At 39.3% G+C, this 57671-nt stretch carries 71 protein-coding genes, 2 rRNA genes and 2 other annotated features; of the genes, 1 reads left to right on the top strand and 72 read right to left on the bottom strand.

Annotation, left to right across the window (positions count from 1 at the left end):
* The first annotated feature begins 4 nt into the window (after positions 1 to 4).
* Positions 5 to 655 carry a spore germination lipoprotein GerD gene (gerD, locus tag NC799_RS13120; RefSeq protein WP_272446896.1) on the top strand — a complete coding sequence of 217 codons (651 nt, stop codon included), beginning with the start codon at positions 5 to 7 and terminating at the stop codon, positions 653 to 655.
* A gap of 168 nt (positions 656 to 823) precedes the next feature.
* Here gerD and NC799_RS13115 read toward each other — a convergent pair whose 3' ends face one another.
* The 72 genes from NC799_RS13115 to NC799_RS12760 form a co-directional block, all read right to left on the bottom strand.
* The gene (locus tag NC799_RS13115; protein ID WP_272446895.1) at positions 824 to 1873 is read right to left on the bottom strand and encodes an Mrp/NBP35 family ATP-binding protein; all 1050 of its coding nucleotides are present in this window, start codon (positions 1871 to 1873) and stop codon (positions 824 to 826) included.
* 86 nt (positions 1874 to 1959) lie between these two features.
* Entirely contained in the window at positions 1960 to 2685 is a 726-nt protein-coding gene (cwlD, locus tag NC799_RS13110; RefSeq protein WP_272446894.1) for an N-acetylmuramoyl-L-alanine amidase CwlD, read from the bottom strand.
* A 211-nt stretch (positions 2686 to 2896) separates the two neighbouring features.
* Positions 2897 to 3289 (bottom strand): 30S ribosomal protein S9, encoded by a 393-nt coding sequence (gene rpsI / locus NC799_RS13105; RefSeq protein ID WP_272446893.1) that lies wholly within the window; start codon positions 3287 to 3289, stop codon positions 2897 to 2899.
* Positions 3290 to 3309: 20 nt separating this feature from the next.
* On the bottom strand, positions 3310 to 3747 hold the full coding sequence (rplM, locus tag NC799_RS13100; protein WP_272446892.1) for a 50S ribosomal protein L13: 438 nt from the start codon (positions 3745 to 3747) through the stop codon (positions 3310 to 3312).
* A gap of 275 nt (positions 3748 to 4022) precedes the next feature.
* Entirely contained in the window at positions 4023 to 4772 is a 750-nt protein-coding gene (gene truA, locus NC799_RS13095) for a tRNA pseudouridine(38-40) synthase TruA (protein ID WP_272446891.1), read from the bottom strand.
* 12 nt (positions 4773 to 4784) lie between these two features.
* A complete protein-coding gene (locus NC799_RS13090; protein WP_272446890.1) occupies positions 4785 to 5582 on the bottom strand; it encodes an energy-coupling factor transporter transmembrane component T family protein in 798 nt (265 codons plus the stop codon).
* Entirely contained in the window at positions 5579 to 6445 is an 867-nt protein-coding gene (locus NC799_RS13085; protein ID WP_272446889.1) for an energy-coupling factor ABC transporter ATP-binding protein, read from the bottom strand. Before NC799_RS13085 ends, NC799_RS13090 begins: the two co-directional genes overlap by 4 nt.
* Positions 6421 to 7260, bottom strand: a complete 840-nt coding sequence (locus tag NC799_RS13080; RefSeq protein WP_272446888.1) for an energy-coupling factor ABC transporter ATP-binding protein — start codon at positions 7258 to 7260, stop codon at positions 6421 to 6423. The genes NC799_RS13085 and NC799_RS13080 overlap by 25 nt, the downstream gene beginning before the upstream one ends.
* Before the next feature lie 203 nt (positions 7261 to 7463).
* On the bottom strand, positions 7464 to 7817 hold the full coding sequence (rplQ, locus tag NC799_RS13075) for a 50S ribosomal protein L17 (protein ID WP_272446887.1): 354 nt from the start codon (positions 7815 to 7817) through the stop codon (positions 7464 to 7466).
* Between the two features lie 53 nt (positions 7818 to 7870).
* Positions 7871 to 8815: a DNA-directed RNA polymerase subunit alpha gene (locus NC799_RS13070; protein WP_272446886.1), complete on the bottom strand. Its 945-nt coding sequence runs from the start codon at positions 8813 to 8815 to the stop codon at positions 7871 to 7873.
* Positions 8816 to 9042: 227 nt separating this feature from the next.
* Positions 9043 to 9432, bottom strand: coding sequence for a 30S ribosomal protein S11 (rpsK, locus tag NC799_RS13065; RefSeq protein ID WP_272446885.1), 390 nt, complete (start codon positions 9430 to 9432; stop codon positions 9043 to 9045).
* Between the two features lie 18 nt (positions 9433 to 9450).
* Complete coding sequence (gene rpsM / locus NC799_RS13060) at positions 9451 to 9816, bottom strand: 30S ribosomal protein S13 (protein ID WP_272446884.1); 366 nt, start codon at positions 9814 to 9816, stop codon at positions 9451 to 9453.
* Between the two features lie 23 nt (positions 9817 to 9839).
* The gene (gene rpmJ / locus NC799_RS13055) at positions 9840 to 9953 is read right to left on the bottom strand and encodes a 50S ribosomal protein L36 (protein WP_003156543.1); all 114 of its coding nucleotides are present in this window, start codon (positions 9951 to 9953) and stop codon (positions 9840 to 9842) included.
* A gap of 33 nt (positions 9954 to 9986) precedes the next feature.
* Positions 9987 to 10205 carry a translation initiation factor IF-1 gene (gene infA / locus NC799_RS13050; protein ID WP_272446883.1) on the bottom strand — a complete coding sequence of 73 codons (219 nt, stop codon included), beginning with the start codon at positions 10203 to 10205 and terminating at the stop codon, positions 9987 to 9989.
* Positions 10183 to 10518, bottom strand: a complete 336-nt coding sequence (locus tag NC799_RS13045; protein WP_272446882.1) for a KOW domain-containing RNA-binding protein — start codon at positions 10516 to 10518, stop codon at positions 10183 to 10185. Before NC799_RS13045 ends, infA begins: the two co-directional genes overlap by 23 nt.
* Before the next feature lie 17 nt (positions 10519 to 10535).
* A complete protein-coding gene (gene map, locus NC799_RS13040) occupies positions 10536 to 11282 on the bottom strand; it encodes a type I methionyl aminopeptidase (RefSeq protein WP_272446881.1) in 747 nt (248 codons plus the stop codon).
* Positions 11282 to 11932, bottom strand: coding sequence for an adenylate kinase (locus NC799_RS13035; protein ID WP_272446880.1), 651 nt, complete (start codon positions 11930 to 11932; stop codon positions 11282 to 11284). Before NC799_RS13035 ends, map begins: the two co-directional genes overlap by 1 nt.
* Positions 11933 to 11991: 59 nt before the next feature.
* Entirely contained in the window at positions 11992 to 13287 is a 1296-nt protein-coding gene (gene secY, locus NC799_RS13030) for a preprotein translocase subunit SecY (protein WP_272446879.1), read from the bottom strand.
* Positions 13287 to 13724: a 50S ribosomal protein L15 gene (gene rplO / locus NC799_RS13025; protein WP_272446878.1), complete on the bottom strand. Its 438-nt coding sequence runs from the start codon at positions 13722 to 13724 to the stop codon at positions 13287 to 13289. The genes secY and rplO overlap by 1 nt, the downstream gene beginning before the upstream one ends.
* A gap of 29 nt (positions 13725 to 13753) precedes the next feature.
* On the bottom strand, positions 13754 to 13936 hold the full coding sequence (rpmD, locus tag NC799_RS13020) for a 50S ribosomal protein L30 (RefSeq protein WP_272446877.1): 183 nt from the start codon (positions 13934 to 13936) through the stop codon (positions 13754 to 13756).
* Between the two features lie 13 nt (positions 13937 to 13949).
* On the bottom strand, positions 13950 to 14453 hold the full coding sequence (rpsE, locus tag NC799_RS13015; protein WP_272446876.1) for a 30S ribosomal protein S5: 504 nt from the start codon (positions 14451 to 14453) through the stop codon (positions 13950 to 13952).
* A gap of 21 nt (positions 14454 to 14474) precedes the next feature.
* Positions 14475 to 14837 (bottom strand): 50S ribosomal protein L18, encoded by a 363-nt coding sequence (gene rplR / locus NC799_RS13010; protein WP_272446875.1) that lies wholly within the window; start codon positions 14835 to 14837, stop codon positions 14475 to 14477.
* A 53-nt stretch (positions 14838 to 14890) separates the two neighbouring features.
* Positions 14891 to 15427: a 50S ribosomal protein L6 gene (rplF, locus tag NC799_RS13005; RefSeq protein ID WP_272446874.1), complete on the bottom strand. Its 537-nt coding sequence runs from the start codon at positions 15425 to 15427 to the stop codon at positions 14891 to 14893.
* Positions 15428 to 15457: 30 nt separating this feature from the next.
* Positions 15458 to 15856 carry a 30S ribosomal protein S8 gene (rpsH, locus tag NC799_RS13000; protein WP_272446873.1) on the bottom strand — a complete coding sequence of 133 codons (399 nt, stop codon included), beginning with the start codon at positions 15854 to 15856 and terminating at the stop codon, positions 15458 to 15460.
* 29 nt (positions 15857 to 15885) lie between these two features.
* Positions 15886 to 16071: a type Z 30S ribosomal protein S14 gene (locus NC799_RS12995; RefSeq protein WP_026569056.1), complete on the bottom strand. Its 186-nt coding sequence runs from the start codon at positions 16069 to 16071 to the stop codon at positions 15886 to 15888.
* Positions 16072 to 16101: 30 nt separating this feature from the next.
* Entirely contained in the window at positions 16102 to 16641 is a 540-nt protein-coding gene (rplE, locus tag NC799_RS12990) for a 50S ribosomal protein L5 (RefSeq protein ID WP_272446872.1), read from the bottom strand.
* Between the two features lie 26 nt (positions 16642 to 16667).
* On the bottom strand, positions 16668 to 16979 hold the full coding sequence (gene rplX, locus NC799_RS12985; protein ID WP_272446871.1) for a 50S ribosomal protein L24: 312 nt from the start codon (positions 16977 to 16979) through the stop codon (positions 16668 to 16670).
* A gap of 36 nt (positions 16980 to 17015) precedes the next feature.
* Positions 17016 to 17384: a 50S ribosomal protein L14 gene (rplN, locus tag NC799_RS12980; RefSeq protein WP_272446870.1), complete on the bottom strand. Its 369-nt coding sequence runs from the start codon at positions 17382 to 17384 to the stop codon at positions 17016 to 17018.
* A 42-nt stretch (positions 17385 to 17426) separates the two neighbouring features.
* Entirely contained in the window at positions 17427 to 17690 is a 264-nt protein-coding gene (rpsQ, locus tag NC799_RS12975) for a 30S ribosomal protein S17 (protein WP_143891646.1), read from the bottom strand.
* A 26-nt stretch (positions 17691 to 17716) separates the two neighbouring features.
* Entirely contained in the window at positions 17717 to 17917 is a 201-nt protein-coding gene (gene rpmC, locus NC799_RS12970) for a 50S ribosomal protein L29 (RefSeq protein WP_017473656.1), read from the bottom strand.
* Positions 17907 to 18341 carry a 50S ribosomal protein L16 gene (gene rplP / locus NC799_RS12965; RefSeq protein ID WP_272446869.1) on the bottom strand — a complete coding sequence of 145 codons (435 nt, stop codon included), beginning with the start codon at positions 18339 to 18341 and terminating at the stop codon, positions 17907 to 17909. Before rplP ends, rpmC begins: the two co-directional genes overlap by 11 nt.
* 18 nt (positions 18342 to 18359) lie before the next feature.
* Positions 18360 to 19001, bottom strand: a complete 642-nt coding sequence (gene rpsC / locus NC799_RS12960; RefSeq protein ID WP_272446868.1) for a 30S ribosomal protein S3 — start codon at positions 18999 to 19001, stop codon at positions 18360 to 18362.
* A gap of 3 nt (positions 19002 to 19004) precedes the next feature.
* Entirely contained in the window at positions 19005 to 19346 is a 342-nt protein-coding gene (rplV, locus tag NC799_RS12955; protein ID WP_272446867.1) for a 50S ribosomal protein L22, read from the bottom strand.
* A 19-nt stretch (positions 19347 to 19365) separates the two neighbouring features.
* Positions 19366 to 19644, bottom strand: a complete 279-nt coding sequence (gene rpsS, locus NC799_RS12950) for a 30S ribosomal protein S19 (RefSeq protein ID WP_272446866.1) — start codon at positions 19642 to 19644, stop codon at positions 19366 to 19368.
* 60 nt (positions 19645 to 19704) lie between these two features.
* Positions 19705 to 20535 carry a 50S ribosomal protein L2 gene (rplB, locus tag NC799_RS12945; protein WP_272446865.1) on the bottom strand — a complete coding sequence of 277 codons (831 nt, stop codon included), beginning with the start codon at positions 20533 to 20535 and terminating at the stop codon, positions 19705 to 19707.
* Between the two features lie 29 nt (positions 20536 to 20564).
* Positions 20565 to 20855, bottom strand: coding sequence for a 50S ribosomal protein L23 (rplW, locus tag NC799_RS12940; RefSeq protein WP_272446864.1), 291 nt, complete (start codon positions 20853 to 20855; stop codon positions 20565 to 20567).
* Positions 20855 to 21478: a 50S ribosomal protein L4 gene (rplD, locus tag NC799_RS12935; RefSeq protein WP_272446863.1), complete on the bottom strand. Its 624-nt coding sequence runs from the start codon at positions 21476 to 21478 to the stop codon at positions 20855 to 20857. The genes rplW and rplD overlap by 1 nt, the downstream gene beginning before the upstream one ends.
* Before the next feature lie 25 nt (positions 21479 to 21503).
* On the bottom strand, positions 21504 to 22133 hold the full coding sequence (gene rplC / locus NC799_RS12930) for a 50S ribosomal protein L3 (RefSeq protein ID WP_272446862.1): 630 nt from the start codon (positions 22131 to 22133) through the stop codon (positions 21504 to 21506).
* A gap of 30 nt (positions 22134 to 22163) precedes the next feature.
* The gene (gene rpsJ / locus NC799_RS12925; RefSeq protein WP_272446861.1) at positions 22164 to 22472 is read right to left on the bottom strand and encodes a 30S ribosomal protein S10; all 309 of its coding nucleotides are present in this window, start codon (positions 22470 to 22472) and stop codon (positions 22164 to 22166) included.
* Between the two features lie 568 nt (positions 22473 to 23040).
* Complete coding sequence (gene tuf / locus NC799_RS12920) at positions 23041 to 24231, bottom strand: elongation factor Tu (protein ID WP_272446860.1); 1191 nt, start codon at positions 24229 to 24231, stop codon at positions 23041 to 23043.
* A 128-nt stretch (positions 24232 to 24359) separates the two neighbouring features.
* Positions 24360 to 26438, bottom strand: a complete 2079-nt coding sequence (gene fusA / locus NC799_RS12915) for an elongation factor G (protein ID WP_272446859.1) — start codon at positions 26436 to 26438, stop codon at positions 24360 to 24362.
* A 165-nt stretch (positions 26439 to 26603) separates the two neighbouring features.
* The gene (gene rpsG, locus NC799_RS12910; RefSeq protein WP_272446858.1) at positions 26604 to 27074 is read right to left on the bottom strand and encodes a 30S ribosomal protein S7; all 471 of its coding nucleotides are present in this window, start codon (positions 27072 to 27074) and stop codon (positions 26604 to 26606) included.
* A 44-nt stretch (positions 27075 to 27118) separates the two neighbouring features.
* Positions 27119 to 27532, bottom strand: a complete 414-nt coding sequence (gene rpsL, locus NC799_RS12905) for a 30S ribosomal protein S12 (RefSeq protein ID WP_117155609.1) — start codon at positions 27530 to 27532, stop codon at positions 27119 to 27121.
* 99 nt (positions 27533 to 27631) lie between these two features.
* Positions 27632 to 27883 (bottom strand): 50S ribosomal protein L7ae-like protein, encoded by a 252-nt coding sequence (locus NC799_RS12900; RefSeq protein WP_272446857.1) that lies wholly within the window; start codon positions 27881 to 27883, stop codon positions 27632 to 27634.
* A 150-nt stretch (positions 27884 to 28033) separates the two neighbouring features.
* Positions 28034 to 31648, bottom strand: a complete 3615-nt coding sequence (rpoC, locus tag NC799_RS12895) for a DNA-directed RNA polymerase subunit beta' (RefSeq protein ID WP_272446856.1) — start codon at positions 31646 to 31648, stop codon at positions 28034 to 28036.
* 50 nt (positions 31649 to 31698) lie between these two features.
* The gene (rpoB, locus tag NC799_RS12890) at positions 31699 to 35253 is read right to left on the bottom strand and encodes a DNA-directed RNA polymerase subunit beta (RefSeq protein WP_272446855.1); all 3555 of its coding nucleotides are present in this window, start codon (positions 35251 to 35253) and stop codon (positions 31699 to 31701) included.
* Between the two features lie 464 nt (positions 35254 to 35717).
* A complete protein-coding gene (locus tag NC799_RS12885; protein WP_272446854.1) occupies positions 35718 to 36326 on the bottom strand; it encodes a class I SAM-dependent methyltransferase in 609 nt (202 codons plus the stop codon).
* Positions 36327 to 36478: 152 nt separating this feature from the next.
* The gene (gene rplL, locus NC799_RS12880; RefSeq protein WP_272446853.1) at positions 36479 to 36841 is read right to left on the bottom strand and encodes a 50S ribosomal protein L7/L12; all 363 of its coding nucleotides are present in this window, start codon (positions 36839 to 36841) and stop codon (positions 36479 to 36481) included.
* Positions 36842 to 36944: 103 nt separating this feature from the next.
* The gene (gene rplJ, locus NC799_RS12875; RefSeq protein ID WP_272446852.1) at positions 36945 to 37445 is read right to left on the bottom strand and encodes a 50S ribosomal protein L10; all 501 of its coding nucleotides are present in this window, start codon (positions 37443 to 37445) and stop codon (positions 36945 to 36947) included.
* 40 nt (positions 37446 to 37485) lie between these two features.
* Positions 37486 to 37633: a sequence feature (ribosomal protein L10 leader region), on the bottom strand.
* Positions 37634 to 37702: 69 nt separating this feature from the next.
* A complete protein-coding gene (gene rplA, locus NC799_RS12870; RefSeq protein WP_272446851.1) occupies positions 37703 to 38398 on the bottom strand; it encodes a 50S ribosomal protein L1 in 696 nt (231 codons plus the stop codon).
* A gap of 164 nt (positions 38399 to 38562) precedes the next feature.
* Complete coding sequence (gene rplK / locus NC799_RS12865) at positions 38563 to 38988, bottom strand: 50S ribosomal protein L11 (protein ID WP_272446850.1); 426 nt, start codon at positions 38986 to 38988, stop codon at positions 38563 to 38565.
* 273 nt (positions 38989 to 39261) lie between these two features.
* The gene (nusG, locus tag NC799_RS12860) at positions 39262 to 39795 is read right to left on the bottom strand and encodes a transcription termination/antitermination protein NusG (protein WP_272446849.1); all 534 of its coding nucleotides are present in this window, start codon (positions 39793 to 39795) and stop codon (positions 39262 to 39264) included.
* Positions 39796 to 39958: 163 nt separating this feature from the next.
* Positions 39959 to 40138 carry a preprotein translocase subunit SecE gene (secE, locus tag NC799_RS12855; RefSeq protein ID WP_417006687.1) on the bottom strand — a complete coding sequence of 60 codons (180 nt, stop codon included), beginning with the start codon at positions 40136 to 40138 and terminating at the stop codon, positions 39959 to 39961.
* A gap of 35 nt (positions 40139 to 40173) precedes the next feature.
* On the bottom strand, positions 40174 to 40323 hold the full coding sequence (rpmG, locus tag NC799_RS12850) for a 50S ribosomal protein L33 (protein WP_272446848.1): 150 nt from the start codon (positions 40321 to 40323) through the stop codon (positions 40174 to 40176).
* A 77-nt stretch (positions 40324 to 40400) separates the two neighbouring features.
* Complete coding sequence (gene sigH, locus NC799_RS12845; protein WP_272446901.1) at positions 40401 to 41048, bottom strand: RNA polymerase sporulation sigma factor SigH; 648 nt, start codon at positions 41046 to 41048, stop codon at positions 40401 to 40403.
* Between the two features lie 93 nt (positions 41049 to 41141).
* Positions 41142 to 41651 carry an NYN domain-containing protein gene (locus NC799_RS12840; RefSeq protein WP_272446847.1) on the bottom strand — a complete coding sequence of 170 codons (510 nt, stop codon included), beginning with the start codon at positions 41649 to 41651 and terminating at the stop codon, positions 41142 to 41144.
* Between the two features lie 3 nt (positions 41652 to 41654).
* Positions 41655 to 42398, bottom strand: a complete 744-nt coding sequence (rlmB, locus tag NC799_RS12835; protein WP_272446846.1) for a 23S rRNA (guanosine(2251)-2'-O)-methyltransferase RlmB — start codon at positions 42396 to 42398, stop codon at positions 41655 to 41657.
* Entirely contained in the window at positions 42391 to 42801 is a 411-nt protein-coding gene (locus NC799_RS12830; protein WP_272446845.1) for a Mini-ribonuclease 3, read from the bottom strand. The genes rlmB and NC799_RS12830 overlap by 8 nt, the downstream gene beginning before the upstream one ends.
* Complete coding sequence (gene cysS / locus NC799_RS12825; protein WP_272446844.1) at positions 42798 to 44204, bottom strand: cysteine--tRNA ligase; 1407 nt, start codon at positions 44202 to 44204, stop codon at positions 42798 to 42800. The genes NC799_RS12830 and cysS overlap by 4 nt, the downstream gene beginning before the upstream one ends.
* Positions 44185 to 44853, bottom strand: a complete 669-nt coding sequence (gene cysE / locus NC799_RS12820) for a serine O-acetyltransferase (RefSeq protein ID WP_272446843.1) — start codon at positions 44851 to 44853, stop codon at positions 44185 to 44187. Before cysE ends, cysS begins: the two co-directional genes overlap by 20 nt.
* A 248-nt stretch (positions 44854 to 45101) precedes the next feature.
* Positions 45102 to 45318: a binding site (T-box leader), on the bottom strand.
* A gap of 48 nt (positions 45319 to 45366) precedes the next feature.
* Complete coding sequence (gene gltX, locus NC799_RS12815; protein ID WP_272446842.1) at positions 45367 to 46839, bottom strand: glutamate--tRNA ligase; 1473 nt, start codon at positions 46837 to 46839, stop codon at positions 45367 to 45369.
* A gap of 94 nt (positions 46840 to 46933) precedes the next feature.
* Entirely contained in the window at positions 46934 to 47419 is a 486-nt protein-coding gene (gene ispF / locus NC799_RS12810) for a 2-C-methyl-D-erythritol 2,4-cyclodiphosphate synthase (RefSeq protein ID WP_272446841.1), read from the bottom strand.
* An 89-nt stretch (positions 47420 to 47508) separates the two neighbouring features.
* Positions 47509 to 48195, bottom strand: coding sequence for a 2-C-methyl-D-erythritol 4-phosphate cytidylyltransferase (ispD, locus tag NC799_RS12805; protein ID WP_272446900.1), 687 nt, complete (start codon positions 48193 to 48195; stop codon positions 47509 to 47511).
* Positions 48196 to 48326: 131 nt separating this feature from the next.
* Complete coding sequence (locus NC799_RS12800) at positions 48327 to 49418, bottom strand: PIN/TRAM domain-containing protein (RefSeq protein ID WP_272446840.1); 1092 nt, start codon at positions 49416 to 49418, stop codon at positions 48327 to 48329.
* A 416-nt stretch (positions 49419 to 49834) separates the two neighbouring features.
* Positions 49835 to 51214: a DNA repair protein RadA gene (gene radA / locus NC799_RS12795; RefSeq protein ID WP_272446839.1), complete on the bottom strand. Its 1380-nt coding sequence runs from the start codon at positions 51212 to 51214 to the stop codon at positions 49835 to 49837.
* A 189-nt stretch (positions 51215 to 51403) separates the two neighbouring features.
* Positions 51404 to 53836, bottom strand: a complete 2433-nt coding sequence (gene clpC, locus NC799_RS12790) for an ATP-dependent protease ATP-binding subunit ClpC (protein ID WP_272446838.1) — start codon at positions 53834 to 53836, stop codon at positions 51404 to 51406.
* 12 nt (positions 53837 to 53848) lie between these two features.
* A complete protein-coding gene (locus tag NC799_RS12785) occupies positions 53849 to 54916 on the bottom strand; it encodes a protein arginine kinase (protein ID WP_272446837.1) in 1068 nt (355 codons plus the stop codon).
* Positions 54917 to 55450 (bottom strand): UvrB/UvrC motif-containing protein, encoded by a 534-nt coding sequence (locus NC799_RS12780; RefSeq protein ID WP_272446836.1) that lies wholly within the window; start codon positions 55448 to 55450, stop codon positions 54917 to 54919. It abuts the gene before it with no gap.
* 22 nt (positions 55451 to 55472) lie between these two features.
* Entirely contained in the window at positions 55473 to 55931 is a 459-nt protein-coding gene (locus NC799_RS12775) for a CtsR family transcriptional regulator (protein WP_272446835.1), read from the bottom strand.
* A 156-nt stretch (positions 55932 to 56087) separates the two neighbouring features.
* Entirely contained in the window at positions 56088 to 56777 is a 690-nt protein-coding gene (locus tag NC799_RS12770) for an MgtC/SapB family protein (protein WP_272446834.1), read from the bottom strand.
* A 206-nt stretch (positions 56778 to 56983) separates the two neighbouring features.
* Positions 56984 to 57099, bottom strand: a 5S ribosomal RNA gene (rrf, locus tag NC799_RS12765).
* A gap of 450 nt (positions 57100 to 57549) precedes the next feature.
* A 23S ribosomal RNA gene (locus NC799_RS12760) occupies positions 57550 to 57671 on the bottom strand; the annotation flags it as partial.

The following is a 57671-nucleotide window of genomic DNA, read 5'->3' as shown; positions in this document are numbered from 1 at the left end:
ATATATGAATCGAATAATACCAATCGCTCTTATTTGTTTCTCCTTTCTATTGTTGACTGCTTGCGGTGGTGCGGGTTCAGCAAATGGAGAAAAAACTGATTATGAAACAACTAAGAAAATGGTTACCGATATATTAAAAACAGATGAGGGAAAAAAAGCAATTACTGAAGTATTAAATGACGATGAAATGCAGAAAACCTTTGTTATTGATTCAAAACTTGTTAAACAATCGGTTACAGAGTCGCTTACATCAGATAAAGGAAAAGAATTTTGGACTAAAATGTTTGAGGACCCAAAATTTGTTGAGTCTTTTGCTAAATCGATGCAAGATAAGCAAGAAGACGTCATAAAAGGCTTAATGAGCGATGCAGAATACCAAAAGAAAATGATTGAAATTCTTCAAAATCCTGATATGGAAAAACAGATGAGTACAGTCGTAACTGGTCAAGAGTTTCGCCAGTATCTTGAAAAGGTTATCCAAGAGCAGTTGGACACGCCACTTTTCAAAGCCAAAATTAGTGATCTAGTTCTTAAAGCTGCCGAAAATATGAAATCTGGAACGAAAGACCAAAGCAGTGGAGAAAGTAGTGATGGAGGATCCGGCGGCGATTCTAGCGGTGGCCAAGGCGGCGATTCAGGAGGAGAAAGTCAATAAGAAAAGCGAAGGGCATCTTGCCTAGCCTAAGGGACAAGCTAAAGCAAGAAAACGTCACGAACAAAATGCTTGGATTTCATTCCAAGCATTTTGTTTATCTTATAAGATAAGAAAGTATAAACAATGCAAGAGCTGTCTAGCTCCGGGCGCCCTGCGCTCTTCCTATCATTATTCCTCAAATTTAGCAATAACTTGAGCAGCGATATTACGGTATTCTTGTCCGTTTGGATGATCTTCTTGATAGACAGAAGGAGCGAACTCACCCTCATCATAAGGTTGTTGCAGCGACAGTCGACCTATTACTTTTGTTTGTAAAGCATCGGCTAGCTTGTCACCGCCACCTTTTCCAAATACGTATTCTTTTTCACCAGTAAGTTTACTTTCAAAAAAGGACATGTTTTCGATAACACCTAATATTTCATGATCTGTTTGTAATGCCATTTGCCCTGCTCTTGCAGCTACAAATGCAGCAGTTGGATGCGGTGTCGTAACAATGACTTCTTTTGATGAAGGAATCATGTTATGAACATCTAAAGCAACATCACCGGTTCCAGGAGGGAGATCTAGAAGTAAATAGTCTATATCGCCCCATTCCACTTCTTTAAAAAAGCTTGTCAACATTTTGCCTAGTCTTGGCCCTCGCCAAATGACTGGGGAGTTATCTTCCACAAAAAAACCCATAGACATAATTTTCACACCAAATCTTTCGACCGGAACAATTCGATTCCCTCTTAGCGTTGGTCGTTCCTCCACTCCCATCATATCAGGAACACTGAATCCGTATATATCAGCGTCAATAATTCCAACCTTTTTACCTAATCGAGCCAGTGCAACAGCAAGGTTAACCGTAACTGTTGATTTACCAACCCCACCTTTTCCGCTAGCAATTGCAAGAAATTTAGTACCAGAACCTTCACCTAAGAGTGACGTATCTGCTTCGGATGTCGGTTGGAATTTAGCTATGACCTCATTAGGCAATTGGTTAAACCTTAATCCTACCGTTGCAGCGCCTTCTTTTTTTAGGAGGTTCACTAATTCTTGTTGCAGCTGCATTTGCTCAGCTGTGTTTACCTTTCCAATGGCAAGTTTTACACTAACGTGATTCTTTTCTTCTTTTATAGTTACTTGCTCAATCCCACCTGTTTCTTCCAAGGTTTTATGTAAAAAAGGATCCTTAATCGGATTTAACAAAGCTATCACTTGGTCTTTTGTTAACAAAATATGTCACCATCCCTTAAATTTAAAACTATAGGTATAGTATAACATATCTGCCATTTTTCATAAGTGATATGGATTACAACTTATTATTCCGCATCCTTTTCTTCTTCACCTTCTGTTACGTAGCGCAGTACACCTTCATACATACTTGCAGCCATTTTCCTTTGGTACTCATTTGATTTAAGTAACCCACGCTCATGTGTGTTGGACAGGAAGCCGATTTCAACTAATGCACCTGGCGCTTTAGCATGTTTGAGCAAATAAATACCGTTTAAGGCTAATGCATCACGTTTCGTGTTTCCAAGATTTCGTTTAATCTCAGCTTGAATTAACTTAGCTAATCGTTCGCTTTTCTCTAATCCTGGGTAGTAAAAGGATTGAGCGCCCCGCCATTGTTCTTGAGGGATGGCGTTCAAATGGATACTTAGGAATAAGTCCGGGTTCTTTTCTTGAATAAAATTAACCCTTTGCCTTATGTCTTCTGCCTTTCTTCGTGACAACCCTTTCGTATCCGTACTTGCAAGGTCTCTATCATCTTCTCTAGTCAAATATACCAACGCACCAGATTGTTGTAGATAATCACGAAGAATTTTAGACACTTGTAGTGCAATATCCTTCTCTAGTGTATCATCAGCACCAACAGCACCACCGTCCGGGCCACCGTGTCCCGGGTCAATGACAATTGTTTTACCTGACAGCGGTAATGACCAAGAATCCCAGGAATTCGTGGATTTTTGAATCGGATATTGCACAAGTATGACGAGTAGTACGGCCCCAATCAACCAACAACCAATTTTTATTGCTCGCCTCATCAGCCTCTTCCCCCTATATATATTCCTGTTTCTCACTATATGGGACAAGATACTAATTTATGACCTTTTAAATAAGAAAAGCGCAAGGCGCCTTGGGAAGACTAAGGCAGGCACTGGAGCTAGACAGCTCTTAGATTTTTTTTATACTTTCTTATCTTGTTAAAAAAGACCCTTTCCACCAAAGTGAAAAGAGCCTTGAAACGTAGATATATTAACGCTTTGAGAACTGTGGTGCACGACGAGCGCCTTTAAGACCGTATTTCTTACGTTCTTTCATACGAGCGTCACGAGTTAGGAATCCTTCGCGCTTTAATGCTGCGCGATATTCTGGATCTGCTTGTAACAATGCACGAGAAACACCATGACGAATTGCACCAGCTTGACCAGTGAATCCACCACCTGTTACATTTACTAATACATCATAGCTACCTTCAGTTTCAGTAATAGCTAAAGGTTGCTTGATGATTGTACGAAGCGTTTCGTATGGGAAGTAATCTTCCGCATCACGTTTATTAACAACGATACGTCCAGTTCCTGGAACTAAACGTACACGAGCAGTTGAACTCTTACGACGACCGGTACCGTAGTATTGTACTTGTGCCACTATTCGTTACCTCCTTTAAATTATCCGCGAAGTTCGTAAACTTCTGGTTTTTGTGCTTGATGATTATGTTCAGGTCCTCTAAATACGTGCAATTTCTTACCCATTTTACGACCAAGACTACCTTTTGGAAGCATGCCTTTGATTGTAAGTTCAAGCATTTGCTCAGGGTATTTCGTACGCATTTCTAAAGCTGTACGAGCTTTTAATCCACCAGGGTGGTTAGAATGACGATAGTACATTTTGTCATTTAATTTCTTACCAGTTAATTCAATTTTCTCTGCATTAATAATGATTACATGATCACCAGTGTCTACATGCGGTGTATAAGTTGGTTTGTGCTTACCACGAAGGATTGAAGCAACTTCACTAGATAGTCGACCTAGTGTTTTACCTTCAGCATCAACAACAAGCCATTTACGTTCGATATTAGTTTCATTCGCCATGAAAGTTGTGCGCATGATCCGTTACCTCCTATATTCCAAAAATCGTTATCGTTTTTAAGATTAAAACTGTTTGCTCCTAGTAATGCTAGAGCACTGTGTCAACTTTTCTTTAGCCAAATGACGACAATTTAACCAGTCGTCAACGCCTCTTATGCTTATATTCCAACACAATTAACTTTCCGGGGCTAATCGTGGTATAGAAATAAATTGCCATAGACCATCTTATAATAAATAGGTACCTGTTGTCAATAGAATGTTACACCTGGATGCGTTGTTTTTTTAATTTTATGCTAATCTGACTCATATTTGACATTCCAAAGGTATAAACCTTGGGGAGGTGCTGTTTTACCTGCACAAGAGCGATCTTTAGCTTGTAATATTTGTTTTAGGTCGGTTGGGTTTCGTTCTCCTCGACCGACTTCGAGCAATGTTCCGACGAGTATTCTAACCATGTTATAAAGAAAACCACTACCTTTAAAACGAAACATTATGGTGTCTACATCCTTCTCACATGAAACATGATAGATTGTCCGGATTTTATCTCCCTTGACACCTGAATTTGCCGCACAAAAGGAAGAGAAATCATGCGTACCTACAATATGTTCACAAGCTTGCTTCATTGCCAATATATCAAGTTCATTACCAATAAATACGGTATGATTTCGCTTAAAAACATCTGGCTCTTTCGAGTTGTGAATAAAATACCGATACTCCTTTTCTATTACACCATATCTTGCATGAAAACTACCAGTTACCTTATGAACCTCTTTAACAAAGATGTCATCTGGTAACATGGCATTTAAAGCCCGTTGCCAATTTTCGATTGGTATGGATAGGTAACTATCAAAATGAATCACTTGACCAAGGGCATGTACCCCCCGGTCCGTTCTCCCCGAAGCTGTTACTTTTACCGGAGTACCTTTGTGCATTTTCATTAATGTTTTCTCAAATTCCTCTTGAACAGTCCTGCCATTTGGTTGTATTTGATATCCTGAAAAGTCTGTTCCATCATAACTAAAGGTACACTTTATTCTTTCCATAAATGACACCTCTTAAGCTCTTGTTAAAAAAAGTCCAATGAGTACAATGCCAAAGGTAATAAAGGCTAAAATATCTATTTTTTCAATACGCAGCTCTCTTAATTTCGTTCGACCTTCCCCACCTTGATAACCCCTTGCTTCCATCGCCATCGCCAACTCCTCAGCCCGTTTAAATGCGCTCACGAATAAAGGCACAAGAAGTGGAACAATTGCTTGAATTCTATCCTTCATTGGTCCTGTACGAAAATCAACACCACGAGAGGCTTGCGCTTTTGAGATCTTTTCTGTTTCCTGCATTAAAGTTGGAATAAATCTTAAGGAAATAGACATCATCAAGGCAAGTTCGTGAACCGGAAACTTAATCTTCTTTAGCGGATTTAGTAAGGTCTCAATCGCATCCGTAATTTCGATTGGAGTGGTCGTTAATGTTAATAATGATGTGACTAAAATTAATAGAAAGAACCGTAGAGATATTGCTATTCCCTGTTCCACAGCACCAGAATAAATGGGATAAGACAATATGCGAAATAGAACTTCTCCTTCTTTCGTAACAACCAAATGAAGAACAAAGGTAAACACAATTAAAAACCAGACAGGTGTCAAGCCCTTTAAGATGTAAGGGAGCTTAATTTTTGTCGCAACAGCTGTTCCAACAGCAAATAATGTTAAGACTGCATAACTTGTCAAAGTATTTGCAAAGAACACAAAGATGACAAAAAAGAAAATAATAGCAATCTTAGTACGTGGATCAAGTCGATGAATAACCGAGTTACTAGGAACATATTGACCGATTATAAGTGCATGGTTCATAGATTTCTGCTCCTTAACTCCTCAACTAATTCGGTGGCTAGTTCAGCTATCGTTTGTCCACGGTAGGCAATCGAAATACCTAATTGCTTTTCCACACCAAATAAAAATTGGACAATTTCTGGAACATCTAATTGGACTTTCTCTAATTCACGCTTCCTTTGAAATACCTCTGTTGGTTTCCCTTCCATATACTTTGTCCCATGGTCCATGATTATGACATGATCAGCATACTTGAGTGCATCTTCCATACTGTGTGTTACCAATATGGTTGTCAGTCCTTTTTGATGATGAAGCTGATAAAACATATTCATGATATCCTGCTGCCCACGAGGGTCTAGTCCCGCTGTTGGCTCATCAAGCACTAATACTTGAGGCTCCATCGCAAGCACACCTGCAATCGCTACCCTTCTCATTTGCCCACCACTTAAATCAAAAGGTGACCGGTCTAATAATTGCTCAGATAGTTGAACAGCATGAATGGTCTCATGGACACGTTTTTTAACTTCCTCTTCACCGACACCAAAATTTTCCGGGCCAAATGCAATATCTTTGGCAATTGTTTCTTCAAAAAGCTGATGTTCTGGATATTGAAAAACCACACCCACTTTACTTCTTAGCTCTTTGATGTCTTTAACCTTTTTATCAGCAGAGAGAGTATAGTCACCAATCTTAACTTGACCCTCCGTAGGTCTCAATAGTCCGTTTAAGTGTTGAATAAGGGTTGATTTTCCAGAACCAGTATGACCAACAATGGCAACAAATGATCCAGATTTAATTGTAAAAGATAGATCATGAATGGCACGATGTTCAAACGGGGTATTAGGTTGATAAGTATAGGTTACATTTTTGAATGATATGTCCATAATTCGTCCATTAACTCCTCATGATTTAATGGTTGTTTACCTAGTTTTATTCCCTGCCTAGATAGTTCATCAGCAAATGTAGCTACAAAAGGTGTATCCAATCCAATTTGGAGCAAATCTTCTTTTCGACTGAACACGTCCCTTGGATTAGACTCTAACCAAACTTCACCTTTATTCATCACAATCACACGACTAGCACGAGTAATTTCATTTAAATCATGGGTAATTGTAATTAATGCTAACTGTTCTGCCTGACGCAAATGGCTCACGGTCTGCATGATCTCCAACCGACCTTTAGGGTCCAACATAGCAGTTGCTTCATCAAGGATAATAACCTTTGGTGAAATCGCTAATACACCAGCAATAGCAACTCTTTGTTTTTGACCACCAGACAAGCGATGTGGTTCGTGAAGAAGGTAATCGGACATCCCAACCTGCCCAAGACTTACATCGATACGTTTGAGCATATCTTCGCGTGGTACGCCTCTGTTTTCTAAACCAAAAGCAACGTCATCTCGAACAGTAGTACCGACAAATTGATTATCAGGGTTTTGAAAAACCATACCTACGCTTTTACGTACATCCCATATGGTGTGTTCATTCACTGTTAGCCCATCAACAATAATTTCTCCTTCCTGCGGAAACAGAAGCCCATTGATAAGTTTGGCAATAGTAGATTTCCCTGAACCATTATGTCCGATGACAGCGACCCATTCGTTTGAATCTATTGTAAAACTAACATTTTTAAGAACCCAGGGTTGGTCCTTACCATACCTGAAAGAAACATTACGAAATTCTATAAAACTGTTTGTCATAATTGCCTCCTTGTTATCAAACCATTAAAGGAAGGGGTGCTTAAATCAGCATAATAGCCAATCAAATGTCCGTAATACTTTCACATAATCTATCAATGATAAGCTAGTCTAGCCAGAAGTCATATTTATTCATAACAAAAAAGGGCTTGGATTCACCTCACGAAGAGATTCTGTCCTGCCCTTCAAGCCTCTAACTTTTGTGATTAAACTAACTCAATAATCGCCATATCCGCGCCGTCACCACGACGAGGTCCTAATTTTAGGACACGCGTATAACCACCTTGGCGCTCTTCATAACGCTTAGCAACGTCAGAAAATAACTTTTGTACAGCATCTTCATTCTCGTTAGCCTCTGCGTTATAAAGAAAAGCTGCTGCTTGACGACGGGCATGAAGATCACCACGTTTACCAAGAGTAATCATTTTTTCAACAACAGAGCGCAATTCTTTTGCTTTTGCTTCTGTTGTTTCAAGACGTTCATGAATAATTAAATCCGTCGCAAGGTTACGTAGCAATGCCATACGTTGGTCTGTTGTACGACCTAGTTTTCTAGCCATGGATTATCCCTCCCTTTTTCGGAAATCTCTAAAGGTGTCTAAAGTAACATGTATCAATCGTCTTTACGTAAACCTAGTCCTAAATCTTCAAGCTTATGCTTTACTTCTTCTAATGACTTACGACCTAAATTACGTACTTTCATCATATCTTCTTCTGATTTATGAGCAAGCTCTTGTACTGTATTAATTCCCGCACGTTTTAAACAGTTATAAGAACGAACAGATAAATCTAATTCTTCAATCGTCATTTCTAAAACTTTTTCTTTTTGGTCTTCTTCTTTTTCGATCATAATTTCAGCGTTTTGTGCCTCATCAGTTAGACCAACAAAGATATTTAGATGCTCGGTATAAATTTTTGCACCTAAAGAAACAGCTTCTTCAGGCCTAATACTGCCATCTGTCCATACATCTAGCGTAAGCTTATCGTAGTTTGCAATTTGTCCTACGCGTGTGTTTTCCACTTGATATGTCACTTGTGATACTGGTGTAAAAATGGAATCCACTGGAATAACTCCGATCGGTTGATCATCATGATTATTCGCATCTGCAGGACGATATCCACGTCCACGCTCAGCATTAATTTTCATACGTAAATGAGCATTGCTACCAAGTGTAGCTATATGCAGATTCGGATTTAATATTTCTACGTCACTATCAAAGGTGATATCTGCAGCCGTTACTTTTCCTTCTCCCTGCACATCTATTTCTAATGTTTTCTCCTCATCAGAATAGATTTTAAGCGCTAGTTTCTTAAGATTAAGAATAATAGCTGTTACATCCTCTACAACACCATCTATGGTTGAAAACTCATGGAGAACACCATCTATTTGAATGGATGTCACAGCAGCTCCAGGAAGCGAGGATAAAAGGATACGACGCAAGGAGTTACCTAGTGTAGTTCCATATCCACGTTCTAGTGGTTCTACGACGAACTTCCCAAAAGTAGCATCATCGCTGACCTCTACCGTTTCAATCTTTGGTTTTTCGATTTCGATCATTAAATAAAACCCTCCTTCAAAACGTCGAAACCCCGGCTAGACAATGTCTAACCGAAATTCCTCAGGTAAGCAGTTACCGTGTCTGCACTATGCAATTTCGTATTCTTCTGTCATATGCGATGCTGTCTGAAGGCGTTAAAGACTTATTGTCAATCACCGTTTGACGTAAATTCTTTTAGCTATCATAACCCATTATAGACATGCTGACAAATTATATACGGGTAATTTTATACACGACGACGTTTTGGTGGGCGGCAACCATTGTGAGGAACAGGTGTTACATCAACAATGGCAGTAACTTCTAAACCAGCTGCTTGAAGTGAACGGATAGCTGCTTCACGACCAGCACCAGGACCTTTAACAGTTACTTCTAATGTCTTCATACCGTTTTCTTGGGCACCTTTAGCTGCTGCTTCTGCTGCCATTTGTGCAGCAAATGGTGTAGATTTACGAGAACCTTTAAATCCAAGTGCACCTGCACTACTCCAGCTAATAGCGTTACCTTGCGTATCGGTAATAGTAACGATCGTATTGTTAAAAGTAGAGCGGATATGTGCAATACCAGTATCAATATTCTTTTTCACTCTACGTTTACGAGTATTTTGTTTACGAGCCATAGTCAACTAACCTCCTTCTTATTTTTTCTTGTTAGCCATTGTCTTACGTGGACCTTTACGAGTACGAGAGTTGTTCTTTGTCTTTTGTCCGCGAACTGGTAAACCTCTACGGTGGCGTAAACCACGATATGATCCGATTTCGATTAAACGTTTAATGTTCAGTGACACTTCACGACGAAGGTCGCCTTCTACTGTGAATTTTTCTACTTCTTGACGGATACGTGCTAGTTCATCTTCTGTTAGATCTCTTACACGAGTATCTTCAGAAACACCAGCCTCTTTTAAAATTTGTTGTGCAGTCTTTTTTCCGATCCCGTAAACATACGTAAGGGAAATAACTACACGCTTTTCACGAGGAATATCTACACCTGAAATACGTGCCATTTAAGTTGTGCACCTCCTTATTATTAACCTTGTTTTTGCTTGTGTTTAGGGTTTTCACAAATAACCATTACTTTGCCTTTACGACGAATAACTTTACATTTTTCACATATTGGTTTTACAGATGGCCTTACCTTCATCATCCATACCTCCTTTTGTATCGGAGCTTTCTATTATTTATATCGGTACGTAATACGACCTCTTGACAAATCATATGGAGAAAGTTCAACCGTTACCTTGTCGCCTGGTAGGATTCGAATGAAGTGCATCCGAATTTTACCAGATACATGGGCTAAAACAGTATGACCATTCTCTAGTTCAACTTTAAACATTGCGTTAGGTAACGTGTCAATGACAGTACCTTCTACTTCAATTGCATCGTCTTTCGCCATCAAGTTGATCTCCCTTCCTTAAATCAGTCACCACTTCATTGACAAACTTTGATAGAGCAAAACGCAGCTTACCATTTGTTACGCGACCTGTTTCTAGAAGGCTGTTTTGGACTTCTGGAGAGATGTATTCCATTGGTTCTATATGATGTCGATTCTTTTTTTTCGGTCGATCATATTTTCTCTTTTCTCCATCGGCAAGCAAGACAAAGCGATCATCAACGATATCTATGACAATTGCAAATTGACCTGCTTCACGCCCTTGTAAGATTTGAACTATTTGACCTAATTGCGGACTCGACTCCGTATCATTCAACCACAATCACCTTCACCTTAGGTTATTGTTAATATCTGATAACCTTCTTCTGTTATGGCAATCGTATGTTCAAAATGAGCACACATCTTACCATCTTGGGTGACAACCGTCCAATTATCAGCAAGTGTTTTGACATGACGACTTCCTGCATTCACCATTGGTTCAATGGCTAAAACCATGCCTGGTTTCAAACGTGGCCCTTTATTTGGTGGACCATAATGAGGAATAATTGGGTCTTCATGAAGTTCTTTACCAACTCCATGGCCTGCGTACTCTCTCACAATACTATAGCCCCTTGATTCGGCATAGGTTTGAATGGCATGCGATATATTTGAAAGGTGAACACCTGGTTTTGCTTCTTCAAGACCTTTAAACAATGCGGTCTCAGTCACTTGTAGCAAATCATCCGTACGTTGATTTACTGTTCCAATTGGATATGTCCAAGCAGAGTCTCCATGAAAGCCCTGATACTTTGCACCGATGTCAATGCTTAGTATATCGCCATCTTTCAATGTACGCCCACTAGGAATACCATGAACAAGTTCTTCATTAACGGAAGTGCAAATACTACCACGAAAACCATTATACCCTTTAAACGAAGGAATTGCATCCATGCTTCGAATGAATTCCTCAGCAATGTTATCCAATTCTAGTGTTGTTATCCCAGGAAGTATATACGATTTTAGATGTTGATGTGTCATTGCAACAATTTTACCTGCTACTCGCATCACTTCTATTTCTCGTGGTGTTTTGCAAATAATCATTAAGCTAAGTCTCCAAGTTTATCATCAATATCCTCAAACACTTGATTAATGTCTTTTGCACCATTGATAGTCACAAGATATCCTTTATCCTGATAAAAATCAAGCATTGGTTCTGTTTGTTCTAAGTTGACTTCTAAACGTTTTGTAACTGTTGCAGGTTTGTCATCATCCCTTTGCATCAGTGCAGACCCATCTCTGTCACAAATCCCCTCTTGTTTAGGGGGATTATAAACAACATGGTAGGTCGCGCCACAAGTAGGACAAATTCTACGTCCAGTTAACCGTTCAACAAGTTGATCTTTAGGAACATCAACGTGGAGCACATAATCAATTGTTTGGTTCATATCAGTTAAAAGGTTTTCCAATGCTTCTGCTTGAGCAATTGTACGAGGAAACCCATCCAATAAAAATCCTTTTGCACAATCAGCTTTACTCAAACGCTCTCTAACAATACCAATGGTTACCTCATCAGGAACAAGTTCACCTTGATCCATGAATCCTTTTGCTTTCTTACCAAGCTCTGTTCCTTCTTTTATCGCTAACCGGAACATATCTCCTGTTGAGATATGAGGGATCTGATATTTTTCAACTATCTTTTCTGCCTGTGTACCTTTACCAGCACCAGGGAGACCCATTAGGATTAAATTCACCGTAATTCCCCTCGCTCTCATTTCATCTACGAAATCAGTTTGCGCTCTCTCTCTAGTTATTACTTAATAAACCCTTTGTAATGTCTCTTCACAAGTTGGCTTTCTAGTTGTTTCATTGTTTGTAAGGCTACCCCAACAACAATGAGTAAACTAGTTCCCCCGATTCTTACAGCTTGTGGTAGATTAGCCGCACTACCCAATATTAACGGGAGTACTGAAATCGCCGCAAGGAATAAGGACCCTACAAAAGTCAACCGGTACATCACACGTGTTAAATATGTTTCAGTGTTTTTACCTGGACGAATACCCGGTATATACCCACCTTGTTTTTGCAAGTTTTCGGCCATCTGTTCAGGATTTACTTGAACAAATGTGTAGAAATAAGTGAAGGCAATAATTAATGCTACATAAATCGCCATCCCGATTGGCTGTGTATAATCAAACACGTAGGTGATCACTTCAGCGAACCGATTTCCTTCAAAAAAGCCTGCAACTGTTCTAGGGGCAACAATAAAGGATATGGCAAAGATTACTGGGATAACCCCTGCAGCATTTACCTTTAATGGTAGATGTGTCGAATGACCACCAACCGGACTTCTGTTTTGTATTTTTTTTGCATATTGAATTGGTATTTTCCGCAGTGCTTGTTGAATAAAGATAACTCCAACAACAACTGCAAGAACAACCAAAATGATTAAAGCTACAATAACAATGTTTATGAACAATGTATCGCCTACATTACCACCGAAATATTGTTCAAACAATTGGTTAACACCATTTGGTATTGCAGCAACAATTCCACCAAAGATTAGAATAGAAATACCATTTCCTACTCCATTTGAAGTAATTTGTTCCCCAAGCCACATAAGAAATGCTGTACCACTTGTCAATACAACTGCAATTACGAAGAACTTTCCAAAGCCCGGGTCCTCAATCAATTGTCCGCCTGTCATCGCATTAAAGCCGACAGACATGGCAGCGCCTTGAATGAAGGCTAACACAATCGTTCCATAACGCGTGATTTGGGCAAGCTTTTTACGACCCACTTCCCCTTGCTTTTTCCATTCGGTAAACTTGGGCACAACATCCATCTGCAATAGCTGCATAATAATGGAAGCAGTGATGTATGGCATAATTCCCATCGCAAAGATAGAGAAGTTCTTTAATGCACCACCGCCAAATGTGTTTAAGAAACCAAATACACTTTGTTCATTCATAAAATTAATTGCTTCTCGGTTAGAAAACGGTACTGGAATAAACGTACCTAATCTAAAGACGATTAACATTAACAAGGTGAATACAATTTTTTGCCTAATGTCTCTCACGCGCACAAAATTGGAGATTGTACGAAACATTAAATCACCTCAGTTTGACCGCCCGCTGCTTCGATTGCTTCTTTAGCAGAAGCAGAGAACTTATGAGCTTTAACGGTAAGTTTCTTTTCTATAGCTCCGTTACCAAGTATTTTCACACCTGATTTAAGCTTACTAACTACACCTGTTTCAATCAATAATTCTGGTGTTACTTCTGTACCGTCTTCAAATTTATTTAAAGCATCTAAATTTACGATCGCAAAATCTTTACGGTTAATGTTTGTAAAACCACGTTTAGGCAGACGTTGGAATAAAGGCATTTGTCCCCCTTCAAATCCAGGACGAACTCCTCCACCTGAACGAGAGTTTTGACCCTTTTGACCGCGCCCTGATGTCTTACCGTTACCAGAAGACATTCCGCGTCCTACACGATTACGTTTTTTGCGAGCTTGTGATGGCTTCAATTCATGAAGTTTCATGCGAGCACCTCCTCTTACGCTTTTAAATATTAAACTTCTTTAACAGCAACTAAGTGTGAAACTCTATTAACCATGCCTCTGACAGCAGGATTATCTTCACGAACTACTGTTTGATTAATCTTTCTTAAACCTAACGTCTTAACAGTAGCCTTTTGTACTTCAGATCTACCAATTATACTGCGCTTGAGGGTAATTTCTAACTGTTTAGCCATGTGATTTCCCTCCTTATCCTAACAGTTCTTCAACTGATTTGCCGCGTAATTTAGCAACCTCTTCTGCACGCTTTAACTCACTAAGTCCGTTAATTGTTGCACGAACCATGTTAATTGGTGTATTTGATCCTAATGATTTAGAAAGGATATCACCAACACCAGCAAGCTCAAGTACGGCACGAACAGGACCACCAGCGATAACTCCAGTACCTTCAGAAGCCGGTTTTAACAAAATGTTTCCTGCACCGAATTCTCCAGTAATATCATGTGGAATAGTAGTACCTACGATTGGTACATTAATTAGGTTTTTCTTTGCATCATCGATTGCTTTTTTAATAGCATCTGGTACCTCTTGTGCTTTACCAGTACCAAATCCAACGTGACCATTTTTATCTCCGACTACTACAAGTGCAGCAAAGCGAAAACGACGTCCACCTTTTACAACTTTAGCAACACGATTGATCGTTACTACACGTTCTTCAAGATCCAATTTATTTGGGTCAATGTTTGTACGCAAAATGTGTCCCTCCTTTTACGATTAAAATTCAAGACCTGCTTCTCTAGCAGCATCTGCAAGTGCTTTAACACGTCCGTGATACAAATATCCTCCGCGGTCAAACACTACTGATTTGTGTCCTTTTTCTTTTGCACGAGCCGCGATTAACTCACCGACTTTTTGTGCAGCTTCTATATTACCAGTAGAATCAAGGTTAAAATCTTTGTCTACAGTAGAAGCACTTACGATTGTTGTATTATTAATATCATCAATAAGTTGTGCGTAAATATGCTTGTTTGAACGATACACATTTAAACGTGGACGTTCAGCTGTTCCAAAAAGATTTTTACGTACACGTAAATGTCTTTTCTTACGTACAACGTTCTTATCAGGCTTTGTGATCATCTAGGTCACTCCTTTCTGTTCCCTAACTAACCTTGCTTAACGTTATTGTTATATTACTTAGCAGTTTTACCTTCTTTACGACGTACATGTTCGCCTTCGTAACGGATACCTTTTCCTTTGTAAGGTTCAGGTGGACGAATCGCTCTAATGTTCGCAGCAACAGCACCTACTAATTCTTTATCGATTCCCTTAACAATTACTTTTGTGTTAGATGGTACATCGATTTCGATTCCTTCGCGGTTTTCTACTTCTACTGGGTGAGAATAACCAGCGTTAATTACGACTTTGTTACCTTGCTTTTGTGCACGGTAACCAACACCTTGAATATCTAAGGCCTTCTCATAACCTTTGTACACACCTTCGACCATGTTGCCGATGATGCTACGAGTTGTTCCGTGTAATGCACGGTGTTCTTTATTATCACTTGGACGTTCTACAGTTAGAACGTTATCTTCAACTTTAACAGTCATATCTTCATGGAAAACTCTAGTAAGTTCCCCCTTAGGACCTTTAACCGTAACAGTGTTTCCGTCAATTTTAACATCTACACCTTCAGGAATTTCTAGTAGTTTTAAACCTATACGAGACATCCAGTGCACCTCCTATCGTGTGAATGTTCATTACCAAATGTAAGCTAATACTTCTCCACCAACAGCTTGTTGGCGTGCTTCTTTATCAGATAATACACCTTTGTTTGTAGAAACAATTGCAATACCTAGGCCATTTAAAACTTTAGGAAGCTCATCGGCTTTGGCATAAACACGTAATCCAGGTTTACTAATACGTTTCAAACCAGTGATTACACGTTCTTCGTTAGCGCCATATTTCAAGAAAAGACGTAGGACACCTTGTTTATTATCTTCAATAAGTTCGTAATCACGAATAAAGCCTTCACGCTTAAGAATGTCCGCAACTTCCTTCTTTAATTGAGATGCAGGAAGCTCAAGCTTTTCATGGCGAACCATGTTTGCGTTACGAATACGAGTAAGCATATCTGCGATTGGATCTGTCATAACCATTATTCATTACCTCCTTCCCTAATCGGGGATTACCAGCTTGCTTTTTTAACACCAGGAATTTGACCTTTATACGCAAGTTCACGGAAACAAATACGGCAAAGTTTAAATTTGCGCAATACTGAGTGCGGACGTCCGCAACGTTCACAACGTGTGTATTCTTGTACTTTAAACTTTTGCTTGCGCTTTTGTTTCGCGATCATAGACTTTTTAGCCACAATTTTCCCTCCTTCTATTAGCTTAGACGCTTATTTATGGAAAGGCATGCCAAGTTGAGTTAAAAGTTCACGTGCTTCTTCATCTGTGTTGGAAGTTGTAACAATTACAATATCCATTCCACGAACTTTACTTACTTGATCATAATTAATTTCAGGGAAAATCAATTGCTCTTTAACACCTAACGTATAGTTACCACGACCATCAAAAGCTTTATTTGAAATACCACGGAAGTCACGTACACGTGGAAGAGAAACATCAACAAGCTTTTGAAGGAATTCGTACATACGCTCACCGCGAAGAGTAACCTTTGCACCGATTGGCATTCCCTCACGCAAACGGAATCCTGCAATTGATTTCTTTGCTTTTGTTACCATTGGTTGTTGTCCGGAAATTAGCGCTAACTCCTCTACAGCACTATCTAATGCTTTAGAGTTCTGGACTGCATCACCAACACCCATGTTAATTACAATCTTCTCTACTTTTGGAACTTCCATAATAGAATCATATTTAAATTTCTCTACTAGAGATGGAACAATCTCTTCTTGATATCTACGTTTCAAATCGTTCATCGAGTAGCCCTCCTTTCGTCGCTAGTTTATTTATCTAAAGCTTGACCAGATTTTTTAGCGATACGAACTTTCTTTCCGTCTTTCACTTCATAACCAACACGTGTCGGTTCACCAGATTTAGGATCTAACAACATAACGTTAGAAACATGAATCGGTGCTTCGAAATTTAAAATTCCACCTTGTGGATTATCTTGAGAAGGCTTTGCGTGTTTTTTCACAACATTCACACCTTCAACAAGAACACGGTCTTTCTTTGGATATGCTTCAAGGATTACTCCTTGCTTGCCTTTATCCTTACCAGTGATTACTTGTACTTTATCACCTTTTTTTACATGCATGCTTGACGCACCTCCTTGCAAGGCATTTCTTACGACTTATAGTACTTCTGGAGCTAGAGAAACAATTTTCATAAATTTCGCATCACGTAATTCACGTGCAACTGGTCCAAAAATACGTGTACCTCTAGGACTCTTGTCATCACGGATAATCACTGCTGCATTTTCATCGAATTTGATATAAGAACCGTCTTTACGACGCATACCACTCTTCGTACGGACAATAACAGCTCTTACAACGTCGCCCTTTTTGACAACGCCTCCTGGTGTTGCTTGTTTCACCGTACAAACAATTACATCACCGATATTAGCTGTTTTACGACCAGATCCCCCAAGAACTTTAATAGTTAGAACTTCACGAGCACCTGAGTTATCTGCAACTTTTAAACGACTTTCTTGTTGTATCATAACGCTGTAACCTCCCTTCGGATCGAATCCGAGCGAACTTTATTAAATAATTACCGCTTCTTCAACCACTTCAACTAAACGGAAACGCTTTGTTGCTGAAAGTGGACGAGTTTCCATAATTCGAACGATATCACCAGTTTTAGCCTGGTTGTTCTCATCATGCGCTTTAAACTTTTTAGAATACTTAACACGTTTGCCATATAATTTATGGAACTTATACGTTTCAACCATAACAGTGATGGTTTTATCCATCTTATCTGATACTACACGACCAGTATAGACCTTACGATTATTGCGCTCACTCATTTGAGGTTAACCTCCTCTCGGGTTTACTAGTTATTTACGCTTAGTTCTCTTTCACGGACAACAGTTTTCATGCGAGCAATGGATTTACGAACTTCACGAAGACGTGCAGTGTTTTCCAATTGACCAGTAGCTAACTGAAAACGCAGATTAAAAAGTTCTTCTTTTAAAGATTTAACTTTTTGTTCAATTTCGGCAGTGGTTAGTTCTCTAATTTCATTAGCCTTCATTGATTTCACCACCAATTTCTTCACGTTTTACGAATTTTGTTTTAACTGGTAATTTATGAGAAGCAAGACGTAAAGCTTCACGAGCAACTTCTTCAGAAACACCTGCAATTTCAAACATAATTTTCCCTGGTTTAACTACAGCAACCCATCCTTCAGGAGCACCTTTACCGGAACCCATACGTACTTCTAAAGGTTTAGCAGTATATGGTTTGTCTGGAAAGATTTTAATCCAAACTTTACCACCACGCTTCATATAACGAGTCATTGCAATACGGGCAGCTTCGATTTGACGACTTGTAATCCAAGATGCTTCAAGTGCTTGTAAACCAAATTCACCAAAAGCAATTTCTGTACCGCCTTTTGCTTTCCCTCTCATTTTACCACGATGTTGTCTACGATATTTTACACGTTTAGGCATTAACATAATGCTTTGCCCCCTTCCTTACTTTTTGTTTTTCGTTGGAAGGACTTCACCACGATAGATCCACACTTTTACGCCAAGTTTACCGTACGTAGTATCTGCTTCAGCAGTACCATAGTCGATATCAGCACGTAATGTATGAAGTGGTACAGTACCTTCACTATAATGTTCAGCACGAGCAATATCTGCTCCACCAAGACGTCCAGAAACTTGCGTACGAATACCTTTAGCACCCGCGCGCATGGCACGTTGGATCGTTTGTTTTTGTGCACGACGGAATGAGATACGATTTTCTAGTTGACGCGCAATATTTTCTGCTACTAATTTAGCATCTAAATCTGCTTTTTTAACTTCAACAATGTTAATGTGTACTCTTTTACCAGTTAAAGTGTTAAGTGATTTACGTAAAGCTTCAACCTCAGAGCCACCTTTACCAATTACCATACCTGGTTTAGCAGTAGAAATAGAGACGTTCACGCGGTTAGCTGCACGTTCGATTTCAATACTAGATACAGCAGCATCTTTCAGACGTTGTTCTATATATTCACGAATTTTAATATCTTCATGCAATAAGTCTGCATAGTCTTTGCCAGCAAACCACTTTGATTCCCAATCACGGATAATGCCAACACGAAGTCCTACCGGATTAACTTTTTGACCCACAGATTATCCCTCCTTCTTTTCTGATACAACAACAGTAATATGGCTAGTTCTTTTATTGATCTGACTAGCACGTCCCATAGCGCGGGGACGGAAACGTTTCAAAGTTACGCCCTCGTTTACAAATGCTTCTGAAACTACTAAGTTGTCAGTGTTCATTTCATAGTTGTGCTCTGCATTTGCAACCGCAGAACGAAGTACCTTTTCAACAACTGGCGAAGCGCCACGTTGTGTGTGGTTCAATATAGCAATTGCTTCTCCAACTTGTTTTCCTCGAATTAAATCGACAACCAAACGAACTTTACGAGGAGCGATTCGAACAGATTTTGCAACAGCTTTAGCTTGCATAAAGAGTGCCTCCTCTCATTTAGCGTTTTGTTTTCTTATCATCACCAGCATGCCCTCTATACGTGCGGGTTGGTGCAAATTCACCTAATTTATGGCCTACCATGTCTTCTGTAACAAATACCGGTACGTGTTTACGACCGTCATATACTGCGATAGTGTGACCAATAAAGTCAGGGAATATAGTGGAACGACGTGACCAAGTTTTCACCACTTGTTTCTTGTCATCTTCATTTAACTTCTGAACTTTCTTAAGCAAATGGTCATCTGCGAAAGGTCCTTTTTTCAAGCTACGACCCATACATAAACCTCCCTTTACGATTGAGAGACGGGCTAATATTCCCGCCCAATTCAACCCAGTTTATTTTTTACGTTTACGTACAATAAATTTATCTGTTGACTTATTACGTTTACGAGTTTTGTATCCAAGTGTTGGTTTGCCCCAAGGTGACATTGGTGATTTACGACCGATTGGTGCACGACCTTCACCACCACCGTGTGGGTGATCATTAGGGTTCATAACAGAACCACGAACAGTAGGACGGATACCTTTCCAACGAGAACGTCCAGCTTTACCGACATTGATAAGTTCGTGTTCAAGGTTACCAACTTGACCTACTGTCGCACGACAAGTACCTAGAACTAAACGTACTTCACCAGAAGCTAAACGCACCAAAACGTATTTACCTTCACGGCCAAGAATTTGCGCTTGTGAACCTGCTGAACGAGCAAGTTGTCCCCCGCGTCCTGGCTTTAACTCAATGTTGTGTACAATTGTACCAACTGGGATGTTTTCAAGTGTTAGTGCATTTCCAATTTTAATATCAGCACCTTCACCAGAAACTACTTCATTGCCTACTTGCAATCCTTTTGGAGCTAATATATAACGCTTTTCCCCATCTGCATAGTTAACTAGCGCGATATTAGCTGTACGGTTCGGATCATACTCGATTGTAGCAACGCGTCCTGGTATTCCATCTTTATCACGTTTAAAATCGATAATGCGGTATTTACGCTTATGTCCACCGCCTTGATGACGAACAGTTAATTTACCCTGATTGTTACGTCCACCACGTTTACTTAACGGGGCAAGTAAGGATTTTTCCGGCTGATCAGTAGTGATTTCAGCAAAATCAGAAACTGACATACCACGTCGACCATTAGAAGTTGGTTTATACTTTTTAATCGCCATCTTTGTCCCTCCTTCTCTAATTAAAGTAATTATACTCCTTCAAAGAACTCAAGTTCTTTACTGTCTTTAGATAGCTTAACAATAGCTTTTTTACGATCTGAACGAAAACCACCATAACGTCCCATACGTTTGAATTTACCTTTAAGGTTTTGCGTATTTACTTGCTCAACTTTGACACCAAAAATAACTTCAACGGCATCTTTAATTTGGGTCTTATTAGCTCTAGTATCTACTTCAAACGTATATTTCTTTTCTGCCATTAAATCAGCAGAATGTTCTGTAATAACTGGGCGCTTAATAATATCACGAGGATCTTTCATTATGCAAGCACCTCCCCTGCTTTTTCAGCTGCATCCTTAGTAAGAATTAGCTTATCATGCGTAAGCAAGTCTAGTACATTCACTTCACTTACAGGTAATACTTTAACGTTTGGTAGGTTATTAGCGGAACGAGCAACAACCTCATCTTTATCAGATGTAACGATTAATGCTTTTTCAGAAACATTTAAGCCTGCTAACAATTTAACAACTTCTTTTGTTTTAGGAGCATCAAAAGCTAATCCTTCAAGAACAACAATGCTGTCTTCTTTTACCTTAGAAGATAAAGCTGATTTAAGTGCTAATCTGCGTACCTTTTTCGGTAATTTATAACTATAACTGCGCGGAGTTGGTCCAAATACTGTTCCACCACCTACCCATTGCGGCGAACGAATAGAACCTTGACGCGCACGACCAGTACCTTTCTGACGCCACGGCTTACGACCTCCACCACGTACTTCAGAACGACCTTTAACAGCGTGAGTTCCTTGACGTCGAGAAGCTTGTTGCATCACTACTGCATCATGTAATACATGCTCATTTGGTTCAATACCAAAAACTGCATCATTTAATTCGATATCGCCAACTTGCGATCCACCTTGATTATATAGTGCTACTTTAGGCATGACATATCCTCCCTTCAGTTTGTGATTAGTTAGCCTTTACTGCACTCGTAACCTTTACGAATGATTTCTTTGCACCTGGAACATTTCCTTTAATAAGTAGAAGATTACGCTCAGTATCCACTTTAACTATCTCTAGGTTTTGAATTGTAACTTGTTCACTACCCATGTGACCAGGTAACTTCTTACCTTTAAACACATGCATTGGATCAATTACACCCATGGAACCTGGACGTCTGTGGTAACGCGAACCGTGTGACATTGGTCCACGAGACTGATTGTGGCGCTTAATTGCACCTTGGAACCCTTTACCCTTAGAGGTACCAGTTACATCAATTTTGTCTCCAACTTGAAAAATCTCCACGCTAACTTCTTGACCAACCTCATACTCATCAAGATTAGCGTTACGGATTTCACGAATGAAGCGCTTAGGGTTCGTGCTTGCTTTTTCAGCATGGCCTTTCGCCGGCTTGTTTGTACGACTTTCTTTCACATCAGCGAAACCTAACTGAATTGCTTCATATCCATCATTCTCAACTGTTCTTATTTGAAGAACTACGTTTGGGTCAGCCTCAACAACTGTTACAGGGATTAATTCACCCTCTTCAGAAAAAAGTTGAGTCATGCCTACTTTGCGACCTAAGATTCCTTTCGTCATCCGTTACACCTCCTATAGTGAAAAGTTCTATTATAATTTGATTTCAATATCCACACCAGATGGTAAGTCAAGACGCATCAACGAATCAACAGTTTGTGGTGTTGGACTAATGATGTCGATAAGACGTTTATGTGTCCGCATTTCAAATTGCTCACGAGAATCTTTGTATTTGTGTACCGCACGAAGGATTGTGTATACAGCCTTCTCTGTCGGTAATGGAATCGGACCAGATACACTAGCACCAGAACGTTTTGCAGTGTCAACAATCTTCTCAGCAGATTGATCTAAAATACGGTGATCATACGCCTTTAAACGAATTCTAATCTTTTCTTTTGCCATTATTTTCCCTCCTTTTCGCCCATTTTTTTAATAGACATTCTCCGCGAAAATTTCTCAACACCCCGCCATGGCAAAGGGGCCGGGTGTGTCAACAACCTTCCGCTTCATCGCCTTTTTAATGACCAACATTAAATATTATACATAATAATAATAGTCATTGCAAGTATTTTTTAAACATTCATCCCTTTAGCCAATCTAGATAAATATTTTTTTAGGCACATCGGCAATTATACAAATATTTTATACTAATTTCAACTATATTTAAAAGTTTACATTAATAACAAATGTTTTTTATTAATAAGTGAGTGTTCACCTGAAGAAAGTTGGTCTTCTTCTATATAAACTTGATCACAGTAAGAAGTGCTATTTATACTAAGGTGGTGCGAATATATTTGATAGATAACCGTACAGTAATTTTGTTAATCTAAGAAAAGCAAAAGCTCCGTGGTCAAACCTGACGTTGCTGTCGCTAAATGTTATCCATTCTTGGATTTTTTAAACTTTCTTACCTCACAAAAAAAGAGCACTGAATTGATTTAATCAATTCAAATGCTCTTGTAACTAGTTATTACTTAGTGATTGTAGCAACAACACCAGCGCCTACAGTACGTCCACCCTCACGGATAGAGAATTTAGTACCTTCTTCGATAGCAATTGGAGAAATTAATTCTACAGTCATTTCTACGTTGTCACCAGGCATAACCATTTCAACACCTTCAGGAAGGTTGATAACACCAGTTACATCAGTTGTACGGAAGTAGAACTGCGGACGGTAGTTTGAGAAGAATGGAGTATGACGTCCACCTTCTTCTTTAGATAGGACATAAACCTCAGCTTTAAAGTTAGTGTGAGGAGTAATTGTACCTGGCTTAGCAAGTACTTGTCCACGGTTAATATCTTCACGAGCAACACCACGTAGAAGTGCACCAATGTTGTCACCAGCTTCAGCATAGTCAAGAAGCTTACGGAACATTTCAACACCTGTAACAACTGTTTTCTTAGGAGCTTCAGCAAGACCGATGATATCTACTTCGTCACCTACTTTAACTATTCCACGCTCAACACGTCCAGTAGCAACTGTACCACGACCAGTGATTGAGAATACGTCCTCAACTGGCATCATAAATGGCTTTTCAGTGTCACGGTCTGGTCTTGGAATATATTCATCAACAGCTTCCATTAATTCATAGATTGCGTTAACGTACTTTTCGTCACCTTCAAGAGCACGAAGAGCAGATCCTTTAATTACTGGTACATCGTCACCAGGGAAGTCGTATTCTGAAAGAAGATCACGTACTTCCATTTCTACTAATTCAAGAAGTTCTTCGTCGTCTACCATGTCGCACTTGTTAAGGAATACCACGATTGCAGGTACACCAACTTGGCGAGATAGTAAGATGTGCTCACGAGTTTGTGGCATTGGACCATCTGCAGCAGATACTACAAGGATAGCTCCGTCCATTTGCGCAGCACCAGTGATCATGTTTTTAACATAGTCAGCGTGACCCGGGCAGTCAACGTGTGCATAGTGACGGTTGTCAGTTTCATACTCAACGTGTGCTGTAGAGATTGTGATACCACGTTCTCTTTCTTCTGGAGCACCATCGATTTGATCGTATGCACGAGCTTCACCTCTACCATACTTGTTGAAAAGTACCGTAGTAATTGCAGCTGTTAAAGTTGTTTTACCATGGTCAACGTGTCCAATTGTACCAATATTAACGTGGTCTTTAGTACGGTCGAATTTTGCTTTACCCATTTATATTTCCTCCTTCAATTAAGTAAAAAGTTATATTTATAATAAATGTATGTCAAGCATAGAGAGAACTTATTAAATTCTCTAAAGCTCACAATACAAGTTATACTTCAGAACTTGAAAAAAATCAATTATTCACCAGCATTTTTCTTAATAATTTCTTCAGAAATGCTCTTCGGTACTTCTTCATAGTGATCAAAATGCATAGTATATGTTCCACGACCTTGTGTGTTAGAACGAAGTGCAGTCGCATAACCAAACATTTCTGCTAATGGTACGAACGCTTTAACTACTTGTGCAGGTCCACGCGCTTCCATACCTTCCACACGGCCACGACGAGAAGTTACATCGCCCATGATGTCACCCATATATTCCTCTGGAATAACAACTTCAACTTTCATCATTGGCTCTAAAAGAACAGGTTGACACTTGTTTTTCGCAGCCTTAAGCGCCATTGAAGCTGCTACTTTAAACGCCATTTCGTTTGAGTCAACATCATGATAGCTTCCATCGAATAATGTCGCTTTAACATCAACTAAAGGATACCCCGCTAAGACACCATTTTGCATCGCTTCTTTGACACCAGCTTCAACTGAACTGATGTATTCACGTGGTACGGAACCACCGACTGTTTTGTTTTCAAAAACAAAACCGCCGCCTTCTTCATTTGGCTCAAATTTAATCCAAACGTGACCATATTGTCCACGACCACCAGACTGACGCACGAATTTCCCTTCTACATCAGCAGATGCACGGAATGTTTCACGGTAAGATACTTGTGGTGCACCAACATTTGCTTCAACTTTAAACTCACGTTTCATACGGTCTACAATAATATCAAGGTGTAATTCACCCATACCAGAGATAATCGTTTGTCCCGTTTCAACGTTTGTTTCCGTTTTGAATGTTGGATCTTCTTCAGCAAGTTTACCTAAAGCAACAGACATTTTATCTTGGTCAGCTTTTGATTTAGGTTCAATTGCAACAGAGATTACTGGCTCAGGGAATTCCATTGATTCAAGAATAACTAAGTTCTTCTCATCACATAAAGTATCACCAGTACTAGTATCTTTTAAACCAACTGCACCCGCGATATCGCCAGCATAAACTTCAGCAATTTCTTCGCGGTGGTTAGCGTGCATTTGCAGGATACGTCCTACACGTTCACGCTTATCTTTCGTTGAATTTCTAACGTATGAACCGGATTGAAGTGTTCCAGAGTACACACGGAAGAATGTAAGCTTTCCAACGAAAGGATCTGTCGCAACTTTAAATGCTAGTGCAGAGAAAGGCTCTTGATCAGATGATTTACGAGTAACTTTCTCTTCTGTTCCCGGAACGATACCTTCAATTGGAGGCACGTCGGTTGGTGCAGGTAAATAGTCAATGACACCATCAATTAACAATTGAACACCTTTGTTTTTGAATGCTGAACCACAGAATACAGGATAAAATTCAACGCTAAGCGTAGCTTTACGAACAGCTGCTTTTACTTCATCGTTAGAGATTTCTTCCCCTTCAAGGTATCTCATCATTAATTCTTCATCGAATTCCGCAACAGCTTCCACTAACTTCGTGCGATATTCTTCTGCTTGGTCTTTATATTCATCAGGAATCGGACGTGCTTCAGCACGAGTACCTAAATCATCTAAGTAGAAGAATGCTTCCATAGTGATTAAGTCGATAATTCCTTCAAAATCATCTTCCGCACCAATCGGAAGTTGTACAGGATGCGCATTTGCACCTAAACGATCATGTAAGGAATTAACTGAATATAAGAAATCCGCTCCGATTTTATCCATTTTGTTTACAAACACGATACGTGGGACACCGTAAGTTGTTGCTTGGCGCCAAACTGTTTCTGTTTGAGGCTCTACACCTGATTGTGCATCAAGTACCGCTACAGAACCATCAAGTACACGTAACGAACGTTCTACCTCAACGGTAAAGTCCACGTGCCCTGGTGTATCGATAATGTTAATACGATGACCTTTCCATTGAGCAGTTGTGGCAGCTGAAGTAATAGTAATACCACGCTCTTGTTCCTGCTCCATCCAGTCCATTTGTGAAGCACCTTCGTGTGTTTCACCAATTTTATGGATACGTCCTGTGTAGAAAAGAATACGCTCGGTAGCTGTAGTTTTACCCGCATCGATGTGCGCCATGATACCGATATTACGTGTCTTCTCCAAGGAGAATTCTCTTGGCATGCATATTTCTCCTTCCTAATAGTTAAGGTTATTTAGATGTATCTCTATTAACCTAAGTAAACCTCTAGTGGCAAGTGCCACAATGAGGTTTTCTTAAAGTTTGATAGAGGTTTAAGCCTTATGTCTTTGGCGAGCTCGAAAACCACCAAGACGTGATGCATTCTATTACCAGCGGTAGTGAGCAAACGCTTTGTTAGCTTCCGCCATTTTGTGCATGTCTTCTCTTTTCTTAACAGCTGCACCGGTATTGTTTGAAGCATCAAGAATTTCATTCGCAAGACGCTCTTCCATTGTTTTTTCACCGCGTAGGCGTGAATAGTTAACAATGTATCTTAAGCCAAGTGCTTGGCGACGTTCTGGGCGTACTTCAACTGGTACTTGGTAGTTTGATCCACCTACACGACGAGCACGAACTTCAAGTACAGGCATTACGTTTTTCATTGCTTGTTCAAATACTTCCATTGCGTCTTTCCCACTACGTTCTTGAACTAACTCAAATGCTCTATAAAGAATCTTTTGAGCTTTACCTCTTTTTCCATCAACCATAATTTGATTGATTAGACGAGTTACAAGTTTAGAGCTATATAACGGATCTGGTAAGACATCACGCTTTGGTACTGGTCCTTTACGTGGCATATGTCCCCCTCCTTTCTCATATTAATATTATCTAATTCGTTTTATTACTTTTTAGGTCTCTTTGTACCGTATTTAGAACGACCTTGAGCACGACCTTCTACTCCAGCTGTATCTAGCGCTCCACGTACAATATGGTAACGTACACCTGGTAAGTCCTTCACACGTCCCCCGCGGATAAGAACGACACTGTGTTCTTGAAGGTTATGTCCAATACCAGGAATATAAGCTGTTACTTCAATACCATTTGTCAAACGCACACGCGCATATTTACGTAGTGCTGAGTTTGGTTTCTTCGGTGTTAAAGTACCAACACGAGTACACACACCACGTTTTTGTGGAGACGATTGATTCGTTAGCGACTTTTTGAAACTGTTATATCCTTTGTTAAGTGCAGGTGAGTCGGATTTTTTACCTTTGCTCACACGCCCTTTACGTACTAATTGGTTAATTGTAGGCATGTTTTTTCCTCCTTTCAATCATTAAGATGTAATTCCACATATCCAGGTGGTTCATATTAAGGCAAAAAACAAAGCTTTCGCAAATAATTTGCCAAAACTTTATTGCTTTATCGCCACTGCTGCTGTACCCACATCAATGCCACACGCCTGACCAAGCTTCTTTTTTGAATCCACTCGTTGGCATGGCACATTATATTCTTTAGCTAGACGAGATACTTTACTAGTTATATGCTGATCAGCATCATCAGCTATGATAACTTCGACAGCTTCGCCATTTTTGATGGCTTTTAATGTTTGTTTGGTTCCTATAATAAGACCCGTTTTGACCTGTGCTACTTTTTCATAAGACATTCTCGTATATCCTCCAAAGCAACAAGGATAACGGAAGCACCTTGAATATAGTATCACTCAATAATTTTTATGTCAACTTAAATTTTGAGAATTCTATTTTTCAAGGATTGCTTCCACTAAAAACACCTTGTTTTTTATTCACTCTAACGCTTAATGTGGTATTTCCTCTGTAAGGTGCTCTTCTGTGATGCCGTTAGCCTCATCTGCTGTTTGGGCTGTAATCTTTCGATATGTTTGCATACCAGTTCCAGCAGGTACCAGTTTACCAATAATTACATTTTCTTTAAGTCCTAGTAACTCATCTCGCTTGCCTTTAATTGCTGCATCTGTTAGCACACGTGTTGTTTCTTGGAAAGATGCTGCCGATAAGAAAGAGTCCGTTTCAAGTGATGCTTTGGTAATACCAAGTAACACCGGACGACCAACAGCAGGTTGATTACCTTCTCTAAGAACCTCTCTATTTGCGTCTCTGAATTGGTGTATTTCAAGTAATGATCCAGGTAGTACATCGGTATCTCCAGAATCAGCAACACGCACTTTACGAAGCATTTGTCGAACCATTACCTCTACGTGTTTATCGCCAATTTCAACACCTTGCATACGGTATACCTTCTGTACTTCTTTTAACAGATATTCTTGAACACCTTGAAGACCTCTAATTTTCAGTAATTCTTTTGGATCAATAGAACCTTCTGTTAATGCCTGACCCGCAAAAATTTGATCTCCTATAGAAACCTTTAACCTTGCCCCGTATGGCGCCGTATAAGATTTCGACTCAACATCACCTTGAATAACAATTTCTTGTTTGTCTTTCACTTCATCGATATCTTGAACAACACCATGAATTTCACTTATCACAGCTTGACCTTTAGGGTTACGCGCCTCAAAAAGCTCCTGGATACGTGGCAAACCTTGTGTAATATCACTTCCTGCAACCCCACCAGTGTGGAACGTACGCATTGTCAGCTGTGTTCCTGGTTCACCGATAGACTGGGCAGCAATAATTCCTACCGCTTCCCCAACCTCTACCTCTTCACCAGTAGCAAGGTTTCGTCCGTAACACTTCTTACACGCTCCATGCTTCGTGTTACAAGTAAAGACTGAACGGATAGTCACTTGTTCAATGCCAGCTTCGACAATTTGTTTCGCAATATCTTCTGTAATCACTTCATCCTTGTTAATTAAAACATCACTTGTTTCAGGATGCTTTACAACTTTAAAGGAAGTTCTACCAATAAGGCGGTCGATTAATGGTTCAATCATTTCTGTTCCTTCTTTAATAGATTGAACCGTTAAACCTCGGTCAGTTCCGCAATCCTCTTCACGGATAATAACATCTTGCGCTACATCAACGAGACGACGAGTTAGGTACCCTGAGTCAGCAGTCTTAAGTGCAGTATCGGCGAGACCTTTACGAGCACCGTGTGTAGAAATAAAGTATTCTAATACTGTTAAACCTTCACGGAAACTTGACTTAATTGGTAATTCGATGATTCTACCAGCAGGGTTGGCCATTAGACCACGCATACCAGCAAGTTGCGTAAAGTTAGATGCGTTACCACGAGCACCAGAATCACTCATCATAAAGATTGGGTTTCGTGGATTTAATGTCTTCATTAGCTTATCCTGAATGACATCTTTAGCCTGTGACCAAATGGAAATAACTCGGTCATAGCGCTCTTCTTCCGTGATTAGACCACGACGGAATTGTTTTAACACCTTATCTACTTTCGTTTGTGCCTCTTCAAGGATTTCTTGTTTTTCAGCTAATACAACAATGTCAGATACACCAACAGTAATACCTGCTTTAGTTGAATACTTAAACCCAAGGTCTTTCATTCTATCTAGCATCTTAGATGTTTCACTAATCTTAAACCGTTTGAATACTTCTGCAATGATATCTCCTAAGATACCTTTTTTGAATGGCGGAATTACTTCACGCTCCGCAATAACCTCTTTTACATTCGTACCCTTTGGAACAAAATACTTTTCAGGCGTAAGAACTTCTAGGTTATCATGTGTTGGTTCATTCATATACGGGAAAGATTCTGGAAGCATATCATTAAAGATAAGCTTACCAACAGTTGTTAACAACAACTGACCTCTTTGTTCTTCAGTAAATGTTTCATTTTTAAGTGATGAAGCTTGAACAGCAATCCGTGTATGCAGGTGGACGTAACCACTTTGGTAAGCAATCATCGCTTCGCTTAAGTCTTTAAAGACCATACCTTCACCCACTGCACCTGCGCGCTCCATTGTTACATAATAGTTACCTAATACCATGTCTTGTGATGGTGTAACAACTGGTTTACCATCCTTTGGATTCAGAATATTTTGAGCTGCAAGCATTAAAATACGTGCTTCTGCCTGTGCCTCCGCAGACAATGGTACGTGTACCGCCATTTGGTCACCATCAAAATCGGCGTTATATGCCGTACAAACTAATGGGTGAAGACGAATGGCACGTCCTTCTACTAATGTTGGTTCAAACGCCTGAATACCAAGACGGTGAAGTGTTGGTGCACGGTTAAGTAGAACCGGATGCTCCTTAATAACTTCTTCCAACACATCCCAAACTTCTGGATGTAGTCTTTCAATCTTACGCTTGGCAGACTTAATGTTGTGCGCTAAGCCTCTTTCCACTAATTCCTTCATGATAAATGGCTTGAAAAGCTCAACCGCCATTTCTTTTGGTAATCCACATTGGTACATCTTAAGATGTGGCCCTACAACGATTACTGAACGGCCAGAATAGTCAACACGTTTACCAAGTAGATTCTGACGGAAACGCCCTTGCTTACCTTTCAACATGTGTGACAAAGACTTAAGCGGACGGTTACCTGGTCCAGTGACTGGACGGCCACGACGACCGTTATCAATTAATGCATCAACAGCTTCTTGTAGCATACGCTTTTCGTTTTGAACGATGATGCTCGGAGCACCAAGGTCTAGTAGTCTTTTCAAGCGGTTGTTACGATTAATAACACGACGGTATAAATCATTTAAATCAGAAGTAGCAAATCGTCCACCATCCAATTGAACCATTGGTCTTAATTCAGGCGGAATTATCGGTAGTACGTCTAAAATCATCCATGAAGGCTCATTACCGGAATTACGGAATGCCTCGATAACTTCTAGACGCTTAATCGCTCTTGTTCTCCGTTGCCCTTGAGCAGTCTTTAACTCTTCTCTTAACATATCAACTTCTTTTTCAAGATCAATATCTTGTAATAGCTTCTTGATAGCCTCCGCGCCCATTTGAGCTTGGAATGACTTTCCGTACTTGTCACGATATGCACGGTACTCTTTTTCAGATAACAATTGCTTTTTCTCGAGTGCTGTGTCTCCAGAATCTGTCACGATATAAGCGGCAAAGTAAATAACTTCCTCTAACGCTCTCGGGGACATATCTAACACTAGCCCCATTCGACTAGGGATACCTTTGAAATACCAAATGTGAGAGACAGGGGCAGCTAACTCAATATGCCCCATTCGCTCACGACGAACTTTTGCTTTGGTTACTTCCACACCACAGCGATCACAAACAACACCTTTATAACGAACCCGCTTGTATTTCCCACAGTGACATTCCCAATCCTTTTGAGGACCAAAGATCCTCTCGCAAAACAGGCCGTCTTTTTCAGGCTTTAATGTGCGGTAGTTAATTGTCTCTGGCTTCTTCACTTCACCAAACGACCAAGAACGAATTTTATCCGGTGAAGCCAATCCGATTTTCATGAATTCAAAATTATTTACATCTAGCAAGGGGCCTACCTCCCTTTTAGTCTCCAGGTTTTACCCTAAGCAAGAACCACTTACATTTGGTTACTTTCTTCAACTTCTAAATTAAACTTATCTGCCGACTGTGTTTCATCTTCATCTACATCACGCAGTTCAATCTCTTGTTGATCTCCTGACAACATCTTTACATCCATACCTAAGCTTTGTAATTCCTTAATCAATACTTTGAATGATTCAGGGATACCTGGTTCTGGAACATTGTCACCTTTAACAATCGCTTCATATGTTTTCACACGACCAACAACATCATCTGATTTCACGGTTAAAATTTCTTGAAGCGTATAGGCAGCACCGTATGCTTCAAGTGCCCATACCTCCATCTCTCCAAAACGTTGACCACCAAATTGTGCTTTACCACCTAGTGGTTGTTGGGTAACTAGTGAATAAGGACCAGTAGAACGTGCATGAAGTTTGTCATCAACCATGTGCGCAAGTTTAATCATGTACATTACACCCACAGATACACGGTTATCAAACGGTTCACCTGTACGACCATCATAAAGGACTGTTTTAGCATCCCTAGGCAATCCAGCTTCCTCTAATGTTTCCCACACATCTTCTTCACGTGCCCCATCAAATACAGGGGATGCAACATGAATACCTAACTGTCTAGCAGCCATCCCTAGGTGTAGCTCTAACACCTGTCCGATATTCATCCGAGAAGGTACACCTAATGGGTTTAACATGATATCAATTGGTGTTCCATCTGGTAAGAATGGCATATCCTCTTCAGGTAAAATTTTTGAGATAACACCCTTGTTACCGTGACGACCAGCCATCTTATCCCCTTCAGAGATTTTACGTTTTTGTACAATGTAAGCACGAACCAACTGATTAACACCAGGAGGTAATTCATCGCCATCTTCACGGTTAAATATTTTAACATCCAGTACGATACCACCTGCACCATGTGGTACGCGTAAGGAAGTATCTCTTACTTCGCGTGCCTTTTCACCAAAAATAGCGTGTAGCAGGCGTTCTTCTGCTGATAATTCAGTAACCCCTTTTGGTGTTACTTTACCAACTAATAAATCTCCATCTCCAACTTCAGCACCAACCCGGATAATTCCACGTTCATCAAGGTTCTTAAGCGCATCTTCCCCAACGTTCGGGATGTCCCTAGTGATTTCTTCTGGTCCGAGTTTCGTATCACGAGCTTCTGATTCATATTCCTCAATATGAATTGAAGTATAGACGTCATCTTTCACAAGTCGTTCACTCATGATGATTGCATCCTCATAGTTGTAACCTTCCCAAGTCATGAAACCGACAAGTACGTTTTGGCCTAATGCCAATTCCCCGTCTTCCATCGATGGACCATCCGCTAAAATTTCACCGGGCACAACATGATCACCAACACTGACAATTGGTCGTTGGTTATAACAAGTACCTTGGTTTGAACGGATAAATTTCTGCAAACGATAGCGATCCAAATCACCTTTTACTTGGTTTCCATCAACATTGGATATACGACGAACCAACACTTCTTTTGCCTCAACTCGCTCAACGATACCTTCGTTACGGTTGATGACGGCAGCACCAGAGTCTTTACCAGATACGTATTCCATACCAGTACCAACAATTGGTGATTTCGGACGCATTAGCGGAACGGCCTGACGTTGCATGTTCGCACCCATTAAGGCACGGTTTGAGTCATCGTTTTCCAAGAAAGGAATACACGCAGTCGCAGCCGATACAACCTGCTTTGGCGAAACATCCATGTAATCAATTCGATCACGGCTTACAATGGTGTTTTCCCCGCGGAAACGCGCAATAACTTCTTGGTCCACGAATGAACCATCTTCAGCGAGTCGTGCGTTAGCCTGAGCAACAACATAGTTATCTTCTTCATCAGCAGTCAAGTAATCATACCGATCGGTTACTTTTCCTGTTTCAGGGTCAACACGACGATATGGCGTCTCAATAAAGCCAAACTTATTTACTTTTGCATAGGAAGATAACGAGTTGATCAATCCAATGTTCGGTCCCTCTGGCGTTTCAATCGGACACATACGACCATAGTGCGAGTAGTGTACGTCACGCACCTCAAAACCAGCACGTTCACGAGTTAGTCCACCAGGTCCTAATGCAGACAGACGACGTTTATGCGTCAATTCAGCAAGTGGGTTTGTTTGGTCCATGAACTGCGATAACTGCGAACTACCAAAGAACTCTTTAATCGATGCAATGACTGGACGGATATTAATTAATTGTTGTGGTGTAATCGATGAAGTATCTTGGATTGACATACGTTCACGCACTACACGCTCCATCCGAGATAGACCAATACGGAATTGATTTTGCAACAATTCACCTACAGAACGCAAACGACGATTACCTAAATGGTCAATGTCATCCGTGTCGCCAACTTGGTGAAGAATGTTAAAGAAATAGCTAATAGCAGATAAAATATCAGCTGGTGCAATGTTTTTCACACTATCTTCTACGTTTGCATTACCAATAACGTTTAATGTTCTTTCCCCTTCTGGGTCAGTAGGGTCTACAATTTTAATTGATTGAATTTTGATTGGATCTTCTAATACACCCTCATGAGGTTGTAACAATTGTTCACCAAAACTATCTTCCTCAGAATCTAGATAAGGTAACACTTTATCTAATAAACGACGGTCAAGTTTATCGCCTTTTTGCGCGATTACTTCTCCGGTCTCATGATCTACTAATGGTTCTGCTAGGACTTGGTTGAACAACCGATTTTTTATGTGTAGTTTTTTATTCATTTTATAGCGACCTACATGTGCAAGGTCATAACGCTTCGGATCAAAGAAACGTGAAACTAGTAAGCTTTTTGCATTTTCAACCGTTGGTGGTTCACCAGGACGTAAACGTTCATATATTTCTAATAAAGCTTTTTCACTAGTTTCTGTGTTATCCTTTTCAAGCGTGTTCTTTAAGTATTCATTTTCACCAAGTAAATCAATAATTTCTTGGTCATTTCCAAAACCTAATGCTCTTAGTAAGACAGTAATTGGCAATTTACGCGTACGATCTATCCTAACGTGAACTACGTCTTTGGCATCTGTTTCGAATTCTAGCCACGCACCACGATTAGGAATTACAGTAGCTGTATAGCCGCGCTTACCGTTTTTATCGAATTTTTGACTAAAATAGACACTTGGCGACCGAACAAGTTGGGAAACGATAACACGTTCTGCACCGTTAATGACAAAGGTACCCGTGTCAGTCATTAATGGAAAGTCACCCATAAAGACTTCTTGTTCCTTCACTTCACCTGTTTCGTTGTTAAGAAGACGAACTTTCACACGTAGAGGAGCGTTATAAGTCACATCTCTTTCTTTTGATTCGTCTACAGGATATTTCGGCTCACCTAAACTATAATCTACAAATTCAAGTGATAGGTTTCCTGCGAAGTCCTCAATCGGAGAAATGTCTTGAAACATTTCCCTCAAACCTTCTTCTAAGAACCATTGATAGGAAGCGGTTTGAATCTCGATAAGATTCGGTAATTCTAGCACTTCACTAATTCGTGCATAACTTCTGCGCTGGCGGTGTCGTCCATACTGAACAAGTTGACCTGTCAACTGATTCACCCCTCAAATCAAGAATAAGAAAACGAAAAAGCATCACCCAAGATTGGATTTGCTTATAATGAAACACTTACAAATCTACACTTTCCATTCGACACTTATTGACAATAAGAACGGACAAGGTATAATTTAATAAGTGTAAATCATGTCCGGAAACACACCGAACAAACTTGAGAAAGGAAAGTCTATTCTATTTCACAAGTTTTATAATTGCATCCGCCTTTAATAAACGGATGTTATTAATAAAAATAACATAATCAAACAGAAGCAAATGTCGCTTCTTTAAACCTATGATATCCGCATCAAGTTGGATATTTTTCCCGATTTTATCATCATTTCCAAGAAATTAATAAATTATACAATCTTTAGGGAAATATTTTCTCTTGACAACCAAACTTGCCTATTGGCATTTTTCAATACTACCACAAACGGAATTTGGAGTCAATCTATTTTCTAACCTCGGACTTTTATAGGGTATTTTTCCTGGCATATAGGATAAAGTATCCTTTATTCCTTTTCACTATTTCTACATGACTAAACAAATATTCTATTTTGTCTTGAGCAGAGGCTGCCCCCTGCTTTTTTTGGATAACTACCCACAACTCCCCATTCGGGAGTAATGCCTTGAAGCTATCTTCAAACAGTTGGTGTACAACTTTCTTTCCTGCACGAATTGGAGGATTGGTAACAACGGAAGCAAATTTCCGGTTCTGGAAGGATTCTAGACGATCACTCACCGCAATCTCTACGTTATCGATATTGTTTTGTTCCGCATTCTTTTTAGCAAGCGCAACAGCTCTTTCATTAATATCGCAAAGAACTACCTTTCGTTCTGGGTTTGTTTTTGCGATTGATAAACCAATTGGACCATATCCACAACCAAGGTCTAGTATATCACCAGGAATACTCGGCACGCGGAATTCATCGATTAACGTTCGTGAGCCAAAATCTATTTCAGATTTAGAAAATACACCTTCATCGCTCGTAAAGGTGTAGAGGTGGCCTTTTAGTTCGAACGTCCACGTCTTAGGATTACTTTTTGTCTGAGGCTCACTTGAAAAATATTGTTCCGACACACTTGCACCTACCTTGCCCGAATTTTAATCTTTCAACCATTCCTATTGAATAGCATGGGTACAGGTCCCTTCCCCGTCCCAAGTACACAGTATCATGTAGTCTCACTCAAAAGAACAAAGCTCGCCTCAAAAAGGCGAGCTTCATTATCATACTACTTCACTTCTACAGATGCACCAGCTTCTTCAAGCTTTGCTTTCATTTCTTCAGCTTCGTCTTTAGAAACGCCTTCTTTAATTGCTCCAGGAGCATTATCTACAAGATCTTTAGCGTCTTTAAGTCCAAGACCAGTGATTTCACGAACCGCTTTAACAACTTTAATTTTAGATGCACCAGCACTAGTTAATACTACATCAAATTCAGTTTGTTCTTCAGCAGCTTCTCCGCCACCAGCACCAGCTACAGCTACAGGAGCAGCAGCAGTTACACCAAATTCTTCTTCAATTGCTTTTACTAAATCGTTAAGTTCAAGAACTGTCATTTCTTTGATTGCTTCAATAATTTGTTCTTTAGACATGTTATTTCCTCCTAATATTTTGTTATTTAATTTCTTCGTTCTATCATGGAAGGCTAAACCGCCTCTTTGTGCACCCTATATTGTTTGACAGAAATCAAGCTGGTTAAGCACCTTGTTCTTCTTTTTGCTCGGCAATCGCTTTTGTAGCATATGCGAAATTGCGTACTGGAGCTTGAAGAACGCTGAGTAGCATAGAAAGTAGGCCTTCGTAGTTTGGAAGGTCTGCAAGCTCCTTGATTTGATCAAGTGATGCAACATTACCTTCGATTACGCCACCTTTAATTTCAAGTGCTTCGTGCTTTTTCGCAAATTCATTAAGAATTTTTGCAGGAGCAACAACATCTTCATTACTGAAAGCAATTGCAGTCGGTCCAACAAGAACCTCATTTAAATCTGCTAATTCAGCAACTTCCGCAGCGCGGCGTGACATTGTGTTCTTGTACACTTTAAAATCAATACCAGCTTCACGTAACTGAGTACGAAGCTCGGTTACTTCAGCCACGTCAAGTCCACGATAATCTACAAGGATTGTAGATTTACTCTCGCGGAACTTGTCAGCTATTTCAGTTACAATTTGTTTTTTGTGCTCGATAATTTTTGACATCGTTCCACCTCCTACTAGATTTTTCATCATACCGAAGAAATGTGTCATATAAAAAGCCTCCATGTAGACATGAAGGCTTGGAAAGTCATAGATAAACCAATAATGGTCATTTATCTTACTACCAGACAACCTCGGTAGGAAATTAAGCACTAGGCACCTACTGTCTACGGTATAACTTATTCATTTATATAGTAAAGCAAATGACTTGCTTTAACAACATCGATAATTATAGCTAATTACGTTTGTAAAGTCAACGATTATTTTACTAATGTTGATGTATCTACTTTAACACCAGGTCCCATTGTTGATGCTAAAGCAACATTACGCAGGTAAACACCTTTTGCAGCTTGTGGCTTTACTTTGTTGATTGTTTCAACAAGCGCCTCGAAGTTTTCTACTAATTTTTCTAAATCAAAAGAAACTTTACCAATTGGAACATGGATGTTTGACTGTCTATCTACACGGTACTCTACTTTACCCGCTTTGATTTCTTGAATAGCCTTTTCAACATCAAATGTTACAGTACCAGTTTTGGGGTTTGGCATTAAGCCTTTTGGTCCTAATACACGGCCTAGCTTACCAACTTCAGCCATCATGTCAGGTGTAGCAACAACTACATCAAAGTCAAACCAACCTTGGTTAATTTTGTTAATGAGGTCTGCTTCACCAACATAATCTGCACCTGCAGCCTCTGCTTCTTTAGCTTTATCACCTTTAGCAAAAACAAGTACCGTTTGCGTTTTGCCAGTTCCATGTGGTAATACCATCGCGCCACGGATTTGTTGGTCAGCTTTCTTAGGGTCAACACCTAAACGGAATGCAGCTTCAATTGTTTCATCAAACTTTGCAGTAGCTGCTTTTTTCACTAAATCTAATGCTTCTTTAGCATCATATGCCTTTGTACGATCAACAAGCTTTAATGCTTCTTGTTGCTTTTTTGTTTTCTTTGCCATTTTAATTTCCTCCTAAATGTGGTTTTAACGGTTGGAATATACCTCCCACTTACTAAAAGCGAGCGGGCTTACTACCCACTACATACAACTTAACGATAATAAAGGTTGCGAAATGGTAAAACTCCATAATCGCAACCTCCTTTAGCTTTTGTCTTACTAAGGGATTAGTCCTCGATGACAATACCCATACTACGCGCAGTACCTTCAACCATACGCATAGCAGCTTCAACATCAGCAGCATTTAAATCAGGCATTTTTGTTTCAGCAATTTCTTTTACTTTGTCACGCTTTAAAGTCGCAACTTTTTTGCTGTTTGGTTCACCTGATCCACTTTCGATACCAGCCGCTTTCTTCAAAAGAACAGCAGCAGGTGGAGTTTTAGTGATAAATGTAAATGAACGGTCTTCAAAAACCGTGATTTCAACCGGAATAATCATACCAGCTTGATCTTGCGTACGAGCATTGAATTCCTTACAGAAACCCATGATGTTAACACCCGCTTGACCTAATGCCGGTCCAACTGGCGGTGCTGGATTTGCTTTTCCTGCTGGGATTTGTAATTTAACTACTTTAATAACTTTTTTAGCCACGAGACACACCTCCTTAAGTCCGTGATGTGGTAATAGGGCGCAAACCCTCCCACTCATTTCATATAAAAAATTAAACCTTATACTCGGGGCATAAAGAACATAAGAATTTTAGCATTAATCGGCACAAAATGCAAGTCAGTATTTAAAGCCTTTTATATAAATGGTAATGAATAAGTGGGACAAGCTTTATTCACCACACCGATTAACGCACTATACACTTGCAATTTATTAGGTAGTATCTGTTTATGACGTCTTATATTACCTTTAGGGTTTTTATAGCTTCTCAATCTGCGAGAAATCTAGTTCTACTGGTGTTTCTCTTCCAAACATATTCACATGCACCTTAACTTTTTGCTTGTCCATATCTATTGATTCAATCGATCCAGTGAAGTTAGCAAACGGACCATCGGTTACACGAACACTTTCTTTGACGTCAAAGTCAAACTCTGTAATTGTTTCATCCATCCCCATCCGCTTAAGAATTACTTCAACTTCTTCTGGTAAGAGAGGGGTAGGTTTTGAACCAGACCCCGTTGAACCAACAAAGCCTGTCACTCCTGGTGTATTACGAACAACATACCACGAGTCATCGGTCATGACCATCTCCGCAAGTACATATCCAGGAAACACTTTTTTCTTGGCCGTTTTCTTCTTGCCGTTTTTAATTTCTGTTTCCTCATCTTCAGGAACTAGTACACGAAAAATCTTATCTTCCATGCCCATTGTTTCCAATCTTTTTTCTAAATTTGCTTTTACCTTATTCTCATACCCGGAATAAGTGTGAACCACATACCATTGTTTTTCCATACTTCAGGACAACCGCTTGTCCTTCCCTCCCTTATTTCATTCTTACCATGAAGTAATTCTTCTGCTATATCCTATAAAAATTTGTCAAATTAAAAAACCCGCTGAAACGGGTTCTTAAAGGACGTTGTCTATTTAGTAACATTATAACATAAATTGCCAAGTTTTATTCAAAAAATAAATTTAGAATTTGTGAAATGCCCAAATCAACTAGAGCAAAGAACACCGCAACAAAAGTGACTGTTGCTACAACAGTAATCGTATACCGAGTTAGTTCATCACCTTTAGGCCATGAAACCTTTTTCATTTCTCTAGAAACATTTTTAAAGAACGTAACGATATTCACTGGTTGTACCTCCAAACTCGCCAACTAATCAGCTTCTACTTAGTCTCCCGGTGGATGGTGTATCCACCACACCTTTTGCAATATTTATTAACTTCTAACCGTTCAGCATTTATTTTAGGATTTTTAGTTGTACTATAATTACGACTTAGGCATTCAGAACAGGCCAAAGTAATCTTAATTCCCATTATTAAACTCCCATATCCCTACCATGTCTAGCTCCTACTAATTTAGCACGGTTAACAAAGCCTGTCAACGTTACATTTTACAGTGTAATCTCACTTATCTCTAGATATCTCTCTAATTTTCGTTTGACACGTTGCAAGGCATTATCGATTGATTTCACATGTCTTTTTAATTCTACTGAAATCTCTTGATATGACCTGCCATCTAGGTAAAGTGATAATACTTGACGTTCTAATTCACTAAGCAACTCCGCCATTTTACACTCCATATCACCAAACTTTTCCCGATTGACAATTAATTCTTGCGGGTCTATCGTTTTAGATCCGGCAATTACATCGAGTAATGTACGATCTGATTCTTCATCATAGATAGGCTTGTCCAACGATACATAAGAATTTAAAGGAATATGCTTTTGTCTTGTTGCGGTTTTAATTGCTGTAATAATTTGTCTAGTTACACAAAGCTCAGCAAATGCCTTAAATGAAGAAAGCTTGTCCCCTTTATAATCCCTAATTGCTTTATATAAACCAATCATACCCTCTTGTACAATATCTTCCCGGTCTGCACCTATTAAAAAATAGGTCCTTGCTTTTGCCCGAACAAAGTTGCGATACTTGTTAATCAAATAGTCCAACGCTTGACTATGTCCAGAATGAACCAATTCAATTAGTTCATCGTCTTCAAGAGTATCTAATTGCGCGACTTGCTGGTCTTGATCCTTGTACATAGCACTCACCCTTGGACTCCCCCCGACTTTATGCCGTGAATATATAGAAGTATTATACAGGAAGCGCTTCAAAATCGTCAACAACGCCTTTTGTTACTTTTCTCCCCGTCTCCACTTTTCAAACACATCTAATATGTCCTGTTTTATAGGAATTTTTGTCGAGGACTGCACTTTTTTGTGCTCCTTAATTTCCTCTTCAATTTCCTTTTGAATATTATTTGTTTCAATATATAATTCCCTTGCTGACTTTCTCAAGGCGCCTTGTGCAAAGATAGTACGCTGTTCTGTATAATCTGAAGTTGCGACATAGACTTGGGTCTTTACATTTTTGATATCTTTCACTAATCGCTCGATACATTCATCAGCCGTTTCATTTTCCTTCGTAAAAATGACATCTACATGATAATTTTTATACTTCGTTTCCGTTCCTCGTACATGATACGCGTCAAAAACGACGATGACACGATGGCCACGATATGCTTGATATTCCGCCATTTTCTCTATTAAAATATTTCTTGCTTGGTCTAGGTCTTTATCTTTTAATACCTTTAATTCTGGCCAGTCCCCAATAATGTTATAACCGTCAACAACTAGTACGACCATCGCCTAATCACCAATTGGATACCGTTTGCGATACACTTCATACATCAACAGACTAGCAGCAACCGACGCATTCAATGAGGAGACTTGTCCTTTCATCGATAGTCGCACTGTCCAGTCACATTTCTCTCTGACTAATCGACTCATTCCCTTTCCTTCGTTACCGATGACAAGCGCAATTGCCATACCTCCGTCTAACTGTCGGTAATCCTCGGCGCCTTCCGCTTCTGTCCCAACCACCCATACATTTCTTTGCTTTAATTCATCAATCGTGCTTGCAATGTTAGTCACTCTTGCAACAGGAATATACTCAATCGCACCAGCCGAAGTTTTAGCAACTGTTGCCGTCAGCCCAACCGCTCTACGTTTTGGGATAATGACACCATGAACACCAGTTGCATCTGCAGTTCGCAGGATAGAACCAAGATTATGAGGGTCCTCAACTTCATCCAATATCATAAAAAACGGCTGTTCCTCGCGTTTCTCTGCTACAGCAAACAAATCTTCTAAGGAATGATAGTCGTAAGCAGCGACCGAGGCAGCAATTCCTTGATGATTTCCATCAACTAATTGATCGATTCGCTTTTTCGGCACTTGCTGTACAGTCGCACCACTTTTTTTCGCTAATGCTTGCAGCTTTTGGACTGACTGTGGGTTGAGGTGGTCAGATACAAATAACTTATTAATCGATCTACCAGACTTAAGTGCTTCTGTTACGGGATTTTTTCCAACAATCCATTCTTCAGCCATTATTAACCTCTCCTTTCTCGACAAATTGAATTGCTATTTGAATTAATTCTTCAAGCCTATCTTTACGGTTGTCCAAATATAGAAAACCTATTAACGCTTCGAAGCCAGTACTATGTCGATATGTTGTTACATCCGTATTTTTAGGGACAGAGCCGGACTTGGCGTTCCTGCCCCTCCTAACAATACTTAGTTCTTCTTCATCTAATAAATTCCGATGTAACCAATCGTGAAGGACCCGTGCTTGTGACTTTGCAGAGACAAACTTGACAGCTAATTGGTGTAGGTTCTGTGGCTTAATATTTCCAACAGCAATTAAATGCTCTCTAACATAAATTTCATAGACAGCATCCCCCATATAAGCAAGTGTTAAACTTTTCATCTGTCGGACGTTTTGCGCAATCATAGTTGTCCTCTTTTCCATCTAGTACCTTGGGGTGTATCTTCTAAAATAATGTGTTTTTCCTTTAAGTCATCTCTAATCTTGTCAGCTAATGCAAAGTCTTTGTTCTTTCTTGCTTCAATTCGTTTTTGGATTAGCTCTTCTATCTCTTCATCTAGCAAATCCTCATCTTCTGCTAACTGAATACCTAAAACAATTAGTAACGATGAAATACTTTCTTGGAACTTTTCTATGACCCGTTCTGACGTATGATTTGATTGCAGGTAAACATTTGCATCTTTCGTTAAATCAAATAGAACTGCAATAGCATTAGCTGTATTAAAGTCATCATCCATTTCACTCACAAAACGCTTCTGATACGTTCCAATTTTCTGAAGCCAATCGGTCTCTTCCCCATCCAAGTTTGTACTAGATTGCTTGCGATGCTCTAAATTGTAATATGCATTCTTTATACGCTCTAAGCTATTTTTAGCCCCTTCTAGTAATTCCTCGCTAAAATTAATTGGATTCCGATAATGCACACTAAGCATGAAAAACCGAACGACATCAGGTTCATGTTGTTCTATTAAGTCATGCGCTAAAACAAAGTTGCCCAATGACTTAGACATTTTCTCATTGTCAATGTTTATATATCCATTATGCATCCAATAGTTAGCAAATGTTTTTCCATTGCCCGCTTCTGACTGTGCAATTTCATTTTCATGGTGTGGGAATGTTAAATCTTGCCCGCCGGCGTGTATATCAATGGTTTCCCCTAAATACTTTTTCGCCATTGCTGAGCATTCAATATGCCAACCAGGACGTCCCTTTCCCCACGGAGAGTCCCAGGCAATCTCCCCTGGCTTCACTTGTTTCCAAAGGGCAAAATCTAGTGGGTCTTGTTTCTTTTCTCCAATTTGGATTCTAGCACCAGATCTTAATTCATCGATAGATTGATGTGACAGCTTCCCGTATCCATCAAACGATCGTGTTTTAAAATAAACATCACCATCCGCCTCATATGCATGACCTTTTTCAATTAACTTAGCGATAAAGTCAATGATTTCATCCATCGTTTCTGTTACTCTAGGGTGATGTGCCGCTTCTTTTACCCCTAATGCTTTTACATCATCTAAATAGGCATGAATAAACCGCTCTGCAACAATAGGAACATCTTCACCTAATTCACGGGCTGCTTTAATAATCTTATCATCGACATCGGTAAAATTAAGGACATATTTGACTTCATAACCACGGTATTCTAAATACCTACGTACGGTATCAAACACGATCGCTGGTCGTGCATTCCCAATATGGATATAGTTGTAAACGGTTGGACCACATACATACATACGTACTTTGCCTTCTTCTAGCGTCTGAAAAGCTTCTTTCTTTCGTGTTAATGTGTTATAGATGCGAATGGCCATCAGTCTTCACTCCTTTTAATTCTTCTAACTCTTTGTTCAACCGGTTTACTTCTGTTTTCATTTCCTTGAGGAGCTCAGCTACTGGATCTGGAAGCTTGTGGTGATCTAAATCCCTTCTTACTCGTTCTCCATTTTGAATGACAATTCTCCCAGGTATACCAACTACAGTAGAATTTGCAGGGACATCTTTTAATACCACTGAGCCTGCCCCGACCTTTGAATTTTCTCCGATTGTAATGGAACCAAGCACTTTTGCCCCAGTCGCTACTAAGGCGTTATCTTTTATCGTAGGATGTCTTTTCCCCTTCTCCTTACCTGTACCGCCTAGCGTTACTCCTTGAAAGATGGTTACATTGTTCCCTATCTCACACGTCTCACCGATGACGACACCCATTCCGTGGTCAATAAAAAATCGTTTACCAATTTGTGCCCCTGGGTGAATTTCAATCCCTGTTAGGAAACGACTAACTTGGGAAATTACCCGGGCAATAAAGAAAAATTTTCTTTTATAAAGCGCATGGGCAATTCGGTGTGCCCAGATCGCATGTAATCCAGAATAAGTTAGAAATACTTCCACATAGGTGCGAGCTGCCGGATCCTGATCAAACACCACGTCGATATCTTCTTTTAATAGTTTAAAAAAACTCACACCATCGGCCTCCTTACATAATAATTGATAGGCTGTTCTCTAAAGGATCGTTGTTTTTCACAAAATACATAACCTGCGACACCACTTTTGCGGAAATGTTAGTGCTAATCCGTCGCTCCGAAAAGCAACTGCTAAGAACGAAAGTAAACATGCACTTACGTCGTAGTTTATTTTAACTACGGAGTAAAAAGGTATCAATCTATACGAAAAGATCCAGAGTAAACAAAAAAGCGCCCTAGTGTTTAAAACACAGAGACGCTTTTGGCGCGGTTCCACTCTGTTTGAGAATATTATTCCCCAACTCGGAGCTCCTGGTAACGGTAGAGTAACCGCTCTTACTTACTGTCGTTTCAGCAAGAGACTCTGAGGTGCATTTCAAAAACGGATACTTAAAATCACTCGCAGCCAAGGTGATTCTCTCTGGACAAGCTACCGCCTTCTACTTCTCCTCATCAACGTTCCAATCTGTAGTAATACTATATTATACTTTGAATGAAATGTGAACTATTATGTTTAGCCTTTTAGCTTTTCAAGGACTGCTTGTAAGCGCCTATCTACTACGTCTTTCCCTAATAGATGTATCGCATCTGGGAGTTCAGGGCCGTGGACTTCTCCTGTAGTAGCTACCCGAATTGGCATGAATAGCTTCTTTCCCTTTTGTTTTGTTTCCTTTTGTGTCGCTTTAATCTCAGCCTTAATCGATTCAGGAGTGAATTCTTGCGCTTCCGCTAACTTGCTCTTAAACACTTGTAGTACCTCTGGAACTTGCTCCTCTTGAAGCACGTCCATTGCTTCCTCACTATAATCAATTTCCTCTTTAAAGAAAAGCTCTGTTAACTCGACAATCTCTTCCCCATAACTTAGTTGTTCTTTATAAAGACTAATCAGTTCGTGTGACCACTTTTTCGTTTCATCGTCCATTTGTTGTGGTAGCCTCTCCGCTATAATTAAATGCGGCAAAGATAATTCAATGACACGCTCTAACGTTTCAGCTTTAATGTATTGATTGTTCATCCACTTCAATTTAGCAGGGTCAAATATTGCTGGTGAAGTTGATAATCGCTCTGGGTCAAACATTTCGATGAATTGCTGTTTTGTGAAAATTTCTTCTTCCCCTACCGGTGACCAACCAAGTAATGCAATAAAATTAAATAAAGCTTCTGGCAAATAACCTAGGTTCTTATATTGCTCAATAAATTGCAATATGTGCTCATCACGCTTACTTAATTTTTTGCGATTTTCATTTAGAATTAATGTCATATGGCCATATTTAGGTGGTTCCCAACCGAACGCATCATAAATCATCATTTGCTTTGGAGTATTGGAAATATGTTCTTCCCCGCGAAGAACATGAGAAATTCCCATGAGATGGTCATCAATAGCAACGGCAAAGTTATACGTCGGAATCCCGTTTTTCTTTACCATTACCCAGTCACCAAAGTCACTAGACTCAAAACTAATATTATCTCTTACCATATCACGGAAGGTATAGGTCTTATTCTCTGGTACACGGAAACGGATACTTGGCTGCCTTCCTTCCGCTTCAAATTGCTTTATTTGCTCTTCAGATAAATCGCGATGTGCCCCTGAATACTTCGGAACCTGACCATTTGCTTTTTGTTTTTCACGTTCTTGTTCTAACTCTTCTTCGGTCATATAACACTTGTATGCTAAACCTCTTTCAAGTAATTCATCGACATACTTTTGATAAATATCTAATCGTTCCATTTGGCGATACGGACCGTAGTCCCCACCAATGTCTGCACCTTCATCCCACTCAATTCCCAACCATTTTAAATAACTTAATTGACTTTCTTCTCCACCTTCAACATTTCTTTTTTCATCTGTATCTTCTGTACGAATAATAAATTTACCACCTAAGTGTTTTGCATATAAATAATTAAATAGAGCCGTACGAGCATTACCAATATGTAAATGTCCAGTTGGACTTGGCGCATAACGAACTCGAACATTGTTGTTAGTCATGTTATTACCCCTCTTTTGTTATTTGCTATTTCCGAATAATGTAAAAACTTTTTTTAGGCCCCGACTCGTTCACTGCTTATTTTATCATGGTAGATTACACTTGTTGATTTTTTTGTAAAAGGATGACAGCTTGGGCAGCTATTCCTTCTTCTCGACCTGTGAACCCTAACTTTTCCGTTGTTGTTGCCTTAACATTAACTTGCTCTATCTCGGAAACTAATATGCGTGCAATATTTGCTCTAATTGCCTCCACAAATGGTGCTAGTTTAGGCTTTTGCGCAATGACAGTACAATCTAAATTGCCAAGTCTATATCCTCTATCTTCTACCATTGCCCAAACCTGTTTTAACAACTCCTCGGAATCGGCATCTTTAAAAGCAGGGTCTGTATCGGGAAAATGTTTACCAATATCACCTTCTCCGATAGCACCTAAGCATGCGTCTGCGATAGTATGTAATAGAACATCTGCATCTGAATGGCCTAATAACCCCTTTTCAAACGGAATAGTAACTCCACCGATAATACATGGGCGATTTTCGGTTAATTGATGTACATCAAACCCTTGTCCAATCCGAAACATTCACAAATCTCCTTTTTTGTCTATTGCAATGTCAATTAGTAGTCACGCTAGCCTAAGGCAAGTATAAGCACTCAAGTCATCATGTCAGATTAATACATTTTTCTATCTTTCAAATAAGTTTCAGCTCTTTCAATATCTTCAGGCATCGTTAATTTGATGTTATGATAGCTCCCTGTAACAATTGCCACACTATCACCAAGCCGCTCAACTAAAGAAGCATCATCAGTCCCGATATAGTTTTCTGCTTTTGCTTTTTCGTGTGCATAAGTAATCAATTGTTTACGAAAACCTTGGGGTGTTTGTGCAGCCCATAAAGTCGACCGGTCAAGTGTCGTCAGTTCATTTCCCTTTTTTTGCTTAATCGTATCTGTAACAGGTACAGCTAGTAATCCTGCAGAACGTTCCTTTACAACATAAGCCAACTCATGCAATTGCTCGTGCATGACAAACGGCCGGGCACCATCATGAATGAAAACAATTTCATTTGGGTCCTTTATCATTTGCAAACCATAATATACACTTTCTTGTCGCTCTTTTCCACCATTTACTAGCACAATTGGTTTACGGATTGGATGTTGATTTAATAGTTGTTTAATCCTGTCTCTTTCTTTAGGGTTTATCACAAGGACAATCTGAGAACACCAATCATCTTCTGCAAAATTTGATACCGTATGAATGAATAGTGGCTTGTCCAATAAATGGATAAACTGTTTGTTTTCCCCTGCCGCCATCCGTTTTCCTTGCCCAGCAGCTAGAATGATAGCTGTATATGTAATCATATTTCATCAACCCTAAACATATAAAATAAGATAGAACGCCCTACCTTTTAATCTTATCTAATTAAAACCATAACAAAAGCGATAACAACTTGTTATCACTTTTGTTTTCATTTAATGTTATAACCTTTTCAGAGTGCTTTTTCAAGTAATTTTGGTTTGGCAAAAATCATTCGGCCAGCAGACGTTTGCAGCACACTAGTAATTAATACCTCAATCGTCTTGCCAATATAATCTTTACCCTCTTCCACCACAATCATAGTACCATCGTCTAAATAGGCAACACCTTGATTTTGCTCTTTACCATCTTTAATGACTTGAACGGTTAATTCTTCTCCTGGTAATACAACTGGTTTAACTGCATTTGCTAAGTCATTAATATTAAGAACTTGAACATTCTGGAATTCACAAACTTTATTTAAGTTAAAATCATTTGTTACAACAATACCATTAATAACTTTTGCAAGCTTTACTAGCTTACTATCGACTTCTTGAATCTCTTCAAAATCACCTTCATATATTTCAACATTTACAGGAAGATCTTTTTGCATCCGGTTTAACACATCAAGACCACGTCTGCCCCGATTTCTTTTTAAAACATCCGAAGAGTCGGCAATATGTTGTAATTCCTCAAGGACAAACTGAGGGATAATAATTGTTCCTTCCAAAAAACTTGTTTGACAAATATCTGCAATTCGACCGTCGATAATAACACTCGTATCCAAGATTTTAACTTTTGACTGACTATCTTCAGCTTCATCATATTCATCAATTTTTTTCTTTTCTTTTTTGGCAAGCGTCAGCAAATTTAAAAATTCATCTCTTCGCTTAAAACCTACCTGGAAACCTAAATACCCAAGTAACACAGTAAGAAAAATAGGGATAACTTGCGAAACTACTTTGATTTCAATATCTTGGATAGGGATATTAATCAAAAAGGCAATAACTAAGCCAACAATAATTCCTAAACTACCAAAAAACAAATCGGCTACCGGCGCTTTTACTAGCGTCTCTTCAACCCAACGCAAAAAGTTGACGATATGGTCGACTAACCAAAAAGTCATCAAAAATAAAATAATTGCTCCTAAAACAAGTCCAGTATAAGGTCCCTGAATCCACTTGTTCGTAGTAATATCCATGAATCCAATTAAATCAGGGATATATAAATATCCTATGGTACCTCCTGCAATAATAATAAACAATTGCACTATTCTTTTTAGCACCAATGTCACCTCCTATCAACATTATTTCCACATTTTTAAAAAATAATCTCCCTATAAAAATTAAAAAACGGAACTAGCATTTTTTTAAAAAGATACAAAAGTATAAAAAAATCAAAGAGCAGTCCACTCCGCTTCCCTAGCCTGCCTGAGGTCATAAGTCAATCCCTTCTGTGGCAAAGACCGCCACTTCATTTCTTGTCTTATGCCTGTCTTAGTCTGACCAAGACGCGACTTACGCTTTTCTTAGTAACAATTAATTCTATATTTTTATAAAATACCATAACATAAAAATTTCGTCAAACTAGTAAAACTATTGATTTTAGCATAACTAAAACCTTAAGTCAATCAATGCTTTCGGCAAAATCCAATACACGGAACATTAGGTTAAATCTTTTTATCTATTAATTACAAATTAATTAATCCCTATCCCCTAACGTTTTCTTTAACGCATCTTGAATTGTATTAACACCAATCACATCAATTTCAACCGGTGGTGTCCATCCATCTAAATTTTTGCTTGGGATGATCGCGCGCTTAAACCCTAATTTAGCTGCTTCCTGTACCCGTTGGTCAATTCTTGCTACTCTTCTTACTTCCCCAGTTAAGCCAACTTCACCGATGAGTACATCATCATGACGTGATGGTTTATCTCGAAAACTCGATGCAATACTGACGGCAATAGCTAGATCTATCGCTGGTTCATCAAGTTTAACACCACCTGCCACCTTGACATATGCATCTTGGTTTTGGAGCAATAGTCCAACTCTTTTTTCTAAAACAGCCATTAATAACGGAACCCGGTTATGGTCAATACCAGTCGCCATTCTCCTCGGATTTCCAAAGCTCGTTGGGGAAATAAGGGATTGGATTTCTACGAGTACAGGGCGACTACCCTCCATTGACGCAACAACAGTTGATCCAGCAGCACCTTGGGACCTTTCTTCAAGAAAGATTTCAGAAGGGTTCATTACTTCCCGTAATCCCTCTTCTTTCATTTCAAAAATTCCCATTTCATTTGTACTACCAAATCTATTTTTCACGCCACGAAGGATGCGAAATGTATGATGCCTCTCTCCTTCAAAATATAAAACAGCATCGACCATATGTTCCAATAATCTTGGACCAGCAATTGATCCTTCCTTTGTAACATGCCCTACAATGAAAATAGGGATATGTTTATTTTTCGCGATTCGCATTAATTCACTTGTGCACTCACGAACTTGTGATACACTACCGGGCGCACTAGTTATTTCATCACGATAAATGGTTTGAATTGAATCAATGACAACTAAAGAAGGATTTATATACTCTATTTGATTAACAATCTCTACTAAGTTAGTTTCAGATAACACATATAATTGGTCAGATTTAACCCCTAAACGATCGGCACGTAATTTCGTTTGCCGGGTCGATTCTTCCCCTGAAATATAAAGAATATCTAAATTGCTATCTGCAAGCTGAGCAGATACTTGTAATAATAAAGTAGATTTTCCTATCCCTGGGTCCCCTCCAATTAAAACTAATGACCCAGGTACGATTCCCCCTCCTAACACGCGGTTAAACTCTCGCATGTTTGTTTTAATTCGCGGTTCATCTTTAGTAACAATCGATGTGATCTTCTCTGGTTTTGTTTTAGTTGGCTCTCCTGTGACCATTATATGCCTAGCATTCGACTGAGATGCTACAACTTCCTCAACTAGTGTGTTCCAACTATTACAACTCGGACACTTGCCCATCCATTTTGGCGATTCATATCCACATTCATGGCACACATATTTTGTCTTTATCTTCGCCACTTTAATCGCTCCTTATCTTCTCTCCCTATCTTATACGAAATACATGACGGGCAAGTTACAGAAATTTATCATTTTTCATACTTTTTCGTTCACGTATTCAAGCGCAGGAGATACATATCTATGATTTGAAAAAATCGGAAGGAGCAACCTTCCGATTTTTTCATTCTATATCCCTTACAAAATCAAAATTTATTGAGGAGAAACAATGAATTCTTCCTTCTCATTTACATCTATTTTTATTTTTTGACCTTTTTTAATTGTCTCTTTTAATAACTCTTCAGACAACAAGTCTTCCACATTTTTCTGTAAGGAACGACGTAATGGTCTAGCACCATATTCAGGGTCAAATCCTTCGTTAGCAATTTTCTCTAACGCTTTGTCTGTCAAAATAAAATCGATTTCTTGTTCGGTTAATCGTTTTTGCAATTGATTTACCATTAAAGAAACTATATCTTTCATGTGCTTTTTTTCTAATGAATGGAAGACAATGATTTCATCGATTCGATTTAGGAATTCTGGACGGAATGCTTTTTTCATTTCATCCATTACTTTGGACTTCATCCCCTTGTAATCAGCTTCTTCATCCCCAACGCTAAACCCAACGTATTTATTGCGTTTTAATTCACTAGCACCAACGTTTGAAGTCATAATTAAGACGGTATTTCTAAAGTCGACAACCCGGCCCTTAGAATCAGTTAAACGACCATCTTCTAACACTTGAAGTAAGATGTTAAATACTTCTGGGTGGGCCTTTTCAACCTCATCAAGAAGTACTACTGAATACGGCTTCCTTCTCACTTTCTCAGTAAGTTGACCACCTTCCTCATAACCTACATACCCCGGAGGAGATCCGACTAAACGAGAGGTGGAATGCTTTTCCATATACTCAGACATATCAACTCGAATCATTGCATCCTCATCACCAAACATCGACTCTGCAAGAGCTCTAGCCAATTCTGTTTTACCTACACCAGTAGGTCCTAGGAATATGAATGAACCAATTGGACGCTTAGGATCTTTAAGGCCAGCTCTGGCACGACGGATAGCTTTTGACACAGCTTTAACAGCCTCTTCTTGACCAATTAGTCGGTCGTGTAAGACATCTTCCATATGCAATAGGCGTTCACTTTCATCTTTAGTTAAGGAAGAAACAGGAACACCAGTCCATGTTGAAACGACACTAGCAATATCCTCAACTGTAACTTCTGAGCTTTCTTGGCCTTGCTTTTCTTTCCATTTCTCTTTCGTTTCTTCCACTTCTTCTCTTAATCGTTGTTCACTATCTCGTAATGATGCAGCCTTTTCGAATTCCTGACTTTGGACTGCTGCATCCTTTTCTTTCTTTACTTCCTCTAATTGTTGCTCTAATTCTTTCAAATTTGGTGGGGCTGTGTACGAACGTAATCTCACCTTTGATGCAGCTTCATCAATTAAATCTATCGCTTTATCTGGTAAAAAGCGATCAGTAATGTACCGATTTGACAATTTTGCAGCAGCATCAATTGCCTCATCTGTTATGGTTACACGGTGGTGTGCTTCATACCTATCTCTTAATCCTTTTAAAATTTGAACAGATTGTTCGACAGTTGGTTCATTGACTTGAATCGGTTGGAATCGCCGTTCTAACGCCGCATCTTTTTCAATGTATTTTCGGTATTCATCTAATGTCGTTGCACCAATACACTGCAATTCACCACGAGCTAGGGAAGGTTTCAAAATATTAGAAGCGTCGATAGCACCTTCTGCACCACCAGCACCGATTAATGTATGAAGTTCATCAATAAATAATATAATGTTTCCAGCTTGGCGAATTTCCTCCATTACTTTCTTTAAGCGGTCTTCAAATTCACCACGATACTTTGTACCAGCAACAACCGTACCCATATCTAAAGTCATGACCCGTTTATCTCGTAATATTTCCGGAATCTCGTTGTTAACGATCTGTTGGGCAAGCCCTTCTGCAACAGCTGTTTTACCAACACCTGGTTCACCAATTAACACAGGGTTGTTTTTTGTACGACGACTTAACACTTGAATAACTCGTTCAATCTCTTTTTCACGGCCAATAACTGGGTCAATATTCCCTTCTTTAGCAATTGACGTTAAGTCTCGAGCTAATGAATCTAACGTAGGGGTATTCGCACTGGTAGATTGACCACCTCGACCTTGTTGTCCCCCACTAGACTCATTACTACCTAACAACTGTAGCACTTGTTGCCTTGCTTTATTTAGGCTAATTCCTAAATTATTTAGCACACGAGCAGCAACACCTTCACCTTCACGAATTAATCCTAGTAAGATATGCTCTGTTCCTACATAAGAATGACCTAGTTTACGAGCTTCGTCCATAGATAACTCAATTACTTTTTTAGCCCGTGGTGTATAATGGATGGTCTGCGATACCTTCTGACCTCTACCAATTAATTGTTCCACTTCTTCTTGAATTCGTTGCGTTTCAAGTCCAAGCGATTTTAATGCCTTAGCAGCAATCCCTTCCCCTTCACTGACTAATCCAAGTAGGATGTGCTCTGTTCCAATATTATTATGTCCTAGTCTAACTGCCTCCTCTTGGGAAAGCGCTAGTACTTTTTGTGCTCTTTCTGTAAATCGCCCAAACATCATTAGGCACTCCTCCTAACCATTCTCTAAATTTAATCGTTCTCTAATAAGTGAAGCTCTTAATTTATCTCTCTCTTCAGGAGATAAGCCTTCCTTCGCATATTGTTGTAAAAATCCTGGTTGAGTTAGTACCATTAATTCATTAAGAATTGATTTGGAAATATTTTTAATAAACCCAACATCTATCCCTAAGCGAACATCTGATAAGCACTTGGCAGTTTCTTTCGACTCAATGATTCGACTATGCTCCAACACACCGTAAGAGCGGAAGATTCTATCTTCTAATTGAAGCGGAGACTGTTCTAATAGAAGTTCTCTTGCATTTCGCTCTTGTTCTATTAATTTTTCAACAACACTTTGCAAGTCGTCCACGGTATCCTTTTCAGCCCTACCTAAAGTTACTTGATTCGAAACTTGAAAAATGTTCCCTAACGCCTCACTACCTTCACCGTAGATACCTCTGACAACTAAACCAAGTTGATTAATAGCAGGTATCATCCGATTCAACTTCTGTGTTAGCGCTAAAGCAGGGAGATGCATCATAACCGATGCACGAAGTCCAGTTCCAACATTAGTCGGGCAACTGGTTAAGTATCCACGCTTTTCATCAAACGCATAATTAATTTCTTCCTCCAACCAATCGTCGAAAGCAAAAGCTTGATCTAACGCCTTTTCTAACTGAAAGCCTGGGAAATATAATTGTATTCGAATATGGTCCTCTTCATTCACCATTACAGAAACCTGTTCACTTTTAGAAATTAACACTGCGCCTAATTGAGACTTTTCCGCTAAATGGGGGCTAATTAAATGCTTCTCAACGAGAACACGTTTCTCAATAGGCTTTAGCTCACTCATAGTAACAAATTCTAAATCTTGATAGGTTTTAAACGTTTGATGGTGATACTTAGACTTTATAAATTCTAATATTTTTAATAAATCCTCATTTTTTGCCAAAATAGGAAAAGGAATATTATCAAAATTTCTTGCTAACCTAATTCGACTACTCATTACAATATCACTATCTGGACCATCTTCTTTCATCCAAGGGCTTATTGCATCATTCATAAATTGTTGTAAGGACATTTAATCATCACCCCCATTACGGGATAGATCTTTTTCTAGTGATTTAATTTTGTCACGAACCTTAGCAGCCTCTTCAAATTCCTCACCTTCTATAAGTTGCTGCAATTTTTCCTTATAGCCAGTCAACGTTTTCTTCAGATTAATATCAACACCTATCCTTTTCGGTATTTTACCATGGTGTGTCGTGTTCCCACTATGCACCCTACGGAAAATTGGATTTAAATGATCTTCAAAAGTATGATAGCACTCTGCACACCCGAATTTTCCAATTCGTGTAAAATCACTGTATGACATCCCACATTTCTCACATGTTTTACCTTGTGTATGCACAAAACTATTTTGTTTGACAGAGGGAGAACTAAAGTTAAATAACCCTGAAAGTAAATCATGTAGTGAATATGCTTCCTCATCGTAGGAAACATAGCCTTTCTCTTTGGCACAATGTTCGCATACATGAATTTCAGTTTTATTTCCATTTACTACTTTTGTAAAGTGCAAAGTAGCGGTTCTTTCATGGCATTCCTGACAATCCATAATTAGGTAACCTCCTCACTACCTAGTGTTTTAAAGCAGTTAACATCGCGGATAAAACCCTTGCCCTAACTTCATCTCTAATGGGCAGTTGAAAAAGCAATGTATCTCGACTAATCGCACTCACCATAATCTTCGCTTCACGTTTTGTAATCATTTCTTCCTCTAGTAAACGTTCGAGTATATCGATAGCAGCCTGCTGTGTTACAGTTGGTTGAATCATTTTAATAATTTCATCAATCAACTTGGCCTTGTCACGATTTGTCATTCGGATAATACGGATATATCCTCCGCCACCACGTTTACTTTCAACAATATATCCCTTTTCCACAGTAAACCGTGTATTAATCACATAATTAATTTGAGAAGGTACACATTCAAATCGATCAGCAATTTCACTTCGCTTTATTTCAATCGTATTCTTGTTATTATCTTGAATGATTTTTTTCAAATAATCTTCAATTACATCAGATATATTCCGCATATTACCCTCCTTCATCATCTGACTTTGACTATCTTTGACTATATTGTTATTATACTCTGTTTACTTAGTAAATGCCAAACAAAATGTATAGTATATTCTTGCCTTGATTACTAGAAAAAAAACCTATTGTTTCCAACAAATTGTCACATAATTCTACTAATGCGTTTCATTGACCTGTTTGACATCACTTATCCTAGAAATATTGTCATACAATTCATATTTGCTAGCAGGGCTCTTATAATGAAGTTGAATAAAGATACTTCTATTGTCCCCTGCTTCCTTTTCGATTTCTAGCTTTTCAATTTTCGCTTGATAACCTTCTAAAGTACTTAGCAGCACTTCCATTTTCAACTCTTGCCCAACCAAAAGTTGCAACGATACTCTATTTTGCTTGGAAAGAAACAGGTTTTCAAAGTTATTTAGTAGAACTAAACTTAATAAGATAATAATCGTTGTAAATACTGCTTCCCCGTACATCCCTGCACCAACAACTAACCCAAGTCCAGCTACAGCCCAAATTGAAGCCGCTGTCGTTAAACCACGAATCGTTACTCCATTAACTATAATCGTTCCTGCACCAAGAAAACCTATCCCACTTATTACATATGAGGGAATTCTTGTAGGGTCGAATTGAATATTATTGTTACCATCAACATATTCATTAAACCCATATAACGATAACAACATCATTAAACAAGAGCTTACTCCAACTAAAATATGGGTTCTAAAACCAGCGGAATGATTTTTTAATTCTCTCTCAAAACCAATCAAACCTGATAAAACCAATGCAATGATTATTCTACTCATGATTAATAGAAAACGATCGTCAAAAATATAAGTAATCATTAGTATTCCTCACCCAATCAATTTTTTATCTTATTTTATAGATATATTGTTTAAAAACAATATAATGCATGTAATAGGTATTAATTTATCCTAATTCACTGCTGATTTTTTTCTACTTTTGCTTGCATAAACTTCGCCATAAAGCCCAATTCTATAAAAATAAAAAAAACCCTTTAAAAGTTCGTAAACTTTTAAAGGGTTTTTTTGCCTGGCGACGTCCTACTCTCACAGGGACAAAGCCCCAACTACCATCGGCGCAAAAGAGCTTAACTACTGTGTTCGGCATGGGAACAGGTGTGACCTCTTTGCTATAGCCACCAGACATATATTTCTTGTAATACCTTGAAAACTAGATAAGAAGTTGGTACAAGACATTTAACAGTCGCCTTCACTTTTTCAGTCTAGTTCCGGCTCCTAATAGCTAGCGTATAGTTAATCCATCCTTTCGTACTCAAAGTTCAGAGTACTACAGGCTGTCTTATCTATCCGTACGCTATTAAACAGTCGCCTTCACTTTTTCAGTCTAGCTCCATGGGCTAGATGCTCGCGTCATAACTCAATCCACCTCCAAGTCCCAAAACCATAGACTTTACGGTGTCTTGTCTTATGCGTGTCGCATCTGGGCAAGCCCATTGCGCTTCCTTATTCAGTCCAGCTTCGCGGGCTAGCCACTCGTGACATAAGCAGTTCACCTTCAGTGACCAAGATCAGGTCACTTACGGCGCTCTGCTTATGCATGTCGTGGCTACCAAGCCCGCTACGCTTCCTATTTTTAGTTAAGTCCTCGATCGATTAGTATCCGTCAGCTGCACATGTTGCCATGCTTCCACCTCGGACCTATCAACCTCATCGTCTCTGAGGGATCTTACTCATTTAAAATGATGGGAAGTCTCA

This window comes from Aquibacillus salsiterrae, assembly GCF_028416595.1.
Taxonomy (GTDB): domain Bacteria; phylum Bacillota; class Bacilli; order Bacillales; family Amphibacillaceae; genus Aquibacillus_A; species Aquibacillus_A salsiterrae.
Note: the sequence above shows the minus strand (reverse complement) of the source record. Positions and strands in the feature narration are given on the sequence as shown.

Excerpts from the sequence above, each read along its gene's own strand:
- rpsS (WP_272446866.1), bottom strand. The coding sequence starts at position 19,644 with ATGGGTCGTAGCTTGAAAAAAGGACCTTTCGCAGATGACCATTTGCTT.
- tuf (WP_272446860.1), bottom strand. The coding sequence starts at position 24,231 with ATGGGTAAAGCAAAATTCGACCGTACTAAAGACCACGTTAATATTGGT.
- rpsH (WP_272446873.1), bottom strand. The coding sequence starts at position 15,856 with ATGGTTATGACAGATCCAATCGCAGATATGCTTACTCGTATTCGTAAC.
- rpmC (WP_017473656.1), bottom strand. The coding sequence starts at position 17,917 with ATGAAGGCTAATGAAATTAGAGAACTAACCACTGCCGAAATTGAACAA.
- rpsK (WP_272446885.1), bottom strand. The coding sequence starts at position 9,432 with ATGGCTCGTAAACAAAATACTCGTAAACGTAGAGTGAAAAAGAATATT.
- rplX (WP_272446871.1), bottom strand. The coding sequence starts at position 16,979 with ATGCATGTAAAAAAAGGTGATAAAGTACAAGTAATCACTGGTAAGGAT.
- rplD (WP_272446863.1), bottom strand. The coding sequence starts at position 21,478 with ATGCCTAAAGTAGCACTATATAATCAAGGTGGATCGCAAGTTGGCGAT.
- rpsQ (WP_143891646.1), bottom strand. The coding sequence starts at position 17,690 with ATGAGTGAGCGCAATAATCGTAAGGTCTATACTGGTCGTGTAGTATCA.
- NC799_RS12840 (WP_272446847.1), bottom strand. The coding sequence starts at position 41,651 with ATGGTCGTACTAGTTGTTGACGGTTATAACATTATTGGGGACTGGCCA.
- rplJ (WP_272446852.1), bottom strand. The coding sequence starts at position 37,445 with ATGTCAAAAATTATCGAGCACAAAAAACAAATTGTAACTGAAATAGCT.
- rplF (WP_272446874.1), bottom strand. The coding sequence starts at position 15,427 with ATGTCTCGTATAGGTTTAAAACTACTAGAAATTCCTGAAGGTGTAGAT.
- rplC (WP_272446862.1), bottom strand. The coding sequence starts at position 22,133 with ATGACGAAAGGAATCTTAGGTCGCAAAGTAGGCATGACTCAACTTTTT.
- cwlD (WP_272446894.1), bottom strand. The coding sequence starts at position 2,685 with ATGAGGCGAGCAATAAAAATTGGTTGTTGGTTGATTGGGGCCGTACTA.
- rlmB (WP_272446846.1), bottom strand. The coding sequence starts at position 42,398 with ATGGCTGAAGAATGGATTGTTGGAAAAAATCCCGTAACAGAAGCACTT.
- rpsM (WP_272446884.1), bottom strand. The coding sequence starts at position 9,816 with ATGGCACGTATTTCAGGTGTAGATATTCCTCGTGAAAAGCGTGTAGTT.
- NC799_RS12780 (WP_272446836.1), bottom strand. The coding sequence starts at position 55,450 with ATGGATTGTCAGGAATGCCATGAAAGAACCGCTACTTTGCACTTTACA.
- rpsJ (WP_272446861.1), bottom strand. The coding sequence starts at position 22,472 with ATGGCAAAAGAAAAGATTAGAATTCGTTTAAAGGCGTATGATCACCGT.
- rpsL (WP_117155609.1), bottom strand. The coding sequence starts at position 27,532 with ATGCCTACAATTAACCAATTAGTACGTAAAGGGCGTGTGAGCAAAGGT.
- clpC (WP_272446838.1), bottom strand. The coding sequence starts at position 53,836 with ATGATGTTTGGGCGATTTACAGAAAGAGCACAAAAAGTACTAGCGCTT.
- NC799_RS12775 (WP_272446835.1), bottom strand. The coding sequence starts at position 55,931 with ATGCGGAATATATCTGATGTAATTGAAGATTATTTGAAAAAAATCATT.
- NC799_RS12785 (WP_272446837.1), bottom strand. The coding sequence starts at position 54,916 with ATGTCCTTACAACAATTTATGAATGATGCAATAAGCCCTTGGATGAAA.
- rplQ (WP_272446887.1), bottom strand. The coding sequence starts at position 7,817 with ATGGCTAGAAAACTAGGTCGTACAACAGACCAACGTATGGCATTGCTA.
- NC799_RS13090 (WP_272446890.1), bottom strand. The coding sequence starts at position 5,582 with ATGAACCATGCACTTATAATCGGTCAATATGTTCCTAGTAACTCGGTT.
- secY (WP_272446879.1), bottom strand. The coding sequence starts at position 13,287 with ATGTTTCGTACAATCTCCAATTTTGTGCGCGTGAGAGACATTAGGCAA.
- rpsG (WP_272446858.1), bottom strand. The coding sequence starts at position 27,074 with ATGCCACGTAAAGGACCAGTACCAAAGCGTGATGTCTTACCAGATCCG.
- map (WP_272446881.1), bottom strand. The coding sequence starts at position 11,282 with ATGATTATTTGCAAAACACCACGAGAAATAGAAGTGATGCGAGTAGCA.
- rpmD (WP_272446877.1), bottom strand. The coding sequence starts at position 13,936 with ATGGCTAAACAGTTAGAAATTACCCTCAAGCGCAGTATAATTGGTAGA.
- NC799_RS13085 (WP_272446889.1), bottom strand. The coding sequence starts at position 6,445 with ATGGACATATCATTCAAAAATGTAACCTATACTTATCAACCTAATACC.
- NC799_RS12900 (WP_272446857.1), bottom strand. The coding sequence starts at position 27,883 with ATGTCTTATGAAAAAGTAGCACAGGTCAAAACGGGTCTTATTATAGGA.
- rplV (WP_272446867.1), bottom strand. The coding sequence starts at position 19,346 with ATGCAAGCTAAAGCTGTTGCAAAATCTGTTCGAATCGCTCCTCGTAAA.
- rplW (WP_272446864.1), bottom strand. The coding sequence starts at position 20,855 with ATGAAAGATCCTCGTGATATTATTAAGCGCCCAGTTATTACAGAACAT.
- nusG (WP_272446849.1), bottom strand. The coding sequence starts at position 39,795 with ATGGAAAAACAATGGTATGTGGTTCACACTTATTCCGGGTATGAGAAT.
- rplA (WP_272446851.1), bottom strand. The coding sequence starts at position 38,398 with ATGGCAAAGAAAACAAAAAAGCAACAAGAAGCATTAAAGCTTGTTGAT.
- cysS (WP_272446844.1), bottom strand. The coding sequence starts at position 44,204 with ATGGCCATTCGCATCTATAACACATTAACACGAAAGAAAGAAGCTTTT.
- rplL (WP_272446853.1), bottom strand. The coding sequence starts at position 36,841 with ATGTCTAAAGAACAAATTATTGAAGCAATCAAAGAAATGACAGTTCTT.
- rplO (WP_272446878.1), bottom strand. The coding sequence starts at position 13,724 with ATGAAACTTCATGAATTGAAGCCATCACAAGCTCGCAAAAAACGTAAT.
- truA (WP_272446891.1), bottom strand. The coding sequence starts at position 4,772 with ATGGAAAGAATAAAGTGTACCTTTAGTTATGATGGAACAGACTTTTCA.
- NC799_RS13080 (WP_272446888.1), bottom strand. The coding sequence starts at position 7,260 with ATGACAAACAGTTTTATAGAATTTCGTAATGTTTCTTTCAGGTATGGT.
- rplE (WP_272446872.1), bottom strand. The coding sequence starts at position 16,641 with ATGAACGATTTGAAACGTAGATATCAAGAAGAGATTGTTCCATCTCTA.
- sigH (WP_272446901.1), bottom strand. The coding sequence starts at position 41,048 with ATGTACAAGGATCAAGACCAGCAAGTCGCGCAATTAGATACTCTTGAA.
- rplM (WP_272446892.1), bottom strand. The coding sequence starts at position 3,747 with ATGCGCACAACTTTCATGGCGAATGAAACTAATATCGAACGTAAATGG.
- gltX (WP_272446842.1), bottom strand. The coding sequence starts at position 46,839 with ATGACTAACAACAATGTTCGAGTTCGTTATGCGCCAAGTCCAACTGGA.
- NC799_RS13070 (WP_272446886.1), bottom strand. The coding sequence starts at position 8,815 with ATGATCGAAATCGAAAAACCAAAGATTGAAACGGTAGAGGTCAGCGAT.
- NC799_RS12830 (WP_272446845.1), bottom strand. The coding sequence starts at position 42,801 with ATGATTGCGCAAAACGTCCGACAGATGAAAAGTTTAACACTTGCTTAT.
- rplP (WP_272446869.1), bottom strand. The coding sequence starts at position 18,341 with ATGTTAATGCCTAAACGTGTAAAATATCGTAGACAACATCGTGGTAAA.
- gerD (WP_272446896.1), top strand. The coding sequence starts at position 5 with ATGAATCGAATAATACCAATCGCTCTTATTTGTTTCTCCTTTCTATTG.
- rplN (WP_272446870.1), bottom strand. The coding sequence starts at position 17,384 with ATGATACAACAAGAAAGTCGTTTAAAAGTTGCAGATAACTCAGGTGCT.
- rpmG (WP_272446848.1), bottom strand. The coding sequence starts at position 40,323 with ATGGGAATTAAGATTACTTTGGCCTGTTCTGAATGCCTAAGTCGTAAT.
- ispF (WP_272446841.1), bottom strand. The coding sequence starts at position 47,419 with ATGTTTCGGATTGGACAAGGGTTTGATGTACATCAATTAACCGAAAAT.
- rpmJ (WP_003156543.1), bottom strand. The coding sequence starts at position 9,953 with ATGAAGGTAAGGCCATCTGTAAAACCAATATGTGAAAAATGTAAAGTT.
- NC799_RS12770 (WP_272446834.1), bottom strand. The coding sequence starts at position 56,777 with ATGATTACTTATATTTTTGACGATCGTTTTCTATTAATCATGAGTAGA.
- rplB (WP_272446865.1), bottom strand. The coding sequence starts at position 20,535 with ATGGCGATTAAAAAGTATAAACCAACTTCTAATGGTCGACGTGGTATG.
- infA (WP_272446883.1), bottom strand. The coding sequence starts at position 10,205 with ATGGCGAAAGACGATGCAATTGAAGTAGAAGGTACTGTCATTGACACG.
- fusA (WP_272446859.1), bottom strand. The coding sequence starts at position 26,438 with ATGCCAAGAGAATTCTCCTTGGAGAAGACACGTAATATCGGTATCATG.
- rplR (WP_272446875.1), bottom strand. The coding sequence starts at position 14,837 with ATGATCACAAAGCCTGATAAGAACGTTGTACGTAAGAAAAGACATTTA.